The sequence below is a fragment of the Bacteroidetes bacterium GWF2_43_63 genome (genome assembly GCA_001769275.1).
Classification (GTDB): domain Bacteria; phylum Bacteroidota; class Bacteroidia; order Bacteroidales; family DTU049; genus GWF2-43-63.
Genome location: MEOQ01000028.1, coordinates 1 through 57,671, shown reverse-complemented (window position 1 = coordinate 57,671; position 57,671 = coordinate 1). Strand labels below are relative to the sequence as shown.

General features: G+C 41.6%; 48 protein-coding genes and 1 pseudogene (1 of these 49 running past the window's edge). 31 read left to right on the top strand and 18 right to left on the bottom strand.

All coding sequences use genetic code 11. From position 1 onward, the window contains the following. The 3 genes from A2W93_09280 to A2W93_09270 form a co-directional block, all read left to right on the top strand. Positions 1-313, top strand: partial view of a hypothetical protein gene (locus A2W93_09280; protein OFY54488.1) — the 3' portion only. 1,148 nt of this gene lie to the left of the window's left edge; the window shows 313 of its 1,461 coding nt (coding positions 1,149-1,461); the start codon falls outside the window, past its left edge; the stop codon is at positions 311-313. A 48-nt stretch (positions 314-361) separates the two neighbouring features. After that, positions 362-1,846 (top strand): hypothetical protein, encoded by a 1,485-nt coding sequence (locus A2W93_09275; GenBank protein ID OFY54487.1) that lies wholly within the window; start codon positions 362-364, stop codon positions 1,844-1,846. A 334-nt stretch (positions 1,847-2,180) separates the two neighbouring features. Then, positions 2,181-3,284, top strand: a complete 1,104-nt coding sequence (locus A2W93_09270; protein OFY54486.1) for a hypothetical protein — start codon at positions 2,181-2,183, stop codon at positions 3,282-3,284. A 75-nt stretch (positions 3,285-3,359) separates the two neighbouring features. Here the strand turns inward: A2W93_09270 and A2W93_09265 are convergent, their stop codons facing one another. Further along, entirely contained in the window at positions 3,360-4,745 is a 1,386-nt protein-coding gene (locus tag A2W93_09265; protein OFY54539.1) for an MATE family efflux transporter, read from the bottom strand. Between the two features lie 83 nt (positions 4,746-4,828). Here A2W93_09265 and A2W93_09260 point away from each other — a divergent pair, with 83 nt between their 5' ends. The 4 genes from A2W93_09260 (at position 4,829) to A2W93_09245 (ending at position 8,924) form a co-directional block, all read left to right on the top strand. Continuing rightward, complete coding sequence (locus A2W93_09260) at positions 4,829-5,110, top strand: hypothetical protein (protein ID OFY54485.1); 282 nt, start codon at positions 4,829-4,831, stop codon at positions 5,108-5,110. A gap of 145 nt (positions 5,111-5,255) precedes the next feature. Further along, entirely contained in the window at positions 5,256-5,816 is a 561-nt protein-coding gene (locus A2W93_09255; protein OFY54484.1) for a hypothetical protein, read from the top strand. Positions 5,817-5,884: 68 nt separating this feature from the next. Next, positions 5,885-7,195 carry a hypothetical protein gene (locus A2W93_09250; protein ID OFY54483.1) on the top strand — a complete coding sequence of 437 codons (1,311 nt, stop codon included), beginning with the start codon at positions 5,885-5,887 and terminating at the stop codon, positions 7,193-7,195. A 316-nt stretch (positions 7,196-7,511) separates the two neighbouring features. Then, complete coding sequence (locus tag A2W93_09245; protein ID OFY54482.1) at positions 7,512-8,924, top strand: adenosylhomocysteinase; 1,413 nt, start codon at positions 7,512-7,514, stop codon at positions 8,922-8,924. Here the strand turns inward: A2W93_09245 and A2W93_09240 are convergent. The 8 genes from A2W93_09240 to A2W93_09205 all read right to left on the bottom strand — a co-directional run bounded on the left by A2W93_09240 (position 8,921) and on the right by A2W93_09205 (position 22,098). After that, complete coding sequence (locus A2W93_09240; protein OFY54481.1) at positions 8,921-10,102, bottom strand: hypothetical protein; 1,182 nt, start codon at positions 10,100-10,102, stop codon at positions 8,921-8,923. The two genes, A2W93_09245 and A2W93_09240, sit on opposite strands and share 4 nt — an antisense overlap. A gap of 2 nt (positions 10,103-10,104) precedes the next feature. Then, positions 10,105-10,593 carry a hypothetical protein gene (locus A2W93_09235; GenBank protein ID OFY54480.1) on the bottom strand — a complete coding sequence of 163 codons (489 nt, stop codon included), beginning with the start codon at positions 10,591-10,593 and terminating at the stop codon, positions 10,105-10,107. A gap of 42 nt (positions 10,594-10,635) precedes the next feature. Continuing rightward, positions 10,636-11,910, bottom strand: coding sequence for a hypothetical protein (locus A2W93_09230; GenBank protein ID OFY54479.1), 1,275 nt, complete (start codon positions 11,908-11,910; stop codon positions 10,636-10,638). Between the two features lie 196 nt (positions 11,911-12,106). Continuing rightward, positions 12,107-14,389 (bottom strand): hypothetical protein, encoded by a 2,283-nt coding sequence (locus A2W93_09225; GenBank protein OFY54478.1) that lies wholly within the window; start codon positions 14,387-14,389, stop codon positions 12,107-12,109. Positions 14,390-14,391: 2 nt separating this feature from the next. Next, positions 14,392-15,372, bottom strand: a complete 981-nt coding sequence (locus A2W93_09220) for a hypothetical protein (protein OFY54477.1) — start codon at positions 15,370-15,372, stop codon at positions 14,392-14,394. Between the two features lie 37 nt (positions 15,373-15,409). Then, complete coding sequence (locus A2W93_09215; protein OFY54476.1) at positions 15,410-19,384, bottom strand: hypothetical protein; 3,975 nt, start codon at positions 19,382-19,384, stop codon at positions 15,410-15,412. 510 nt (positions 19,385-19,894) lie between these two features. Then, a complete protein-coding gene (locus A2W93_09210; GenBank protein OFY54475.1) occupies positions 19,895-20,974 on the bottom strand; it encodes a hypothetical protein in 1,080 nt (359 codons plus the stop codon). Then, positions 20,974-22,098, bottom strand: coding sequence for a tRNA guanosine(34) transglycosylase Tgt (locus A2W93_09205; GenBank protein ID OFY54474.1), 1,125 nt, complete (start codon positions 22,096-22,098; stop codon positions 20,974-20,976). Before A2W93_09205 ends, A2W93_09210 begins: the two co-directional genes overlap by 1 nt. A gap of 503 nt (positions 22,099-22,601) precedes the next feature. Here A2W93_09205 and A2W93_09200 point away from each other — a divergent pair. Then, complete coding sequence (locus A2W93_09200; GenBank protein ID OFY54473.1) at positions 22,602-23,417, top strand: hypothetical protein; 816 nt, start codon at positions 22,602-22,604, stop codon at positions 23,415-23,417. Positions 23,418-23,458: 41 nt separating this feature from the next. On the opposite strand, the gene A2W93_09195 is transcribed toward A2W93_09200, so the two are convergent. The 4 genes from A2W93_09195 to A2W93_09180 all read right to left on the bottom strand — a co-directional run bounded on the left by A2W93_09195 (position 23,459) and on the right by A2W93_09180 (position 27,930). Further along, positions 23,459-24,043, bottom strand: coding sequence for a hypothetical protein (locus A2W93_09195; protein OFY54472.1), 585 nt, complete (start codon positions 24,041-24,043; stop codon positions 23,459-23,461). 107 nt (positions 24,044-24,150) lie between these two features. Continuing rightward, positions 24,151-24,687, bottom strand: a complete 537-nt coding sequence (locus A2W93_09190; GenBank protein ID OFY54471.1) for an NADPH-dependent FMN reductase — start codon at positions 24,685-24,687, stop codon at positions 24,151-24,153. A gap of 83 nt (positions 24,688-24,770) precedes the next feature. After that, a complete protein-coding gene (locus A2W93_09185; GenBank protein ID OFY54470.1) occupies positions 24,771-26,912 on the bottom strand; it encodes a hypothetical protein in 2,142 nt (713 codons plus the stop codon). Positions 26,913-27,063: 151 nt separating this feature from the next. Further along, on the bottom strand, positions 27,064-27,930 hold the full coding sequence (locus A2W93_09180; protein ID OFY54469.1) for a hypothetical protein: 867 nt from the start codon (positions 27,928-27,930) through the stop codon (positions 27,064-27,066). A gap of 64 nt (positions 27,931-27,994) precedes the next feature. On the opposite strand from A2W93_09180, the gene A2W93_09175 reads away from it, so the two are divergent. Next, positions 27,995-28,876, top strand: coding sequence for a hypothetical protein (locus A2W93_09175; protein ID OFY54468.1), 882 nt, complete (start codon positions 27,995-27,997; stop codon positions 28,874-28,876). A 314-nt stretch (positions 28,877-29,190) separates the two neighbouring features. Here the strand turns inward: A2W93_09175 and A2W93_09170 are convergent, their stop codons facing one another. After that, on the bottom strand, positions 29,191-30,576 hold the full coding sequence (locus A2W93_09170) for a hypothetical protein (protein OFY54467.1): 1,386 nt from the start codon (positions 30,574-30,576) through the stop codon (positions 29,191-29,193). Positions 30,577-30,652: 76 nt separating this feature from the next. Next, positions 30,653-31,090, bottom strand: coding sequence for a ribose 5-phosphate isomerase B (locus A2W93_09165; protein ID OFY54466.1), 438 nt, complete (start codon positions 31,088-31,090; stop codon positions 30,653-30,655). Between the two features lie 325 nt (positions 31,091-31,415). Between A2W93_09165 and A2W93_09160 the strand changes: the two genes are divergently transcribed. The 22 genes and pseudogenes from A2W93_09160 to A2W93_09055 all read left to right on the top strand — a co-directional run bounded on the left by A2W93_09160 (position 31,416) and on the right by A2W93_09055 (position 54,152). Next, the gene (locus tag A2W93_09160) at positions 31,416-31,598 is read left to right on the top strand and encodes a hypothetical protein (GenBank protein ID OFY54465.1); all 183 of its coding nucleotides are present in this window, start codon (positions 31,416-31,418) and stop codon (positions 31,596-31,598) included. 24 nt (positions 31,599-31,622) lie between these two features. Beyond that, positions 31,623-32,543: a quinolinate synthase gene (locus A2W93_09155; GenBank protein ID OFY54464.1), complete on the top strand. Its 921-nt coding sequence runs from the start codon at positions 31,623-31,625 to the stop codon at positions 32,541-32,543. A gap of 1 nt (position 32,544) precedes the next feature. Beyond that, on the top strand, positions 32,545-34,071 hold the full coding sequence (locus A2W93_09150; GenBank protein OFY54463.1) for a hypothetical protein: 1,527 nt from the start codon (positions 32,545-32,547) through the stop codon (positions 34,069-34,071). 54 nt (positions 34,072-34,125) lie between these two features. After that, entirely contained in the window at positions 34,126-36,285 is a 2,160-nt protein-coding gene (locus tag A2W93_09145; GenBank protein OFY54462.1) for a hypothetical protein, read from the top strand. A 1-nt stretch (position 36,286) separates the two neighbouring features. Next, a complete protein-coding gene (locus tag A2W93_09140; GenBank protein OFY54461.1) occupies positions 36,287-37,039 on the top strand; it encodes a hypothetical protein in 753 nt (250 codons plus the stop codon). 107 nt (positions 37,040-37,146) lie between these two features. Next, entirely contained in the window at positions 37,147-38,400 is a 1,254-nt protein-coding gene (locus A2W93_09135; protein ID OFY54460.1) for a hypothetical protein, read from the top strand. Positions 38,401-38,412: 12 nt separating this feature from the next. Further along, positions 38,413-39,621, top strand: coding sequence for an aminotransferase (locus A2W93_09130; protein ID OFY54459.1), 1,209 nt, complete (start codon positions 38,413-38,415; stop codon positions 39,619-39,621). A gap of 1 nt (position 39,622) precedes the next feature. Next, a complete protein-coding gene (locus A2W93_09125) occupies positions 39,623-40,258 on the top strand; it encodes a hypothetical protein (GenBank protein OFY54458.1) in 636 nt (211 codons plus the stop codon). A 7-nt stretch (positions 40,259-40,265) separates the two neighbouring features. After that, positions 40,266-43,607 (top strand): hypothetical protein, encoded by a 3,342-nt coding sequence (locus A2W93_09120; protein OFY54457.1) that lies wholly within the window; start codon positions 40,266-40,268, stop codon positions 43,605-43,607. Continuing rightward, positions 43,604-44,089, top strand: coding sequence for a hypothetical protein (locus A2W93_09115; GenBank protein OFY54456.1), 486 nt, complete (start codon positions 43,604-43,606; stop codon positions 44,087-44,089). The genes A2W93_09120 and A2W93_09115 overlap by 4 nt, the downstream gene beginning before the upstream one ends. Continuing rightward, the gene (locus A2W93_09110; GenBank protein ID OFY54455.1) at positions 44,070-44,513 is read left to right on the top strand and encodes an rRNA maturation RNase YbeY; all 444 of its coding nucleotides are present in this window, start codon (positions 44,070-44,072) and stop codon (positions 44,511-44,513) included. Before A2W93_09115 ends, A2W93_09110 begins: the two co-directional genes overlap by 20 nt. After that, a complete protein-coding gene (locus tag A2W93_09105) occupies positions 44,510-46,378 on the top strand; it encodes a tRNA uridine-5-carboxymethylaminomethyl(34) synthesis enzyme MnmG (protein ID OFY54454.1) in 1,869 nt (622 codons plus the stop codon). Before A2W93_09110 ends, A2W93_09105 begins: the two co-directional genes overlap by 4 nt. A gap of 354 nt (positions 46,379-46,732) precedes the next feature. Then, positions 46,733-47,926 (top strand): phosphoglycerate kinase, encoded by a 1,194-nt coding sequence (locus tag A2W93_09100; GenBank protein OFY54453.1) that lies wholly within the window; start codon positions 46,733-46,735, stop codon positions 47,924-47,926. A 310-nt stretch (positions 47,927-48,236) separates the two neighbouring features. Continuing rightward, complete coding sequence (locus A2W93_09095) at positions 48,237-48,788, top strand: hypothetical protein (GenBank protein ID OFY54452.1); 552 nt, start codon at positions 48,237-48,239, stop codon at positions 48,786-48,788. Between the two features lie 284 nt (positions 48,789-49,072). After that, complete coding sequence (locus A2W93_09090) at positions 49,073-50,590, top strand: hypothetical protein (protein OFY54451.1); 1,518 nt, start codon at positions 49,073-49,075, stop codon at positions 50,588-50,590. Between the two features lie 76 nt (positions 50,591-50,666). Then, on the top strand, positions 50,667-50,903 hold the full coding sequence (locus A2W93_09085) for a hypothetical protein (GenBank protein OFY54450.1): 237 nt from the start codon (positions 50,667-50,669) through the stop codon (positions 50,901-50,903). A 15-nt stretch (positions 50,904-50,918) separates the two neighbouring features. Further along, positions 50,919-51,497 (top strand): dimethyladenosine transferase, encoded by a 579-nt coding sequence (locus tag A2W93_09080; GenBank protein ID OFY54449.1) that lies wholly within the window; start codon positions 50,919-50,921, stop codon positions 51,495-51,497. Between the two features lie 208 nt (positions 51,498-51,705). Next, positions 51,706-51,927 (top strand): hypothetical protein, encoded by a 222-nt coding sequence (locus A2W93_09075; GenBank protein OFY54448.1) that lies wholly within the window; start codon positions 51,706-51,708, stop codon positions 51,925-51,927. Then, positions 51,917-52,515: pseudogene (locus tag A2W93_09070) on the top strand (filamentation induced by camp protein fic). The gene A2W93_09075 and the pseudogene A2W93_09070 overlap by 11 nt, the downstream one beginning before the upstream one ends. 172 nt (positions 52,516-52,687) lie before the next feature. Next, a complete protein-coding gene (locus A2W93_09065) occupies positions 52,688-52,969 on the top strand; it encodes a hypothetical protein (protein ID OFY54447.1) in 282 nt (93 codons plus the stop codon). A 249-nt stretch (positions 52,970-53,218) separates the two neighbouring features. Continuing rightward, positions 53,219-53,506, top strand: coding sequence for a hypothetical protein (locus A2W93_09060; GenBank protein ID OFY54446.1), 288 nt, complete (start codon positions 53,219-53,221; stop codon positions 53,504-53,506). Positions 53,507-53,651: 145 nt separating this feature from the next. Then, on the top strand, positions 53,652-54,152 hold the full coding sequence (locus A2W93_09055) for a hypothetical protein (protein OFY54445.1): 501 nt from the start codon (positions 53,652-53,654) through the stop codon (positions 54,150-54,152). A 101-nt stretch (positions 54,153-54,253) separates the two neighbouring features. Here A2W93_09055 and A2W93_09050 read toward each other — a convergent pair whose 3' ends face one another. The 3 genes from A2W93_09050 to A2W93_09040 all read right to left on the bottom strand — a co-directional run bounded on the left by A2W93_09050 (position 54,254) and on the right by A2W93_09040 (position 57,244). Then, complete coding sequence (locus tag A2W93_09050) at positions 54,254-55,237, bottom strand: aspartate-semialdehyde dehydrogenase (GenBank protein ID OFY54444.1); 984 nt, start codon at positions 55,235-55,237, stop codon at positions 54,254-54,256. A gap of 196 nt (positions 55,238-55,433) precedes the next feature. Then, positions 55,434-56,744, bottom strand: coding sequence for a hypothetical protein (locus A2W93_09045; protein ID OFY54443.1), 1,311 nt, complete (start codon positions 56,742-56,744; stop codon positions 55,434-55,436). A 68-nt stretch (positions 56,745-56,812) separates the two neighbouring features. After that, a complete protein-coding gene (locus A2W93_09040; protein ID OFY54442.1) occupies positions 56,813-57,244 on the bottom strand; it encodes a hypothetical protein in 432 nt (143 codons plus the stop codon). Between the last annotated feature and the right edge of the window lie 427 nt (positions 57,245-57,671).

Genomic DNA, 57,671 nt, shown 5'->3' with positions numbered 1-57,671 from the left:
CTTTGAAATGGATCCGGCATATAAACTACATGTTCCTAAATGTTTAATAGCTGTTACTGAACAGACAAATTCTCAGATAAGCATGGTATATGCCAGTGGAAATGACCTGATTTCAAAAACAGTAGATTATGATGGAGAAATAGTCAATGAAGAAAAAAAGACGTTTTTTGAATCCGGCGATAGTAAAACAAAAAACACTTTCTCCCATTTAGAACACTGGTATGGATCCAGTTTTCTTGCATATGGTAGTCAGGAAATCAAAGATGGCAATAAGAAAAGGAAAGTTTACTTTATAAATAAAATTGAATTTTGATGTTGCATATTAATTGTATTTTTACAACAAATATAAAAATTCAAACAAATGAAACAATTGTTTTTTAGTTTTTTGCTGCTGCTTCTGATTCAGGCCGAAGCACAACTCAGCACCGAAAAACGCATCGAATTTGACCTGCGCAACGGCTATTCGGGCGAGACCATTTATGAATCGACCAAAGGATACTTTGTTCTGGAGTCCCAGGCCGATGATGATGTTGATGGACAAAAAGAAATAAAATACGACCTCTACAGCGGTGATTTAGAGCTGGAAAAGACCGAAACCGTTCTGGTTCCCAGGGGAATGCGATTCAGCGAATTGTATTACAACGATGACTTTGTGTATAACATGTACTTAAATAAAAAGGGTGAGTTTGTAATCACCGGGGTACAGATGAATACGCTCGATATTTCTAAAACAACAGGGGTTATGCCGCCCAAAGCATTTCCCCGAAGCATGAAAGTGCTGGGCGATCAGGCGTGGTTTCTGGCTTCTGTAAAAAAAGCACCTGTAATATATAGAGTGGATTTGGGCTCTGGAAAAGGAACAGCGATTCCAATAAATATTGGAGCCTTCACTTCAAAAAAATTATCAAGCGAAAATTATCAGATTCTTGAAAAATCCAACGAAATTCTTTTGTTTGCCCGCGCCAGTTTAAGCAAGACTGTAAGCGAGCTTCACATGATCCGGATTTCGGAAAACGACAATGTGGAAAAAGCCATAAAAATTTCGGGAGCAGGCGACAATTCAATCGTTTCCATTTCGGGATGTAGGGTTAATGACAGTAAAATAATCATCACCGGCACCTATGCAAAAAAAGGACTGATGTCCGAAGGCCTTTTCTTTGGCGAGATTGAAGACGGTGCCATTAATTACATTCGCTATTACAATTTTCTCGATTTAAAAGATTTCCTCTCATATCTGCCAGAAAAAAAACAGGAAAAAATCGAAAAGAAAAAAGCAAAAAAAGAAGCTCAGGGAAAAGAAATGTCGCTTGATTACTGGATTGCAGATCACGATGTGATTGTTCTTGAAGATGGTTATTTATTCCTTGGCGAAGCCTATTATCCAACCTATCGCACCGAAACCCGCACAACTGTTGGTGCCAACGGAGCCGTTTCAACCTATACCGTTACCGTTTTTGACGGCTATCAGTACACACATGCGACCCTTGGGAAATTCTCAAAACAAGGCGAACTGATGTGGGATGTCTGCTTTGAACTAAACCCAGGATACAAGCCGTTTTCGGTGAACCGCTTTATCGCTATTTCAGAACAAACTGCTTCTCAAATAAGCATGGTTTATACGTCAAGAAATGAAATCGTTTCTAAAACCGTTGACTTCGACGGAAACATTCTCAGTGATGAAAAATGGGACTTCATCGAAACCGGCGACGAATCTGAAAAAACCAAACGAACTTTTTCAAATGTTGATTATTGGTATGGAAATTATTTTCTTGCCTATGGCAGCCAGGTTGTCAAAAACGGAAAAGAAAAACGCAAAGTGTATTTTGTGAATAAGATTGGTTTCTGATGCTATAAACAACACTGTCACGGATAAAATTCCGATAGCGATCGGAACCGCGCCAGTGATAAAAGAAACACAAAAAACACATGGCGCGGATTTGCAACCGAAGCGCTGAAAGCGCTGAGCTCATGAACTCCTTTAAAGGTCGTATAATGAGTGAATAATCCGCGCCATGTGTTTTTTTACACGATGTTAAATTTTAATCGTCTTCCATCTTCCGCGGCGGAGGTAACACTTATTGTTAATAAATAGTTTCTGTTATTAAAATAATTTTTTAACTTTGACATGAATTCACCGTCAAACAGAAAATTTCTTCTATAAACTATAAAATTGTAATTCTATGAAAAAACTTTTATTGCTTTCATCCTTCCTGATAATGACATTGGTGATGTCCGCACAAAAAATTGAAACATCGGTGTATCAGAATTGGACCAACGACACGGTGTGGCAAAACTGGCAGCAAAGAGTCTATGAATACGACAGTAATTTCGTCAAAGAAGTTGAATGGAGACTTCTGTGGGATTCGGTTGCAACACAATGGGATACTACTTCAAAAATACGGTATGTCAATAACGCAACCGGCCTGCCAAACCAGATAATTCAAACCAGCAGGGATTCTGTTACCGGGTTGTTCACGGCTGACTCTTCGCGATATACAATTAACTATTCCCTGTCGGAAAAAGAAGATACGGTGCTGTGGGAAATCAAGACCGGCGGTGTCTGGTATGACAGGTTACGTACACACTTTATATATGACACCAATGATTTCCTCATAACTAAAACAGGGGAGTTGAATTATCAATCGCCATCAGCATGGGAAAACTACTCCCGGTTTGAATACATCAACAATCCTGACGGAACCGTTCAGAGCGAGACCATATTCAGATGGGACTCCGTTTCAGATGCCTGGATAAATTCTCAGACAACTGCTTATACCTATAATGCCTATCAAAAGCCTCTGACCACAACAATCGACCATAACTCCGATGGCAGTATAGATAATACAATCGAATATTTTTACGATGCAAGCAATTACCTGATTAAAACGGAGCAATCTGTATCCAGCGATTATTACGAGGGATACTACACCAACAATACATCGGGACTGCCTGTTGAAATAGTGACCCAGATCCTTGACGATACCGTTATGGTCAATTTCACAAGAATAATCAACACTTACATTTACAACACAAATGATCTTGGTGAAGAATTATCGTTTTCGTTCAATGTATTTCCCAATCCTGCCGGCAATGTTTTGAACATTAAATCGGCAACTCCATGCAGCCAGGTTCTGATCAGCGATTTGACAGGCAAGATTATTTACGATAAGCAAATCAGCGGTTCTGAATACACCATAAACATTGAATCATTGCCGGCTGGTCTGTACGTGATAGTTCTGAAAAACAGCACCGGAAGCGGGGCTCGAATGTTTGTGAAAGAATAATTGCTATTGCAAAACATAGCTTTGAATTAAAAAAATGGCGTGGATATGTCTTCCACGCCATTTCTTTTTTACAATTTAAATTTTAATCGTCTTCCATCTTCCGCGGCGGAACCACCACAACGCCAGAAATGCCATGAAGGATTCTGCTGTCAGAATGGAAATATAAACACCGTTCGACCCGGCGGAAGTATTAAACGAAAGCCACAGTGCAAGCGGTATTTCGACCAACCAGAATGCAGCAAACATAAACCAGGCCGGACGCAGTGTGTCGCCGGCAGCATTGATGGAATTGAGCATGACAGAGCCAAGTCCATACATGATCATTCCAAAACTCACCATGCGCAATCCTTTGGCTCCGGCTGCAATTACGTCGGCTTCGTAGCTGAAAAATCCGATAATCTCCGACGGAAACAACGCCATGAAAACGCCGGCCGTTCCCAGAAAAGTCATGTTGAGCCACGCGGCACTCCATGCTGAACGTTCGGCACGGTGCGGTTTTCCGGCACCAAGATTCTGACCAACCATTGTAGCGGCTGCGTTGCTGAATCCCTCGGCAGGCAAAAGAAAAAACAACACGATGCGAATGGCTATGGTATAACCCGCCACCACCACACTGCCAAATTCGGCCATAATACGCATCAGAATAATCCAGCTGGCTGTGCCAATCAGATGCTGACCAGTGACACCGGCAGCGAGCCGAAAAATTTCACCAATAGTCCGCCAGTGAATCATTATAGCTCGCCGTGTTATGCCGATTAAATGCTTTCCATTGAATAAAATATACAACTGCATAATTACTCCGACTGAACGTCCGATCAACGTTGCAATGGCAGCACCTTCAACACCCATGGCCGGTATCGGTCCCCATCCGAAAATGAGAATGGGATCAAGAACAATGTTGAGTCCGTTGGCCACCAATAACACCTTCATGGCCGTTGCCGGATTTCCCGATGAACGAAAAATGGCATTGGCAGCGAAAAGCAGCATAATGAGCGGCGCTGTCCCCAACGTAATGGCGGTGTACACGCCCATGTTGGATGCAACGTTTTCTTCCGCGCCCATCATTCGCAGCAAGTCACCTGAAAAAATGATTCCTGCAATCGCAATTGGTATTGAAACCAACAGCGTTGTCAGCAACACCTGAAATGATGTGATTGAAGCAGCCATAAAGCGCTTCGCACCTGCGCGGCGCGACACAATAGCCGTTGCAGCCACCGCCATACCTATTCCGATTGCATAAACAATTGTGTTGATTGATTCGGTAAGTCCGACCGCCGCCACAGCTTCGGAACCCAGTTTCGACACAAAGAAAATGTCGGCAATGGCAAACAGTGATTCCATGAGCATTTCGAGCACCATGGGAATTGAAAGCAGTACGAGCGCTTTCGATATTCTGCCGTTGGTATAATCATATTCCTTACCGGCAATAGCATCGCCTATAAGCGAGCCCAGGCGCCGGATACCCTGAAAATTGACACTGAAAAGAGAGAATTTGTTTTGATTTTTATATTGTTTCATGGGGTCTTCGTTTTATGTGATTTTGCATGCCCGGATCCTGTCCTGGCTTTCTTACAAACATTGAACGAACAATGGCTGCGGATACAGCTTTGGTGATGGTCAGGCCCACGGCCTCAAAATACAGTGTTTTCATTTTTTTTTGTTTTGGTTTATATACGGTTTTAACTCTCCGCTGGCTTCATCCGCCGGAGAATTTCTTTGTTGAGAAAATCTGTTGTATTGCGGAATCAGCGCTCTGCCACAAAAGTGACAGTCATAATGACAAAATTGACTGCGAGCGATTTCATAAATTTTCCGCGATGGTTTGAGGGTACAAATTTAAATAATATTTTATTTGTACGCGGAATTTTTATATGAAAAGATGAAAAAAACAGACAAAACCATAGTATCTTTGATAGATTGATTCGTTTTGCAGCTATCTTTGTTTTTTAATTTTGATATCATTAAAAAACTATGAATAACCGAAACAATATTCTAGTATTTGTTTTGCTCATTTTGCTACCGGCATTTTCGTCGGCACAGGATGAACAAAGAATCCGCCTGATTGAGCTTTACAGCGATTTGGGAGGAAATTACGAAATTAACTACAACGGAACATTCACTCCGGTTGCGCAACATGGTTTCGGAATCAACACCACGCTGGGGCGCAAGCACGGTGGATTATTCGGATCCTACACCTACCGGCTTACTGATATTGAGGATTTGGTGCCTGGTGCAAAAAACACGGTCAGTCATGAGTTTTTTATGGGCTCGCGCTATTATCCAATGATTCCAACATTTCTGATCGGGCCAACAGCTTTGAGATTAACCGGAACCGCCGCCATTGGCTGCGACTGGAACTTCGATCTGCGGTTTATGTATCAGGTGGGGTTTGAATTATCGCCGGTGCGAAGTACCATTGGTGTCACCGTTCATTTCTATAATTCGCTCGGCACTTTCAACACAGAAGGATATCCCGGCAAATCATTCTGGGCTCTGCGACTGGGTTTGATGCTTGGACCATCCATGAAATAAAAAAAATATTCGAAAAATTCAATACAATGAAAACTTTAAAAAGCCTTTTAATCTCCCTGTTTTTTTTGATGGGTTTTCTTTGGATTATGCCGCTGGCCGCGCAGCCCGACAATTACAACTGCACCTGCAGTTTATGCCATTGTTGGTGCAACGCTCCACTGTCAGCTCATACAAATCCTGATTGTCCAATTGGAAAAAGCCAGAATCAGAGCTCTGGACAAACAACTTCATACAATACTGAACCTGCAGCTCTACCCGTTTTAAGCGACGCTGCAAACGAACATTATACAGAATATCTGCTTGAACAGGCGCGAATAGTAAACAACCGGGGCGTTGAAGCATATAAAAAAGGCAATTATGCAGCAGCCGCAGCGGCGTTCCGCAAAGCATTGAAGTACGACCGAAACAACAGCATGTACAGCCAGAATCTCGATAATGCCGAAACAATGCTTAAACGAGAAAAGGCAAAACAGGCGAAGCAAAAACCTGTAAATAACAACAGTGCTGCTGCAACGGAATATCTGGCTGAGATGAAGGCCTTCTCTGATTGCATCAACGAAAACAAAAAATCGTATCAGACTGTTCAGAAAAAACTGAATAAACAACTGGGCAGTTATGTGCCTCCGCTTAGATCGCGAAAAGTCGTCAAGGAGGGCGTCATTCTTGGCATGAGCAACACGGCCTCTGAAAATTCAATTGTAAAAAACAAACTGGTAAGTCCATTCTCGGGAAACAATGTTCCGTTTTACGCTACCTCGGATAATGCGGCCTGGACTGACCTTGGGCGTGTTTCGCTTGACAATCTTACAACCGGAAAATACACCTCTCTAAATACAGAAGTTGGAAAAGAGCTGGTGAAAGAATTGGATAATACATATTTTGAAATATTGATGGCGCACAGCAATGGTGCAACAGTGACCGAAGCGCTGCTCCGCGCCGATGTTATTCAGGCGAAAGAACTTCACATTATGGGAGGCGATCGATCGCTCACAAACATGGGCGGCTATGCCGATCTGATTGCCACGGGCAAAGTCGAAAAAGTGGTAGTATGGCTCAACCCCGCCGACTATGTTCCTTACGGGACTTCGCTGGTCGATATGTTTATGAACGGATCGCACGATAAAAATCTGCAGGTCGAAAATTTCAATGCCTATTTTCAGCATATTGCAGATGAGCTAAAAGCAACCAGCAACATTGATTACCGCTGGCTGAGCGGCCCAGAATTTTCGGACAAGGGACAAACCATGCGTCTCACAAAAGACAACGCCTTTGATGCACATGATCTCAAAATATATTGGGACAACATACGCACTTATCGTAGTTTAAGCCCCGAAAAACAACAGAGATATAATTACAATATGTGGGATTGGCTGAAATAAGATCGAGAACAAGGTCAAGATCAAGGTCAAGGTCAAGATCAAGGTCAAGATTAAGGTTAAGGTTAAGGTTAAGGTCAAGGTTAAGTGGGCGGAGCCATAAAAAAAGCTGCGAAGCTCTATCAGATGCGCTGAAAGCGAAAAATACATTAGCCGATGGCAAGGCCTCGGGTCAAACGTGCGCAGCACCAGTAAAGGAGATTAAGGTTGTGGTCACGCATTGAGCATTGCGCTCAATGTCGGATGCTATATATCAGCTCTCAACACATTGGTGCATTAGCACATAAATTCGTATTTTTGCAAAAAATTTCGAACCAGTATGTTACAAACTGAAGCAAAGATGAACTACAAAGTAAAAGATATCGCGCTGGCCGATTGGGGCCGCAAAGAAATTGAAATCGGCGAAAAAGAAATGCCGGGCCTGATGGCATTACGCAAAAAATTCGGAACCGAAAAACCGCTGAAAGGCGCGCGCATAATGGGTTCGCTGCACATGACCATTCAGACGGCCGTGCTTATTGAAACACTGAAAGAACTCGGTGCCGACGTACGCTGGGCCAGCTGCAACATTTTCTCGACACAGGATCACGCGGCCGCGGCCATTGCTGCTGCCGGAACGCCCGTTTTTGCCTGGAAGGGCGAAACCCTCGAAGAATACTGGTGGGCCACTTCTCAGGCCCTCAACTTCGACGGTAAAGGCCCGCAGCTTATCGTTGACGATGGCGGCGATGCAACGCTCATGATTCACTTAGGTGCTGAAATCGAAAAGAATCCTTCGCTGCTCGACACACCGGTTCACACGCCCGATGAAAAAGCATTATATAAAACACTGAAAGAAATTTATGTTGAGAATCCAACGCGCTGGACAAATCTGGTGAAAGAATGGAAGGGCGTTTCGGAAGAGACTACCACCGGTGTTCATCGTTTGTATCAGATGATGGAAAAAGGTGAATTGCTTATTCCGGCTATCAATGTAAACGACAGTGTGACCAAATCGAAATTCGACAATCTGTATGGTTGCCGCGAATCATTGGCCGACGGAATCAAACGCGCCACCGATGTTATGATTGCCGGAAAAGTAGTCGTAGTCTGCGGTTACGGCGATGTTGGCAAAGGCTGTGCCCATTCAATGCGTTCGTACGGAGCCCGTGTGATCACTACTGAAATCGACCCTATTTGTGCTCTGCAGGCCGCTATGGAAGGTTTTGAAATCACTACCGTCGAAAACGCACTGCCGGAAGGAAACATTTATGTGACCACCACCGGAAACCGCGATGTCATTACCATTGAGCACATGGCCAAAATGAAGGACGAATCAATCGTTTGCAACATCGGCCACTTTGATAATGAAATTCAGATGGAACAACTGGAGAATTATCCCGGCATCAAAAAAATCAATATCAAACCACAGGTTGACAAATATATTTTCCCTGACGGACATTGCATTTATCTGCTGGCAGAAGGCCGCCTTGTGAATCTTGGCTGTGCTACCGGACATCCTTCGTTTGTGATGAGTAATTCATTCACCAACCAGACCCTGGCTCAGATTGAACTCTGGAAAAACAAATACGAAGTTGGTGTGTACCGCCTTCCAAAACATCTGGACGAAGAAGTAGCCCGCCTCCACCTCGATCAGCTCGGTGTAAAACTTACACAGCTCACAACCGAACAGGCCGATTATATTGGTGTTCCGAAGGAAGGCCCTTATAAAGCTGATCATTACCGCTATTAATAGAAAACAGCCCTCAAAGAAGCATACCAGAAGCTGTCGTCATTATTTGCACCACTTACCATTTTTCCGTTCAGGTAATAAGTATATGTTCCGGCCATTACATTGAATTTTCTGGTCAACATTGTGGAATGGCTTGTATTTGTAGAAGACGGATATGATGCTGGTACTGAATGTATATGCAATGTATAAATTTCTCCTTCGTCAGTGGGGGTAGTTCCGATATTAAGATATAATAGATCCTCAACGCCACTTACATGTCCAATTCTCGTCCAAACACTTGCAATCACCTCAATGGTTCCTGCACATGGAACTGTTATCGTCACCCAGGCCCCATCATAATTTACAATGGTCGATGTCAGGTATGTAGTTGATCCGGAATTACGTGTAGCAAAGATTCCATTGTAATAACCCCAGAAGGGAGCTGCTGTTCCATTGGATTTCAGCACCTGTCCAGATGTGCCAGCAGGAACTCTTGTCCAGTTGTTTCCGTCATAAAACAGCATATCACCTGCAGCCTGACTCAGAACTGAAACTGAAACAATATTGCTTGAGCTGATATTGATGCCGTTTCCTGCGGAAAGTTGATCCTGTTTGTCATTCCATCTCGCCGTATCTGTTCCCGTAATATCCGAAGCCAAAGAGACATCGAAAATAGGATCCACCTCAGAAAAACTATCCAATTTTCCATTCCAGTACGCCGTGTCAACAGTGGAAATATTGGCAGCCAGAGAGGCACTAAAAACCGGGTCTGTTTCATTTAATTCGCCTGAAAGGCTTTCGGCTGTTTTTGCATGCAACGCATACGGCACGCTGAGCAACTGGCTCGTACCAGATATGCTGTAACTGGATCCGCCGGATGGATCGGTTTCCGTTTTAATAAACAAAGGGCCATTGGTCCAGTCAATAGATTCAAAAGATCCCAGAACAGGGGTTCCACTACCGATTTCGATGGTCACAAGGCCGTTGCCATTGGTGGAGGTATTGTGTGTTTCAACATATATCGTCGCCCCGTAAATAGAGCCCTGCAGAATACTGATGCGCATACCAACCGTTTCGCTTAAGATCAGATTTCCGCTGCTGTTGCGTATTACCGCCTGATAGCTGATTTTATCAGGACTCTGAGCCTGCAATGGCAGCGAGAATAACACAGCCATTAATATTGGAAATAGCTTTTTCATGATTATTTGTTTTTGACGACTTTAAACATTTTTATTAGGCTTTCCCCTTGCATGAGATTTAGAAAATAGATCCCCGAAGAAAAAGAGCTCATGGAAATTTTAGTCTTGGAATCAGTCACCGCACGACTTTCAATGATGCGTCCTTCAGGATCAAAGATTTTATAATTCAGGTTCGTCCGGGTCAAATCTTCAATCTGCAGAATGATGAAGTCGGCTGACGGATTCGGAAAAACCAGGCAAATCAGATCTGTTGAAGCAAGCTCCATTCCCGTGATTTCCGAAATCTCATACGGTTGCTGAACACCTTCTGTAACATTGCTATTTGTCCCGCTGGCCGATGAATAAAATACCTGACCAACACTATAACTTACCGAGCCTCCGCTGCCCGATATAATGCCTCCGGTTGCATCAGTTGTTTGTTGTGCAAACAAATCTGTTGTGGTTGTTTCCAGAAGAAATAATGCTAAAAAAATAAGCCTGATGTTTTTCATATTACTTTTTATTTAATTGAATAAGTTTTTAAAACAAAATTGTCAATTAAGATCAATCCATCCGGGAGTGGAGGTCTGTGGTTCAACATATATTTCGAAAACCGCATCATACGAGGTAATATTCATGCCGGTCCAATAAAAATCACCCCCCGAATAGGGATTGCTGGTCGATATTAACCAATCAAATCCGTATCCCATCGGATCAAGCACATTATCTACAATATTGATTGTATATTGCATGCCGGCAATCACAAAAGTATTGTCCGGATAAATGGAATACATTGTCCCTCCCGCAATATAAGTAACATACACGCTTTCGTTATACAAAACAGTTCCCCCATTTCCGACGCCGTTCCTGATTTTAATATTTGCAATCCCTCCCGAGCCTGCGGCGTTCAACATTACTTTTACACAACTAATCCTACCAGTTGTTACAGCGGTAAAGCTCTGAGATTTGTCATTAGAACCACTTGCATTGTTAAAAAGATTCTGAATGACATCGAGTTGCTGCGAGAGATAATTAAAAATCAATGAATAACCCTGAAATTTTCTTTCTGTCAGGTTATAAATTATCATGCCTTCTGCCGGAATAAGCGAATCCCTTTGCGCAGTAGTCATACGTGAAGGAAGAAAAGCGCTGGACGTTGAATTGATTTCAATCGCGGCATCTGGTGTTGTCGAGGTAGCTCCAACCGTAAGATGGCCTAAATTGACCAGACTATCTCCTCCTGCGTCTTTTCCTGTTGATAAAACACCCTGGATGTCCTGAAGTTCATTTGTCACCGAACCATCGGTTTCCGCATCAATTTTAGCGTTCCAAAAGGCAGTATCCAAACTGCTTATACCACTGGCCACAGACACAGTGAATAGAGGATCAGCTTCATGAATGTCGCCGGAAACACTATCGGACACAAGTGCGTGTAAGGCATAGGGAACACTGAGTAATTGACTCACTCCCGTAATTGTGTACGATGTTCCTCCTGTAGGATCCATTTCTGTTTTAAGAAAATAGGGACCATCCGACCAATCGATAGAATTGAAATCACCTGACAAAGGAAGTCCTCCGCCGATTTCGATTGAAAACAAACCATTGGCATTGGTTAATGGGTTCGGAATAAATATTTCCTCATATACACATGTGCCGCTAGACGAATAATGAAGTAAACTTATTTTTATCCCTACTGGCTGATTAACAACTAACTGACCACTTATGTTTCTTAAAACAGCCTGATAGCTTATTTTCTTTGTTATTTGCGCTTCAATGAAAATTGAAGCTGATGCTAAAAAGACTAAACAAAAGATGATAGCTTTTTTCATAGCTCTGCTTTTAAAGTTTTGCAAACTCCCAAATATAAGGAATTTATATGGCGAATACAATGTTTTATATAACTTTAATACCAGTTTAAGCGATAATTTATACTTTATCATTGAATCCCGCATAAGGTTGTGCGAAATATTAAATAGTTGTGCGAAGTTTGGAACCTTCGCACAGCTTTAAACTACGCACAACTAATTATTTTACCCGCACATACACCACACTCTGCTTGTCGCGTGAGTTGCTGGTGATAATTAATACGCCCAGCGCGGGATTTTTCAGCATGGTTTTATCGATACAAATATCGAGTGTTGTCACATTGCCCGGAACAATCACATTACCGCCCAATTTGGCCTGCATCCAAGGCTGATCGGATCGGATCGATGCTATATCAAGCATTTCATCGCCGGTATTTGTAATCGTGACCTGAACACATTTTTGATTTTCATCGGACAAGGAAAGTTTCAGATCATTGGAAGATAAGGTCAGCAGAGGCCCGGAGAGTTTTCTGGTTTTCTGTCCGGCAAAGTCAGATTCATAGCTGACAATCTGAATCCGGCGTTCACGTGCTGCCGAAATGCTATAAACAGAGTTTCGTGTGTCGTTTGGATTATCGCTTACAAACGGGTCGGAGAGCGCTTCGCCAACTGGTTCTGCAAGGATAATAAGTTGTCCGCCGTTGGAAGCTGTTCCATTTAGATATGGCTTTATTTTACCTCCATCTATTTTTTCAAAATAATTAAGAATACTGCTGATCCTTCGCTTTGCAAGACTGATGTTATATTCCGTTCCTGTAAGCGGGCTGCAGAATCCCTGAATTTTCATGGTAACACGGCTGCCCGCTTCGAGATCTTCAATCATCAACGGTGTAATTTCAAGCAGCTTTCCGAAGCCCGCTGTGACATTGGCCAGAAAAAACACTTCAATTTCGGCAGCAGCATTTACGGCTACATCACCGCTAAGACCTTTGGAATACTCCTTTTTGTAACGATCTATCATTGCCATGTAAGAATAATAGGTCTCGTCATAAGTCGCATAGGTAATTGTGTCACGGCTGCGTGGATCCGGAATATCGTTGTGAAAATACAGATCAAGCGGCAACATGTCCTCCATTATTTTCTTTATTTCATTCACCACTACCACCGAATCCTTTGGCTGTGGTAAGGTGTCTTTCTTTGCGCTTTTTTGTCCATAATAAGCATACAAATCATTGCAGCAAGTCTCGCCTTTGAAAAAGTAAGAGCCTTCGCGATTTGAAGTGAAATAGCCATCTCTATCGACCGAGTTAATGTTGAAATAAAAATCGTTGGCCGGCGAACATATCGGTAGTCCTGCATTTTCAGGAGCTTTCCAGTCGCTGAATGAACCCTTGGCATAAAAAACATCATAACCGCCCAGCCCATAATACCAGTCGCTCGAAAAATAAAGTTTTCCCGATTCTCCGTCGAAGAAAGGGGTGATCTCATTTCCCGGACTGTTCACAATACTGCCCAGATTTGTTGGCGCATTGTATTTGCCCTCTTTACGCACACTGAACCAGATATCGAGCTGACCAACTCCACCCGGCCGGTCGCTGACGAAATACAAAACTTCGTTTTCTGTACTGTCACTATAAAAATATGGCTGCGTTGAAGTGTATTCCTCTGTGTTGAGTGATATCTTCTCCGGAAAGGTCCAGCGCCCGTTTTCGAGCTTTGCATTGTAAATATCGCAGCGATATTTATATTCACCTGACATTTCGCAACGGTTGAACCATACTTCGGATCCGTCATTATTGAAACAGATATTGGCCGTATGTTTTGTACTGCTGTTCAATGGCTCTGTAACCTTTACCGGGAGCGACAATCCACGGGTTGTGAAATCGCTTACATAGAGCGATGACAGGTATGAATTTCCGAGCAATCCATCTTCGTTCTCACTTAACAAAGGTTGAACGGAAGTGAAATACAATTTGTTTTCGCCCTGTTGAAAACCAGCAAATTCACTAAAGGGGGAATTGACCGGCAACGACAGATGCTCAACAGTAACTTCTGACGATGTATCGGACCTGAGTTTTTCGATTTTGTCGAAATTATTCAGCTGCGCTTCGGCTTTTTCCTCAAAAAACGAACTATTGTTTTCCTGCTCCAGATATAGCGAATAATATGCTTTTGCCATCAGGTAATCCGACAGGTTTCGCGACAGATCGCCCATCCAGAACAAGGCCTGAGGAAACTTTTTTCCAAGATCTTTTTCATACACGATTCTGTAGCACTGAAAAGCAGTATTATAATTAAAAAATTCCCGGGCCGATTCACCCATTTTATACCAAAGAGCAATGTTGGCCGTATCGGTTCTTGCAGCTTCATTAAAATAATTCCAGGCAGCCTGAAAATTACCGGCCTTGAATTCGGCATCACCGCGCAGTTCCAGTTCCGTTTGTGCATGAAGGTGCAATAACGGAAACACAAAAATAAATATGATGCAGAATCGTTTAATCATAATCAGAAAATCGGACAGGGAATTTCGCGGTTTGATTGATGACTGGCTCTGTTGAAAACCGCAATAATACTGAATTCAAAGCCTCCGCGAAGCTGGCTTGCAGGAACAAGTTTGGAAGTATTCAGATCGTAGCTGATACCAAATTTATAATTTAGAAAATCAAGTCTTGCAGACATAATAAAACCATCGCCGACCCGATAGAAAAGTCCACCTGAATAGGCCTTGTAGGACCAGGGATTAAAACTTTTTACATAACGATAATCGGCACCGAAAATTAATTCAGTAAACACACCTTGCTTTGAAAAAAACACAGAAGGCACAAGCGCACTGTTCCGGGTCACTGCGGTATTATAGCTTACATCGGCCACCCATCTTGTTCGCAAACGAATACTGTTGTCGTTAAAATGAGATTGTGCCGGACGATTGATATTCAATACTGAAAGTCCTGCCGTTAATTCATGTCGCTGATCGAATCGTTTCATGTAAGCTCCGCCCGCATTCAGCACAGGATACCAGAAATTCATTTCGGAAAAAGTTTCTCCGCCTTCAAGTGAAGGATCATAATTCAACCCGTTGTATTGATTATCAAAGGAGAGCTCATCGGAATCGAAACTCCGCTGATGCATGCGAAACGAGACACCGCCGGATAAAAATTGATTATTAAAGCGATTCAACGCTTTGATATATGAGGCGGCCATGCCAAACCCGCTGGTTCCAAAAGCCGCATCACCAGCCTTTTCGCGCATAAAATCAAGACCAAGACCAACTTTTCCAAGATGACTTCCTTTGCGCTGAAAACTTACATCACCGGCCGCCAGATAAGTCTGATAGGGCAATGTGACAGATCTCCACTGCAACTTGGTGTTGGCCGAAAATCGGAATTGTTCGCTCATCATGCCCGCTTTGGCGGGATTAAGATAGAAAGGAACATTGTTGTACTGACTGAAATGAATATCCTGCGCATCGGCAAAAACCGGCGGCAAAACAAACAAAACAAGCAATATCCATTTCCGCATAAGCCTATCTGAGTAATGTTATATTTCCTTTTTTTATGAACTGGACTTTATTAAAACAATCGATTTCAAGATAATAATCGAACACAGCCGGTTCAAGCAATTGACCGCGGAAAGTGCCATCCCAGCCAGACCTCAGATCATTTGTTTCGAATACTTTTTCTCCCCAACGATCGAAAATCACAAAATACATTTGCTCAATATATCGTGAGCGAATATATAAAACATCATTCACTCCATCTCCGTTGGGTGTAAATGAATTTGGAATGAAAATATACGGATCAAAACAATAAACGTCGAGCACTACAATTCTGACAGTATCCGTGTAGGTGCAGCCAAATCCATCGTCGAGATAAACCGAATAAGTGGTTGTTTGCAACGGCGAAGCTTCTGTTGTTGCACTGTGACTGTCAGCCAGACTGCCGGCCGGCGACCATGAATAGTCAACAGCCGAAATGCCTGATGCGTGTATTAAAGTCGATTGTCCGGCATAGATTGTATCGTCATCGGTCCATGCTTCCACGTTGTCGTAAATGTAGTCAACTTCGATATTTAATGATTTGGGTAGCTCACAATTGTGAGCATCGGAAATTGTAACCAGATAGTTGCCCTGACATAAACCGGTGAGATCTTCTGTGTTTTGTCCGTTACTCCAATTATACGAATAGGGCGGAGTGCCACCGGTGGTTGTCCCATAAATGAAACCATTACAAGCAATATCACAATTCACCGGGCCGGTTTCTGACACATATCCCAATAGCTGTGGCTGATTAAGCAAAATATTACTTTGCTGCAGACACCCGTTAAAATCATGAACGGTTACAGAATAAAATCCATTACTAAGGTTGGTTATAATTTGCGTGGTTTCTCCTGTACTCCACGCAAATGAAAAAGGCGACACACCGCCCGAAGGATTCAGCGCTATGGAACCATTGGAATCTCCATAACACAAAGGCTGCGTCAAAACAACATTCAAGTCCATTTCCTGATAATCAACAAACACTTCATCTGTTTCGATGCAATAGCCATTACTCACCTGAACATAGTATGTATGCGGTGCCGAATGAATAGAAGTGCAGCTGTTTCCGGCTGGATATGCATTGAGCGTATCCGTAAAAAAAGCATTTGAAGACCATACAACTGTAAAATCCGTTCCACCTGAATACGACGCTGTAAGCGTAATTCCGGGAGAACAAGTCGACGTATCATTACCAGCATCTACAACAAGATCAAATACATTGACAGTCTGGTAGAGCGTGTCGAAACATACACCGTTGGAAATTACCAGATAGTAATCAGTTGTTACAGGCGGACTGGCAGTGGGATTGGCAATGGTTGAATTACTAAGAAAATTTGAAGGATACCACTGGCAAGTGATGGTTGGATCTGAAAAAGGAAGTACGCCTATCTGAGTCAAACCACCTGCACAGATGCCTGTTTCGGTCAAAGTATCAGTACTGCTGGAAAGAACAATGATTTGTTTGGTAATCGTATCCGCACTGTTGCATGCAGTTGCATCAGACACAATCAGCGTTATATCGTAAACACCCGAAGTAGGATAAGTATAAGAGGGGTCGCAGTTTGTGCTTGTAACACCATTTCCAAAGTCCCAGAAACAAGTTTCAAGGCCCGGATTGGGAAAATAGGATGTATTGTTGAAATTTATGGTGTAAGGCAAACAAATAACCGGAGGCATATTGAAATCAGCCACTATAGCCGGAAGACTGAAATCTATTTTAATTACGCCATTGTTGCAGTTTGTCGAATTGTTTGTGTTTGACCATGCACCGGCCGTTGTAGGAAAATCGTCAAGTCCGCCGCAACCGGCACAAACCGATTGATAAATTCTCCCCATTCTGTCGAACCTGCTGGTACCTCCATCCACATGTTCTGAGCTGGAGCCGCCATAAAAGGAGCCGAAGACAATGCCTGATGCATCATCGCGCATGCACAAAAAATAGTAATCATTATTATCTGTCGATGTCTGAAATGCGCCGGCAGTAATGGGCAATCCTGCAGTGCCTCCAAAACCACTCAGATATGGGCTTCCCCACCCCGACAAATAAATATTGTGACAATAATCTACCAGAAAAGCCGTAGGACTGATATTTACAACACCATCGCCATTACCGAAACGGGTTGACCAAATAACAGTGTTGAGCGGAGGATTAATTTTTGAAATAAACTGGCCGCCACCGGTTGTGTACCAGGCAGCATTCTGAATCAGCACCGAGCCTGTAGACGCACTTTGTCCGAGCAAATAAACATTATTCTGTTTATCCGTTTCAACAAAATACACCTGATCATAAGCCGACGTGCCCCAATATGTTGAACGAATGATTGATGTACCATCACTCTGAATGAGCGATACAAACCCATCGGATGAACCGCCCTGATAGGTGGTCATCGCAGCATTTGATGAAACCGGAAAATTTGTACTTGAAGTTCCGCCCGCAACCGAAAGTTTACCAAATTCGTTTAGCGAAATACTGTATATGGCATCGGCAGACGATCCGCCCAGGTAGGTGGACCAGATTATTGTAGTGAGCGACCTGTCGCATTTCAGAATAAAACCATCCTGAGAACCGCCTCCATACATCGTTTGAAGCACGCCGAATGTTATTGGAAAATTCAAAGAAGCAGAGCTGCCGACAACAAAAACATTACTATTGGCATCCAGCAGAATTTCGCCACGTACATCATCGGCATAATTATGTTTTAAAACCGCATCCATGTTGAGTCCGTCGTTGCCACTTCCTCCAATATAGGTCGATGCAATCAATGAGGTGCCGGCTGCATTAAAACAGGTCACACCCAAATCACATCCGGACGAATAATTGATTACATAAGTTAGTGTATAAGGCGTTCCGCCATTGAAAATGCTGTCGACGCAACCGGAAGTTGTCGGATAATCAAACGAACCGGTTGTTGCAAAAATATATAATTCATCAGCTGAATTAACAACAATACTGTTTGGAACATCAGGACCGGAGCCACCAAGATAAGTGCTGTAAATAAGCGATGTTCCGTTGGTGTTGTATTTGGTCACCGCAATATCCACGTTTCCGCCGTAGGTGGTCTGATAAGCACCAATGGTCGTTGGATAACCCTGTCCAAAAACAATTCCACCAGCATACACATAGCCCAACTGATCATAGGTTGCCGTGTATCCCCAGTTATCGGCTGTTGAGCCGGAATACGTACCAAAAACCACAATTGGATCTATAATCAATTCATAGTTTTTGTTGTAATTATTTCCAACTAAAAAACCAACAGATTTGTTTTTCAGATTATAATCACATTGAACAAAAACGGTATCGCCGTCAATAATCTGCCACGCTACAGGCCGCAATTCCGTTACACTACCGAGCGATGTGCCAAAAACAAGATTTCCGTTTTCTACACGAATATTATCAACCCCGCTATAACGGATATCAATATCATTTACATTGGCCAAAGGACTAACGGAAAACTCATATTTAAGCATTCCGTTTTCATCGCCAACAAACAAATCAATTCCATCATAAAGCTCATCGTATTTCACACGTTCAAATCCATGTACATTCGATTTCCAGCGCGACTGATCATCGCCCAGATAGTAATTGTAATAAGGAGTCACCTGTTCTTCGGCTTGCAATACGGGGTTCAGAGCCCCGGCAAATTCCATTTCGTAGCAATGGGAATTAATAACATTGTTTGGTTGCTTTCGCAATTTTTTTTCTTCCTCCGAAAGCATTTTGAAATGAAGCAATTCTGCAATCATGGCTTTGTCGCGAAGGTCGACCAAAATGCGGTTCTCAAACAGAAACATCTGCCCCGTGGGAAGATCCGCTTTATAAGCAAAAGATTGTTCCCATTGTCCAGCGTTTTCAATAAAAATAATATGACCTCCCAATGTATCGGAGCCCTTATGCAGCACCTCTGCAGAAGACAGAAATGATACCGCCAGCAAACAGATAAAAGTCAATATGAACGAACGCATATATTGAATTTCAAACAAAGATAAGATTTAATTCAATAAAATTCAACCATATAGAAACTACCTGAACTTGCTTTTACAACAAAAACAACAACTTCTTCAAGTGAACCGACCTTCAATGGTCCGGAATGCAATGAAGGACATGGAAGAGTCGCTTGTGCAGTAAGCGTTGTTTTGAGACAGCTCCGGATTTATCTGACAAAACAGTCCACGTGTCATTTGCTATATATGTGTTAATTTAAGCGCTTTGCGTGAAGATTAAATATTTTTACCGATTCTTATATTATATTGATTTTTTTAATGCTTAATGTTTGGAAAAGACAACGCTTTTTCCATGTATTTTGCTGCGTGCTGATTTCAAAGGGGCTTCGCGACCTTTTTATTCCCGGGACTGCGTCCCGGGCCAATATCTGCAGCGCCGTTGGCGCTTTTTGTACGGCGTAGCTATTTATAGGCCTTCGGCTTCTAAACCTGGGCGCGCGTCTCCTGACGCGTGACCCTTAACCTTGTATTTTATTTCGGGGCCCATCGTACCAGCAACATGGCAATGATCGCAAAAACAACATTCGGAATCCACACAGCTACCATGGGTGGTAGATTTCCATTGGTCGCAAAAGTACTGCTGACTTGCATAAATAAAATAAAACCAAAGCTCAGCGCCAGTCCAATACCAATATGCAAACCGGTACCACCGCGCATTTTGCGACTTGATACTGCAACACCAATGATGGTAAGAATAACGGTTGCAAAAGGAAATGCAATCCGTCGGTGACGCTCGACTTCGAGCTGTTTTATATTATCGGCGCCGCGCATTTTCTGTCGTGCAATATGCTCATTCAATTCAAAAAAATCCATGACATCAATATTCTCCATGTCCTTGTTGAAATCTTTCGGAAGAATGGCCAGCGTTGTATCAAGCTTTGGCAGATAGCGCAGATTTTCAACCGAATCCTTCATACGGCGGTCATATACTTCGGTCATTTGCCATTTGCCAGTCAGCGTATCGTAAATTGCCATGTTGGCTGAAAGCTTACGTGTCATTCCATTTTCAAAATCTATGGTTTCGAGCGTAAACATCATGGCTCTGTTCGATTTGAAATTGAATGACTCCATGTAAACATACTCTCCGGGCGACATTTGCATATGAATATTTCTTGCGCCCATGGGTTTGTTTTTGCGAATGAAGTTGTATTCAAACTCCAAACGCACCGCATTGGCAGGAGGGATCAGAAAATTCTGGAGAACAAATGAAAATGCAGCGAGAAAAACACCGGTAAAAACGAACGGCATCAATAGCCGTCTGAAACTGATTCCGCCTGTGAGAATGGCAACAATCTCTGTGTTCCCGGCCATTTTTGATGTCACGAATACTACCGAAATAAAAACAAATAACGGACTGAAAAGATTGATGAAATACGGAATAAAGTTGAAATAATATTTGAATACAATATCGCGAAAAGTCGCATGCCGGTCAATAAATTCATCAATTTTTTCCGATACGTCAAATGCAATGATAATGAGCAACAGCAAAGCAATTGCCAGCACAAACGAAGATAAAAATCTCTTTATAATATACTTATCCAGTATCTTCATCAAAGGCGGGTCATGGTTTGTTTTTCGGCTTCGGCGGCCCAGGTTTCGTAATTTCCCTCAATCACTGCCTGGCGGGCTTCGGCCACCAAACGCAGATAGAAAGCCAGATTGTGAATGCTGGCGAGTATTGGTCCAAGCATCTCACCTGCGACAAAAAGATGGCGCATATATGATTTGGATGTGGTCTTGTCAATCCCGAGCGGACTGGATTCATCAATCGGTGAAAAGTCGTCTTCCCATTTTTTATTGCGCATGTTCATGATTCCGTTGCGTGTGAAAAGCATTGCGTTGCGGCCATTGCGGGTTGGCATCACACAATCAAACATGTCGATTCCATGCGCAATTCCGCGGATGATGTTCGCCGGTGTGCCCACACCCATCAGATAACGCGGCTTATCGTGTGGTAGTATGTCGCAAACCTGCTCCGTAATTTTATACATCATTTCTGTTGGCTCACCAACACTCAGGCCGCCAATCGCATAGCCCGGGCTGTCGAACTGACTGATGAATTTTGCCGACTGTTCGCGCAGGTCTTCATACACGCTGCCCTGTACAATCGGAAAAAGGCCCTGTTCGTGACCGTAGAGCGGCTTTGTTTTATGAAAATGAGTGTAGCATCGTTCGAGCCACTTATGTGTCAACAGCATGCTTTTATGCGCATAATCCCGCTCGGCTGGATAAGGTGTACATTCATCAAACGCCATCATGATGTCGGCACCGATGATCCGCTGCATGTCCATTACATTTTCAGGAGTGAACTTGTGCTTACTTCCATCGATATGCGATTGAAAAACGACTCCCTCTTCGGTGATCTTGCGAATCTTCGAAAGCGAATACACCTGATATCCTCCGCTGTCGGTCAATATCGGACGTTTCCAGCCATTGAAGCCGTGCAGACCGCCGGCCTGTTTCAGAATTTCGGCTCCGGGCCTGAGATATAAATGATAGGTGTTGCCCAGAATAATCTGTGCATTAATGTCGTTTTGAAGAACATCGAAGGTAACGCCTTTTACCGCTCCCAGTGTGCCAACCGGCATGAATATCGGAGTCAGAATATCACCATGGTCTGTTGACAATACGCCCGCCCGCGCTTTTCCGCTTTTATGTTTAATGGAGAATTTCATTGGAATTTTGAAAGGTCAAAAATACGATATTAACGGGAAATACATGCTGGTTGAGTTTTTGCAGCCAGGGCTAACGCATTGAAATGCCTGTATATACTTCTGATTAATGCATCCGACGCCGACTTCAAGCGTACAATGTCATGCCTCTATAACCTTTGTTACACAGAGTTTGAAGGAGTACACACGGAGTCACACAGAGTAGATTTTACGCGGCAAAAGCTGGTATCAATTACAGCAAAGTGAATCTGAAAGCGCGCTTTCAGAATTCGATGTGCTGTAATTGATTTACACAACTCGTTGTGTACACTGTTAACCGGCTTTTGCTATTTTGTCACTCTGTGAATACTCTGTGATACCTCTGTGTACCTACGATTCCTGCAGATTTTTGTGGAGTTTAATGCGTCGACCCTGTTTTTGCAAACAAAAGCGAGGTTATATATATAATAAACCATGCAATTTGGAATTAACAGTTCTGAAAAAGATTTTCGAAAAAATAATTATCTTTGTTACTAAGCATCAGAAAATTAAATCATAAAAAATCATTCATCATGGCAACAAATAAAAAAATAGTGAAAATTGATGATGACAAATCTGAAGCGGGCAATGAAACCCCAATGTTTGTTCCTACTGCCGAAAACAAAGGCCGGGCAACGCGTCTGAGAGTTATTGCTGCCATTTTGTGGATTCTTGCTATTGGTGCACAAATCGGAGCCATCACATTTTTGTTCAAACAGCCGGTCAACATGACCTGGATCATCATCCTTATTGTTGTTGACCTGGCGTTGGCCATTGTGGGTTCGATTCTCTGGAAAAAGTCCAACCGATTGGATCCGGCCTCGAAGAAAAATAAATTCAGGTTTTTTATGCAAAGCCAGCTGGGGCTCGTTGTGGCTGTAATTGCTTTTCTTCCGCTCATAATTTTTATTCTCACCAGTAAAAATATCGATGGAAAACAAAAGACCATACTTGGCGCCATTGCAGGTATTGCGCTGGTTATAGCCGGATTGATCGGATACGATTTCAATCCACCCTCTGTTGAAGAGTATACTGAGCAAACATCAAGGGTTGAAGAGTTAACCGGACAAAATATTGTTTACTGGACAAAATCCGGAACAAAATATCACATCTATAATGACTGTCATTCAATCAACAAAGACGTTACGACAGAAATTTTTGAAGGACCTGTTTACAAGGCCAGAGAATTGAAAAACATCACCGAGCTGTGCAAATTCTGCGAGACCAGAGCGTTGAAAGAAAAAGGAACACCTGAAACTGAAAGCGCGGAAAATGAAGAAGAATTGCAGGATCAGGAAGAATAGAACGCTTCTTCTGCCACTTTGAAATTTCTCCGGTAGTCAGTTTAAAACCGGTAGCCAATGCGTAGTCCCGGCTCAAGACCCCATGGGGCCTGATTTACTTGCTCAGTTCCAATAGTAATTGTTCGGTTAGTCAGTGGATACAAAACACTGATGCCTGGATTTATTGTCAAATGTTTCCAAATTACCCAGGTATATCCGATGGGTACTCCGACAAACAAAGTTCCAAAGCGGCCCTGATGATGACTAGCAGAAGTTTCAACCTTGTGCATCGAATACAACAGAAGAACACCAGTACTCCATCTCTTCAGCTCTCTGTGTGAAAATACTTCACCCCGATAACCAAACGCATTCAGATTGTCTTTCGAAAAAGACTCGTCAGTTAAGTGTATATCTTTAATGCTGATATGCGCAAACATTAATGAATGTTTAATTCTTCCGTGCGCCACATAGCCATCAATGTTCAGATCGTACCACTGCCCAATCCGGGGCGCCATAAAGTCGTATTCGGCTCCCCAGATAAGCGAGTCTTTCTGATTTGTTTGTGACTGCGAAAACAAAGTTGTTGCACTTACCACAAGAAAAATCATAAAAATTATCCGAAATCCAAAAAAATTGATTGAATTCATAACAGAAAATATATGAAGTAAAGACGTTTATGCTGCAAATTTTGTTACAGCTTGTTATATTGTCTGCATCAAATTTGATCGCTGTATTTGAAAAAGCCAATCGATATTTAGACTTTTAATCCAGCATCAAACGCCACTTTCAAGTACTTGCTATCCTTCGCCTCGCCTTTTTTCCAAAGACCTGTTGCGCATATTGTTACTTTTTCTTTAGCCCCTGTGAGACAAAAAGTAAAAGCCCGCAAACTCTCGATCGCGCGTTCAATATTCTTTTTTTCTTCGTCGGCTGCAGTAAGAATAAAATAAAAGTCTTTTTCCTTGATTTCTGTATAACGTGCATAAGTGCGGTCTATGAGCGTTTTTAGCTGCGCGCACATGGTGTAGAAATACACTGGTGTTGCCAGCACAATCACGTCGGCATCAATCATTTTCTGCAGAATTTTTTCCATGTCATCGTCTATCACACAAGGTTTGCCCTTCTGGCACACATCGCAGGCCTTGCAATATTTTATTTTTTTGTCGTGCAACAAAACCTTTTTTGCTTTGTGTCCAACTTCCAGCGCGCCTTTCAGAAATTCATCACATAGCATATCCGAATTGCCATTTTTGCGCGGACTTGAAGAAATTATAAATACTTTTTTATTCATACATAAACTTTTTTTTAGTACTCAGTGGCCAGTAATAAGTTATAAGTGAAAATTCTACTCACAACTGACTTCTTTTTTAAAAATTAGTCATTCACCAAAATCTTCATTGAAAGCGGCTTTCCGTCGAGCACAAACCGGACAAAATACATTCCTTCGGGCAAACCCGAAACGCTGAACATATTGTTTTCATTGAGTTTTTCAGTTTTTATCAGTCTTCCATCAAGAGAATAAATATCTATTTCCTTTTTCACATTGCCATCAACAGCCAATATACAAACCTGATCAGAAGCGGGATTCGGATAGAGTAAAACTTTTTCGTCCGAAACATTTTCGGTCAATCCTTCAACACCCAGAACGCGGTAAATAGCATGCAACGCATTTACTTTTCCCCAGCCCCAGCGCGTGTCACCTGTTTCGGAAAGATCGCCTGTAAGGTTGTCCTCGCGTGCTGTTTCCTGCAAAATGGTTTTTATTTCAGCAGCAGTCAGGGTTGAGTCTGCATCGAGCATCAATGCTACAACTCCGGTCACCATGGGCGACGACATGGATGTTCCGCTCAAACGAATAAATTTATAGGTTCTTGGACCAAAAGTTACAGAAGCAACAACCGTTGTAAAAGAAGTGGTTGTAAAAGAAGAAACGGAAGAGCATACACCGTAACCCGGAGCACAGATTTCGGGTTTTATTGTTCCGTCAATCAATGGACCGTAGCTGGAAAAATAGGCCATGTTTCCACCCAATATTGCGCCTGTAGTTGGATGAAAAAATTCTGAATTGTGCGCTGCTACAGCAATGCAAGACTGTGCGCATGCAGGTTCTCCAATACCATAATACGGATCACCTGCCGTGTAACCCACATAGGGAGCCAGAAAATCGGAACCCCAATTCCCTACTCCGTTGTTCAGTTCTATCAGATTCCACGCGTGCACAACTCCTGAATCAGCATGAATCTGAAGAATGACTCTATTAGCTGAATTGCGGCTTGCGACTCGAATCTGCATAAACGGACGCTGGTTCAACGCATTGGCAGAATCTGCCATTACATTGTACAACACTGTGTCGGTGCCGGCAAACAAGGTGTCATCGATATATGAATCCAGCGTATCCGTCAGATAAAATGGTGTTTCAGCAAGCAGTACGCCTGATGAATTCAGCACCTGAATGCGGGCTTCAAAGCTGTTTGCGGGCGTTCCATGCAAAGTCAGGCACTGACCATACATTTGCGAATATGAGGAGTAACTATCAAATTTTACCTGAGTTTTCAGTGTATCTGACACCGAAGCATCATACATCAGGTGAAAATCGGCATCGCCGTTATTGCCTGCACTGGAGACAAACACCACTCCCAGCGCCGAAAGAGAATCAATGGCCTGACTGATCAGCGAAGTTCCATCCATATTACCAATATAATACAAACCCCAGCTTTGATTGATCACAAGCCGTTTTCCGACACTGACTGAATACTGATGCATCCAGTTGTAAGCATCGAGCACTGCAGCAGCATCGACCAGAAAAGTGGTAAATAAGTAATTGGCTTCGAATGCAACACCGCGATACACCGTTCCTGCGCCACTTCCGCCTGCAATGCCGGCTACATGACTTCCGTGATAAGCATATCCATATACATTTGAAGTGTCGCATTGAGCAGCGAGGATTTCCGATTCACCTTCGAATTCAGTTCCATATAAAAATCCTGTTGGTGCCGGACCCGATGTTTTCCACTGATCCCAGGTGGCAGCAATGCGCGTATGTTGCAATGATGTATCGTAAAAATTCGGATTGGTATAATCAAATCCCCAGTCGGTAATACCGATGAGCACATCTTTTCCGGTAAAAGGCTGAGGCAGATTGAAGCCCATGTGAACACTATCTACCCGGGCATCGGGCAATGCTTTGTCGAGCATTGGCACTACCGGACGCGCCCATTCGGCGTATTCGACTCCGGGAATAATAAGCTTTGAATTCAACAAGTCTTTTCTGACATAAAGCGAAACAATATTTCCTGCAAGAGAACCCTGCAGTATCCCCTCTGGTAGTAGCCCGGGGCTATAATTGCTGCTAACTTTTGCGAGCATTGGAAAATATTCCTGACCGTTGATTTTACGCCATGATACATCGGTGCCTTTTTTATCATCAATCATTTTACTGCGCGTAACAGCATCGGTTTTTATCTGTGCTGAGAGCAGCAATGGCAAAACAAGGAAAACAATTACAATTCGTTTCATGCGGTGATGTTTGTTCAAAAGTACATAATTTTAATAAACGCCAACCGCTGTAATGACCCCTCAATGCGTTTGAACCATTCAATCGGGTAATTCTGGCGGCATAAAAAAAGCCCGTCAAATGCGGGCTGATTGAATATTTTAAACCATTCGTCTATCGGGCAACAACTACCGGAATATGACTTATAGCGTTTTCTGCCCGCAGTGTGACAAAATATTTTCCCGGCTCGAGCGCCGAGACATCAATGGTTTCGTTTCCTCTAAAATATTTCTGCAGCACTACCCTACCCTGCAGGTCTGACATTGTCAAATCACCATCGCTTGCGGATTCAATATTGAGAACGCCGTCGGCAGGATTCGGAAAGGCTTTGAGTGAAAGACTATTTTCGGTAAATCCACCTACAGTTTCAACAGCAACCATATCAAGCGCAGCTTCGGCACCGTCATACCCGCTATAAACAAATGCCAGCGCAAATTTTTCCTGATCAATATAAGCTGAAAGATCAACCGATGCGTGAACCCATTCAAAGCTGTTCCAGGTGGCAGTATCGGTGCTCATTTCGCTCCAGAGGGTATCCGGAAAAGTCTGGGCACTATCCGTGCTGGCCAGCAAAAGCAGATCATAATTATCGTTTGGAGAAATTCCCCAATATTTCGAAAACTGGAAATAGAAAGCGACCGAAACATTGGAAAAAGTACTCAGGTCCATAACTCTGGTAATCAGATATTCATTCTGAACTCCGGAAAGAGACTCATCATAAAGACACTTAACATAGCCAATACCCCAGGCCGGATCAAAAGAAGAGGTGTCCCATGTTTGGGGAGTGGGGCCCTGCAGGAGCTGCCAGCCGGTTGGAGGCATGAGCAGATCTTCGAAGCTTTCCCAGATTGGAAATCCTTTTGGATTGGCAGGAGCCGTTATCTGAATGTGTTTGGAAGAGTTTGATTTTTCTGTGTTCTGAGCCATCAGAAACGAAGACAACAGTAATGCGGCGAGTAGGGTGAGAGACTTCATATACATATTTTTTGCAATGCAAAGGTAAGTTAATTATATTTGTGCTTTCATATATTTCACAATCCTGTATATGAAGGCACTTGCTGTTGCAATAGCGCAAAAACTATATTATTATTATCCGGAACTGACAATTCACTCATCCCGTCAGGTTGGCGGGGGTAATATCAGTGCTGCTATGGAAATAAACACATCGGCAGGGAAGTTTTTTGTCAAATTCAATCCTGCAAACCGATATCCGGGTATGTTTGAATCAGAAAAAAAAGGATTGGAGCTGCTGGCCTCTGCCCACACACAGCTTGTAATTCCTGAGCCCATTTTATGTGATACAGACAGTGGTGGAACAAGTTTTCTGCTTATGCAATTTCTTGAAACTGACATACCGGAACAGAATTTCTGGCGAAATTTCGGTTTTAGACTGGCGTTATTGCATCGCAATACCTCTAAACAATTCGGGCTCAAATTCAACAATTACATTGGATCGCTGCGTCAAAGCAACAGTTTTCATTCAAGCTGGATTAAATTTTTTATTGAGGAAAGACTTAAGGTTCAGTTTGACATGGCGATAAAAAACGGCTTTCTCAATCCCAATCTGCAAGACAGTCTTGATGCATTTTGCAAAAAGCTGCCAGAACTTATTCCCGCTGAAAAGCCTGCTCTGATTCACGGTGATCTATGGGCTGGCAATTATATGTCGGGACCCGGAGGTAGAGCTGCCATTTTTGATCCTTCATGCTATTTCGGACATCGCGAATCAGATATTGCTATGACCACGCTTTTCGGCGGCTTTCCCAATGACTTCTATGCCAATTACAATGAGGCCTATCCAATGGAGTCGGGCTGGCGACAGCGAACCGATATTTTTAACCTTTATCCCCTGCTCGTCCATGTAAATCTGTTTGGACATTCTTATGTGTCCAAGGTGATTGATATTTTACGACGATACACAAAATAAGCAGAGATTAACTAGGGCCTGCTGAAAAACACACAACACTTTCAGCAACAGCAATATATTCATGTAAAACAGGATTTCAAATGCAAGCAATTTTATTAGTATCATCAAAAATCCTTGCATTTCAGCAGCATCACAGCAAGCGCTAAAATACTGATGCGAATATTTGAACTAATTCTTCTGATAAAACGCTGCACTGCAAGTGTCTGTTAGTCTGATACACGCCATCTTCTTCGTTGCCTGCGACTCGAAGTATTATTATACATCTTCGTCTTGTCGTCTCGAAGCTGACGCACCTCAGACTTTTTCAGCTGGCCCTAACTACTTCCCTTTTTCTTTTCCGTCATCAAGGTGTTAAAGCTCTTTTCGGCAAACTGCAAAGGAGCTTTGTGGCGCATCCACGATTTCCGGAGTATTATTCTAAATACAAGTCCTTTGATTTTTGCACTCCACAAGTCCATGCTTTTTCTCGACTTTAGGCGCTTTACAATCATGCGCATCAATCGTCCTTCGGCAGCAGGAATCAGTTTTCGCTCTACAGCCAGGTGGCGGTTATAAACCAAAAGATTGTGTACCGGAATTTTTACAGGACAACGTTGAGTGCATTTTCCGCATAATGTAGAGGCAAATGACAAGTGAAAATTATTCGCTTCATCGCCAATATGCGGATGAATTACCGATCCAATCGGACCGCTGTAAACCGAAGGCCACGCATGTCCCGACAGTTTGCAAAACACCGGACATACCGTCAGACAGGCTCCGCAGCGAATACACTGAAGCGATTCACGCAGAAAAAGATCTTCAAGCAAAACATGCCGTTTATTATTAACAAGTATGACCGCCATTTCACCGGGGCCATCGAGTTCCGCGCTGCGGGCGGGTCCTGAAATTATATGATTGTAAACTGAAATTTTCTGACCGGTAGCATGCGAAGCAAGCATAGGCCAGAAAAGGTACAAATCCCTGACTGAAGGAATTACCTTTTCGATGCCTGCAATAACAATGTGTTTGCGGGGCCATGAAGTTGCAAGTGACGCATTTCCTTCATTTTCGGTAATGGCCACAGAACCTGTGTCAGCAATGATAAAATTGGCGCCTGTAACACCAACAGATGACTCAGTGAACTTTGTTCGAAGCAGCTTTCTTACAAAATCTGTGATTTCTTCAGCACTGGCATTTTTATCAGAACCGAAACGTGTGTTGAAAAATTCAGCAATCTGCACTTTCGACAAATGAATAGCCGGAGCCGTAATATGAGAAGGCTTCTGACCCATCTGTTGTACAATAAATTCGCCCAGATCTGTTTCAACAACCTCGTCGCCTCTTTCCTTGGCCACATTATCAAATCCTATTTCCTCCCCCGTCATGGATTTCGATTTCACTATAACACCACGATTTTCAGGAAGAATTTCAGCTAAAATGCGGGCAACATCATCAACTGTATCGGCCCAGTAAACAGTCCCTCCATTTCGGATAAACTTACTTTCAAATTCAAGGAGATATTTGTCCAGATTATTCAGCGCCCTTTTTTTCAGGTAGGAAAGTCGTTCGCGACAGCCTTCAAAATCATTGAATTGCGCAATACCATCGCCAAATTTTTGCTCATAGTTTTCAGTATTCTTTTTCATGGCTTGCTGCAGCACAGTATCTGAAAGCTTTTCCGAGATACTGTTCCTAAAAATACTAAAACCGCTGCTGCTCATGTAATAAATAAATTACTGAAAATTTAGAGTACAAAAATGCCGTCTTTGCGAAATTAAGAAATTATGCGAATGACAATCAATATTCAGCTATTTTTTTGACTCTGTTTTCGTGGCGGCCACCTTCAAATTCCGTTACCATAAAGGCCTCAACAATATCAAATGCTTCTTTTTCGCTAATGAAACGGGCCGGCAACGACAACATGTTTGCATCGTTGTGCTGACGCGCCAGCTGAGCTATTTCAACATTCCAGGCCAATGCGCAACGCACCATCTGATGTTTGTTGGCAGCCATTGTCATACCATTGCCAGTTCCACAGATAAGAATGCCTTTTTTTACATCACCGCGTGTGACCGCAATACAGGCCTTATGGGCAAAATCGGGATAATCGACACTTTCAGCTGAATGCGTGCCCATATCGTTGAAATATATACTTTTGGAAAAATGCTTGATGATGCTTTTCTTAAGTTTATATCCTGCATGGTCGGACGCAATGACAATTTGTTGTACTTTCATGAATTCTAAGTTTACTGCAAAAATATCAACAAAATTCGTAAGGCATGTTAAAAGCTTCAAAATTATTATAAAACAACACCTTAGCCCTATTTCCTTTTACTATCCTATGCGGCTAAAGATGCCTGTTTTACTATTGAAGCCTTAATAAAGAAACACTTAACCAGGTTATCAACAAAATTCAATTAGTCTGTTAAAAAGTCTCAATAAATAAATTTTGTTTTGTTATTCATTCGTATATACCGCTGCACTTATCAACTTACCAAAAAATATTTTCAGGGAATTATAACAGCTCCTCACCGTTTTATTAACAAAGGTTGCAGTGTTGATGATTTGTAAACTTTCAACAACAACAGTAATTAACACATTGTTGATAACATTGACTTTTACCACAAAAACAGTTATTTTTGCAGTTAATAAGACGCGCTGTTTTGTTGACAAAACTTTGAAAACGGTTTTTCCTAATTTCAAAAATTACTTTTTTCAACCAATTCACAGTGCTTATTATTAAGATTGTAATTTGATTTTTTTCTAAATGAAAAACAAGAAGAATAATATAAACGAACTGCGAAAGAAAAAAAATGCAGTGATACTGGCTCATTACTATCAGATTCCCGAAATTCAGGATATTGCTGATTTTGTGGGCGACAGTCTCGCATTGGCGCAACAAGCCGAAAAAACCAATGCCGACATTATTGTTTTTGCCGGTGTTCATTTTATGGCTGAGACCGCTAAGATACTGAATCCGTCAAAAAAAGTTCTGATTCCGGATATGAATGCGGGCTGTTCCCTGGCCGACTCCTGCCCGGCTGGACCTTTTGAGGAATTTATTAAAAATTATCCGGATCATATGGTGCTGAGCTATGTTAATTGCTCTGCTGCCGTTAAAACACTTTCTGATATAATTGTAACTTCTACCAATGCATTGAAAATTGTGAATCAGTTGCCAGCTGATCAAAAAATTATTTTTGCACCCGACAAAAATCTGGGAGCTTATATCAATTCAATGACAGGCCGCGATATGATATTGTGGGATGGAAGCTGTCATGTGCATAATCAGTTGCGCGCAGAAAATGTGATTCAACTAAAAATTAATAATCCCGATGTTCCGTTAATTGCTCATCCCGAATGTCAAAGCGTTATTCTTGAAATGGCTGATTTTATTGGATCTACACAAGCATTGCTGAATTTCACAAAAAGTGATGGTCACAATAAATATTTAGTAGCTACTGAAGGTGGAATTATTCATCAGATGAAAAAATTCAGCCCCGATAAAGAGTTTATTGTTGTACCTGCCGATAAAACCTGCAATTGCAATGATTGTGAATTTATGAAACTCAATACCATTGAAAAAATTGAGGAAGTGCTGCAAAATGAAACCAATGAAATTACGTTATCTGATGATGTGATCCGAAAGGCTTTGATACCTTTGAAGCGAATGCTAGAAATGAGCTGATATGAATAAAATTGTTTTGTTTTCTATATTGTTTTTTTCTGTTTTTGTATTGTCAGCGCAGGTTGACACAGTGCTTGTGCCTGTGAAATACACTTATTCGAATGGAAAAATTTCATCAGAAGGTTTTTTGAAAAATGGAAAACCCGATGGATACTGGAAAGCTTATTATGAAACCGGAGTGTTGAAAGCAGAAGGAAACAGAAAGAATTTTTTGCTTGACAGCCTTTGGAAATTTTATTCGGAAGAAGGAAAAATAACGCAGGAAATTTATTACGATGCAGGTTTGAAAAATGGTATCAGACGCACGTTTTATAAGGATGATATTATTGAAGATTTTTTTATAAATGATGTCAGGGAACAGTTTTCAAAAGTTTATTTCAGCGAAGGAAAATTAAAAAAAGTTATTCCTTTTAAAGCTGGACTTGAAGATGGAATTGCATTTGAGTTTAATAGAGACAGCGTTGTTATACTGATTACAGAATACCGGAAGGGAATATTACTTAGCCGTGAACACATCAACAGAAAAGATCCAAATGGATTGAAACAGGGTTTGTGGAAAGATTTTTATTCAAATGGAAAAGTGCAGCAGGAAGTTACCTATTTGAACGATAAAAAGAATGGGTATTTAAAAAAATATGATTCAACCGGTACGTTGCTCAGCATTGAAAAATTTATTAACGACGAGCCCGCTCTGTTTGCCGAAGAGCTTAAGGAATATGAAATCCGCCGCGATTATTTTTCCGATGGCAGAGTAAAAATTGAAGGAAGTTATTTTAAAAACAAACCTGATGGAATACGGCGTGAATTCGACAGTATTGGCAATATTGTGAAAGGATATGTTTTCAGTGAGGGAATTATATTGGGAGAAGGAATTATTGATGCTGCCGGAAAAAAGCAAGGACCCTGGAAAGAGTATCACGAAACCGGTGAAATTATGGCCGTAGGAACGTACAGAAACAGCGAACGCACTGGAAACTGGACATTCTACCATAAAAACGGAAAAGTCGAGCAGAAAGGCTCATTTACGAGTAAAGGAATTCCTGATGGTGAATGGAGTTATTATTACGAAAGCGGAAATATTTTACGGCAGGAATATTACAGCAATGGCGATCCAGAGGAAGAATTCATTGAATACAGCGACAGTGGGGAAGTTATAGTAAAAGGAATGTTTTCCGAAGGTTTTGAAACAGGCGAATGGTATTATGCCATAGGGGATGTTATTGAAAAAGGCAAATATCAGGACGGTGTGCAGGTTGACTGGTGGGAACAAAGGTCGAAATCAGACGGACAGCTTATTTTTAAAGGTAAATACACCGATGGAGTTCCTGAAGGCCGTCATACCTGGTATTTTCAGGACGGAACAAAAAAAATGGAAGGTTTGTATATCAGTGGTTTGCGCGAAGGAGACTGGAGAATATTTGCTCCCGACGGTTCTTTAATTATAAACATTACGTATCGAAATGGAATAGAGATAAAATATGATAATGTGATTATAAAACCCGAAATTGATCCGATTACTGAAGAATAATTTGTTTGTTTCTTACTCCTTCAGTAGCTAATTTAGCAAGAAACCGGGAGGATAATGGGGAAATTACCATCTAGTGTTGACATAAATAAAATAAGCGAATATTTTGCGGAATATTCATTCCCTTATATTGTCCTGAACGAGGACAATGTAATTTGTGACGCAAATGAAGCCTTTCTGAATGAATTGAACTATTCAGAAATAGAATTGTTGGGAAAAAAGAAAATAACCGATATAAGTATTTCCGCCTCAAAAAACAGTTTTGGAGTAATCAAGTCTTCTGAATTTTTAAATAAAAAAAACTCAGGTATTTCTGATTTTATTGCATTGAAGAATAAATCGGGCAAGCTTAAGTATTTCTTGTTTCAGGTGAGACACGCCGGCAAGGGTAAAAAAATAATATTTCTTTTCAACCATTCTAAACACCTGAATAAAGCTGGAAATATTAACAGTGAAATCTCATTAAATTCTTCTGCAGATGCATTTCCGGAAGCAACAGTTTTTTTCAACAGCCGGTTTATTATCATCGATATTAATGTTTCGGGCGATGTAGATTTGATCAGGTTGTTTAATCTGGGCGTAGGCAAAAAAATTGAAGATTCAATTGCTCCGGCCAGCTTGAAGAAGCTTTCGGTAGACACTCTGAAAAATTGTAGAAAAACAGGCAAAAAGGCTGTGTTTGAATACGCGCTTGAAATCAATGAAAAGCAGCGTTATTACCGTTTCAGAGTGATTCCTTATGAATCCTTTATTGTTGCACTTGTTAGTGATATCACTGCTGAGAAACAGGCGTTGCAAAAGCTTATCGATAATCAGCAGGAATTGCAGGAAGTGATTGATGAAATGCCGGTTGCAGTATTGCTGGCAAACACTCAGGGCAAAATTGTCTTCAGGAATAGCCCTTTTATTCAACTTATTAAGCGGGCCGGCTTGAATGTGACCGATGATATATGCGAATATATAGGGAGTGAATTGTTTAGTGATTTGAAATTCAATGAAACCGAAAAACACACATGTTGTGTGCAGATTGGAAAATTGTTTGTCGATGTTTCCAGCCGCAAACACAACAAGGCAAATAAGGCCCATCACATTGTATCTTTTGTTGATGTAACTGATAGGGAAAAAGCTAAAAATGCGCTGGAAGCAAGCTACAAAAAGCATAAGGTTATTGTTGAAACATCGCCAAATGGCATTATGATCCGCGATTTCAACAAGCTATATTATGCCAACCCCGAAGCTTTGCGGATTCTCGGGTTCAAAAAAAGCAGCGAAGTTCAACTTAAAAATGTTTTGAGGAAGGAAGATCTTGCATCGATTAATGAACGGTTGCTCCAGGTGCAGAGCGGAGGCGAAGTTGAATATATGGAATACATGATTACGCCGGCCGATACAAAGAAACCCATTTCGATTATCACCAAGCCAATCCTGATCGATTATCAGGGAAAACAGGCTTTTCAGATCGTTTTCCGAAACAATTCGACAGAAAAGCTTTTGATGGAAGAAAGGCTGAAAAAACAGCTGCTGGAGGCTCACAATAAGAAATTAAAGGCCGAAATAGCCAGAAGAATAGATATCGAGAATAAGCTTAAGAAAACAATCGACGAAAACAAAATATTAATAAACGAAGTACATCATCGTGTTAAAAACAACTATCAGATCATTTCAAGTATGTTGAACCGGTGTACTACAAATATATCAGACCCCGCATCAATAAAGGCAATCAGCGCAGTCAAAAACAGGCTTGTATCGATGGCAATTGTAAATGATTTTTACATGGATGCTGAAAATTACAACTCTATAATGTTGGTCGACTACCTGAAGAAAATATATCAGAATTTTATACGCGAAAATGGCTCTGCATATACGCTTGAGAAGATTGTCTTTAAAACAAAACTGAGGGATGTAGTAGTTGATCTTAATGATGCAGTGCCTATTGGACTGATTTTCAACGAAATATTAACAATCTTATTTCAATTGGTCGACAAATTAAGCGATAATTTTTGTAACTTTGTATCATTAAAATGGCAGAATAAAACCAATTTAATGTTTACTGTCCGTTTTCATGATGAACTGGCTGGTCTGCTCGAACAGAAATTTGAACATTCTGCCGAGAAGGTTTCACTGACCGATTTACTTGAACAGATGGATGGATACATGGAATGTCATTTTGAGAAAGCTGAACTTCAACTGATTGTTAAACTGTCAAAAATAAACTAATATGAGCAAAATTAAAATTGTCATTGTCGAGGATGAAACCATTGTTGCCAAAGACATTCAGAACATTCTGAACAATATCGGTTATCAGGTTGCCGCCGTAGTTTCCTCTGGTGAAAAAGCACTGGCCGAAGTCGAAAAAAACATGCCGGGTCTTGTTCTCATGGACATCATGCTTAAGGGCGACATGAGCGGAATTCAGGCTGCTGAAATCATACGTGAACGCTATGATATTCCTGTGGTTTTCCTGACTGCTTATGCTGACGAAACAACCATTGAAAAAGCAAAATCAGCAATTCCTTATGGCTACATTATTAAGCCTTTCAAGGAAAAAGAATTGCACACGACCATCGAAATGGCGCTGAATAAGCACCAGAGCGACATGGAACTGAAAAAAGAGCGCAATCTTTTGCATTCAATCGCTCTGAATAAAGATGATAAAGAAAGTATTTTTGTTCGTGCCGACTATCGTCTGAACAAAGTTAATTTCAAGGAAATCTATTTTGTTGAAGCATTGAAAGATTATGTAGTCATCAATACCGCCGACAACATCTACACCACGCATACAACCATGAAGGAAATGATGCGCATACTTCCTGAAAAGGATTTTGTACGTGTTCACCGTTCATACATTGTACGTCTGGATAAGATTTTCTCGATTAAGTATCCCGATCTCGTAATCGAAGGCAAAATGAAAGTTATTCCAATCGGTGGTTTGTATCGCAAAGAACTTTTCAGCCGCCTGAACCTGATATAATGATTTTTTATTTTGGAAAATGCCGCTTCGGATCTCCGGAGCGGCTTTTCTGTTATTAATCAGGTTGATTCACCAAAAATCCTTAAGTTTGTAATGACTATTTAATTATGGAAAAAAGAAAAGACAAAAACAGCAGAGAAAAATCTCCCAAACAGCATAGCAGCGACCGTAAAACTTCGCGGCCTGTAAAAAGATTTTCAAAAGATGATAAACCGGCGTTTAGTCGTGACCGAAATCGGACTGAAAAAGCAGAATCTGGAGCAGAAAGTGATCGTAAAACTTCGCGGCCTGTAAAAAGATTTTCGAAAGATGATAAACCGGCTTTTAGCCGTGACCGAAATCGGACTGAAAAAGCAGAATCTGGAACAGGAAATGAAAAACCAGTGCTTAGAAAAAAAACCGGACGGTTTTCGGACGATAAACCTCAAAAAGGACGTTATTCCGATAATCCTCGCAAACCAAGGCCAGATGCAGGTTCCGATAGACCAGCGCGTCGGTTTAAGCCGTCCGAGAATTCAACAGACGAAAATCGTCGGGGAAATTCCCGGGATATTTCACGTAAAACGACGAATCGCGACGGAGAATTCAGACCGACAAAATCGTTTGAAAAATCTTACAGCAGCAAAAAAGATGTTCCGTCAAAAAAGGGTGGGGAAGATACCCGTCTGAATAAATTTATTTCGAACAGCGGCATATGTTCGCGTCGCGAAGCTGATGTATTAATTTCGACCGGAGTGGTGAAAGTGAACGGAGAGGTAATTATTACCATGGGTTATAAAGTTAAACCGGGAGACAAGGTAACCGTGGATGGACGAGAACTCAAGTCAGAGAAGAAAGTTTATATTTTGCTCAACAAACCAAAAGACACCATCACAACAACCGACGATCCTTCGGGACGTGCTACGGTGATGGATATTGTAAAAGATGCCTGTCGTGAGCGCGTGTATCCTGTAGGCAGACTCGATCGAAACACAACAGGTCTGATTCTTCTTACCAATGATGGTGACATGGCAAAAAAACTGATGCATCCTTCGCACAAAATAATTAAGGTGTATGAGGCCACCCTCGATAAAAACATTACCAGAGAAGATATGGATGCAATTTCAAAGGGTGTTACCATCGAAGACGATTTTATTCCGATTGATGGCATTGCCTGGCCTGAGCCAGACAAAAAAAATCTGGTTGGGATTGAGTTGCATAATGGGAAATACCATGTGGTGAAGCGCATTTTTGAACAATTAGGTTACGATGTGATTAAGCTTGATCGTACCATGTATGGTCCGCTTACAAAGAAAAACCTGCCAAGAGGAACCTTTCGGTTTTTGAATGATAGCGAAATTTCGATACTACACAGACTTTAAAAACACATTATAATGGACATGAATTTTGATCATTTGTGGTCGGCCAATGTTGGCAAAATGAAAAAATCTATCATCAGGGAATTACTGAAACTTACCCAGAAACCTGATATTATTTCATTTGCCGGAGGTCTGCCGGACCCTAAGCTTTTTCCATTCAAAGATATTCAGGAATGCATGAACTCAGTTCTGGAAAAAGATGGCGGAAGAGCGTTGCAGTATGGAACCACAGAAGGAGATAATCGGTTACGTGCTCAACTGGTGAAGCGCTACAATGAAAAGGAAGGGCTCAGTATTACCGAGAACAATTTGCTGATTACAACTTCTTCGCAACAGGGACTCGATTTCTGCGGACGTGTTTTTGTCAATCCGGGCGACGTTGTTTTTTGTGAACTTCCGTCCTATCTGGGTGGTTTGAATGCGTTTTCGGCCAGTGGCGCGGAGCTTTGCGGCGTTGAAATGGATGCAGATGGCATGAGTCATCTTAAGCTGGACGAAGCCATTGAGAAGACTATTAAAGCTGGAAAAACACCTAAATTCATTTATGTCGTTCCCGACTTTCAGAACCCTGCCGGCATGACGATGGGTGAAGAACGAAGAAAGGAAATTTTACAGGTAGCCTACAAATACAAGCTTCCGATAATTGAGGATTCACCTTACCGCGATTTGCGTTTCGAAGGCAAAAGTCAGCCAATGTTTCAGCAGCTCGATACACAGAATATGGTGATCACTCTCGGCACTTTTTCAAAAGTGTTTTCGCCTGGTTTCAGACTGGGGTGGGTGATTGCTCATCCTTACTGGATTGAAAAATTTGTAACGATCAAACAGGTTGCCGATTTGTGCAGTTCTGCTATTTTGCAAATGACGGTGGCCGAATACTTTGAGAGAGGTTATTACGAAAAGAACCTTAAAATTATAATTGAAAAGTATCATGAAAAGCGAGATTGCATGCTCGATTCTCTTGAAAAATTCATGCCGGCCGGCGTAACATGGATAAAGCCCGAAGGCGGATTGTTTCTTATGATTACTATGCCAAAACATATTGATAGTGAAAAACTGTTCGTGAAGGCAATTGAAAAGAATGTGGCCTTTGTAATTGGTCATGCTTTCTATTGTAATGATTCAGGCCATAATACGATGCGACTCAATTTTTCGTTTAGTACTATGGAGGATAATGTTGAAGGTATCCGTCGCCTGAGCGAAAGTATCAAAGAAATGCTGTAGAATGGAAAAGATCCGACTCAAACCCTGGCAGAAGATTTTGCTCTTATCAGTTGCAGGACTTTTGGTTTTGCTGGTTGTTCTGAATGTGATTCTGAACAGAACCGATAGCACAAAGCGATTGCCGGTTTCGGTAAAGATGAACATCGATTTGCAACCTACCGATTCCACCGGGCGTGTTTTTACCGACGAGCAGGTGAAAGGAGATTCTGTTCGTTTCGAAACAATTCGTGGCGAAGATGTGGGCTGGATTTTTCAGGTTTTCAGCGTTGGGCAGACGATGGATTATACCTTACTTATCGATTTCAGGGAAACGGAGCATTTGTGGAAAAAGGGCGATAGTTTAATCTATTCCGAAATGATTCCGGGAATGAATGAAAATTGTCCGATTGGGTTATTGCAGTTTAAACTTCAATCAAAACTGAAGATGGGAGAAAATTATTTTCTAACCGATAATGTTGATTTTTCGAAATACTATCTGAGTCTGAAGTGTAATCGATATGATTCTTTGGCTTCGTTCACCGGTGTATTTTATGCCGAGGAATATTTATTGAATCCCGATTTTTACCCGGATAAGCTTGTTTTAACAGGGGCATTCAGGGCCGACAGTATCAAAATCGGCTCAAGAGTCGTAAATTAGCAATGTGATGGAACAGATTCAATGGCTCGAAAATGAACTGAAGCTTTTTGCCCGAAAGTATTATATGAACATTTTCTGGCAGCGACTGGCATTATTTGTGGCTGCTATTTTTCTGATTCTGGTCGTTTTTTCCCTGGCTGAATATTCATTCTGGTTTGAAACCGGAACCCGCTTTTTTCTCTTCTGGGGTTTGATTATTCTTGTTTTTGCATCTTTTTCAGCTTTGTTGCTGCAGCCACTTTTTCTTTTATTTGGTATCAAAAAGCAATTATCGCGACAGGAGTTTGCGCTGGTTATTGGCAAGCATTTTCCTGATGTGAACGACCGGATTCTGAATATTCTTGAGTTGAGTGAGGGGAAATACTCAACAGCCAGTGTTGATTTAATTGTTGCAAGTATAAGGCAAAAGCTTGGCGAAGTGAAATTCTTTCATTTTTTTGAAGCGATTGATCGCCGCCGCACCTTTAGAAGGATACCTTTAATAATAGTTCCTTTTCTGTTTTTGCTGATTATGGGATTCACCATGCCCGATGTTTTATTGAATCCACTCGAAAGACTTTCGCATTATAATACCGAATATGTGAAGCCGGCTCCATTTGATTTTGTTATTCAGAACGAAAACATGGAGGTTGCTCAGAATAGCGACTTTACGGTTTTGATGCAACTCGAAGGGTCTGAAATTCCGGAAGAGGTTTTTCTTGAAGATGGCGATCGTCGGTTCAGGATGAATCCGGTCGACAGGAATGTTTTTCAATATACATTTAAGTCTGTTAAAAAAGATCAGAATTTCCATTTTTATGCCGATGGATATAAGTCGGCTGATTATACAGTTTCGGTTTTCAAAATGCCGGCAATTGTTAGTTACTCTCTTCACATTTCTTATCCATCTTATACCGGAAAGCAGAACGAAGTGATAAACAATATCAATTCGTTGAGTGTTCCACGTGGAACAATTATAAGATTTCATGTGCTGACGCGGGACGCAGACGATTTGAAGGTGTTTGATGAGAACAATCGGATAAAAGTTCTGCGCGATGAACGCAATTTTGTTTTTGAACGGTTGTTTGATAATAATGTAATTCTCAAAGCAGTCTCGTTCCGCAATAATGTAAAGGCGGCCGATAGCCTGGAATTTAGTTTTGCGGTAGTTCCCGATGAATTCCCAACCATTTCGGTTAAGGAAGAAGTCGATTCTACCATGTTTATGTTGAGGTATTTTTCGGGAAAGATTTCAGACGATTATGGACTTTCGAAGTTGAAGTTCGATTATAAATTTTATGCGGCTGAAGGAGGAATACTAGATTCTTCATTCAATATTCCCATCAGCAGTGAATACAATCTACAGGAGTTTTACAATGCTTTCGACTTTTCCGTTTTTGATCTTCGCCCCGGCGATCGGATAGAATACTTTTTCACGGTGTTTGACAATGACTCGTATGCCGGACCAAAATCCTCGAAAAGTCAGGTTTTCACATTCCGAATGCCCGGCAAAGAGGAAATGGAAAAACTGATCAGCGAAAAGTCGGAGCAGGTGAGTGGGGGTCTTGAAAACATGTTTGAGGAAGCCGCCAAACTTCAGAAAGAACTTGATGAGTTTATAAAAAAGAATTCGCAGAAAAAGAAACTCGACTGGGAAGACCAGGAAAAACTGAGGGAGCTGTTGGACCGCGAAAAACAGATGGAAGAAAACCTGAACAAGGCAGGCGAGCAGAATGCTGAACGTTTGCGAATGAGCGAACAGCTGAATGAATTCAACGAGCAGGTGTACGAAAAACAGCGGATGATAGATGAGCTTCTGAACCAGATTATGGATGATGAGTTCCGGGAAATGCTGGAAAAGCTGACCGAGATGCTGGAGAAAAACAATTCCAACATAAGTCCGCACCTGGAGGAATTGAACGAGAAAAATGATGAGATTCTGAAGAACATGGAGCAAACCATTGAGTTGCTTAAGCGCTCAAAAGTGGAGGAAGATATTCTTTCGCTCACCAATGATTTGAAAGAGTCGGGCAAGGAGCAAGAGGACCTTTCGAAAAGCGAAGAATCTGCTCAAGACAAAATGAAGAACCAGGAAGAGCTGAATAAAATGTTTGACGAACTTCAGCAAAAAGCTGATTCGATGATAAAGCAAAACAGCGAACTCGAGGAACCCTTTCCGATGGACTCGCTCAGCAAAAAGCTGGACGCCATTGACAGTACTATGAAGGCTGCTTCGGACCAGCTCAAAAGTGGAAAACAAAATAAAGCGTCGAAGTCGCAGCAAGAAGCTGCCGAACAAATGCAGGATCTGGCTGAGGAAATGGAACAGATGATGGAGGAGGCCAGTGAGGAGCAAAACGAGGAAGACATGGGGCTGGTGCGTGAAATACTTGAAAACCTTATCACAATTAGCTTTCAGCAGGAAGACCTTATGCGAAACGTCGCTGTAACAAGGATTGCTGATCCTAAATATTTTGAAAATCTCAGGAAGCAAAAACGTATTGAGGAAGGTCTTTCAATCATAAACGACTCATTATCAGCACTTGGTAGGCGAAATCCTATGATTAATTCCTTTATTACCGATGAATTGACCAAAATAAGTCAGGCGCGCAAAAACGCTTTGGAAAATCTGAACAGTCGCTATGTCGCTCCGGCAACGCGTGAGCAGCAAAATGTGATGATGGGTGTGAATAACCTCGCCTTGCTGCTGAGCGATGCATTGAAGCAGATGCAGCAGCAGGCCAATCAGCAGAAACAGGGGCAGGGAAGCAGTTCGCAATGCAAAAAGCCCGGTAATAAACCGGGAAATAAACCCGGAAAAGGTCAGGGAGAGAAACCCAGCGCAAAAACCTTGCGTCAGCTGCAGGAGCAATTGAACCAACAGATGGAGTCGCTCAAAAAACAAATGGAAAGCGGACAAAAACCAGGTCCCGGTCAACCCGGAATGAGCGAACAGCTGGCCAAAATGGCCGCTCAGCAGGAAGCCATCCGTAAGGCCATGCAGCAATATCAGCAGCAGCTCAACAGCGAAGGAGGCAACGGATCGGCCCTGAATAAGGTCATTAATGATATGGAAAAGACCGAAGAAGATCTTGTCAATAAAAGGTTGAATACCGAAACCATGGATAGGCAGAAGCAGATCGAAACGCGATTGTTGGAGTCGGAAAAAGCGGACATGGAACGCGAAAAGGATCCGAAGCGTCAGAGCGAGGAGGCAAAAATTTTCAACAATGGTAACCCTATGACGTTTTTCAAGTATAATAGTCTGAAAAGAAACAGTTCGGAAATTCTGAAAACGGTCCCACCAAATCTGAATCCCTACTACAAACAAAAAGTAAACGAATACCTGTACAAAACAAAAGCGGAATGAAAGGCAATTCAGACTCACTCAAACTCAAAAGTAGTTCATCGGAGCTGAACAAGGTTGAAAAACTTGTTGAGGCACTGGCGGATAAATATTATCTCAACGATTCATATTTTGCCAATATAATGGTTGCGCTGACCGAAGCATTCAACAATGCGCTGACTCACGGAAATCATAACGACCCATCAAAACAGATAAGCATCGATTTTTCATATACCGACAAAGAATTGATTTTCGAAGTCAGTGATCAGGGAGAAGGATTTGATCATCTTCTGTTCATCAATACCAAACACAGCGAGAACCAGCGCGGAATTGAACTTATTCAGAGCGTAAGCGATAAAGTTGAATTCAGCGATAATGGTCGGTGCATTTCAATACATTTCAATGTGGCTTCGGTCAATCAAAGCATTAGCCAGAGCCGGATGTCGGCGTTTGGACAACAAACAAGCGCAACGATAAAACAGGAGGATGAAAATAAAGGGCATTGACTGGAATGATCCTGATAACAGGGTCAAAGATATAGATATCGACGCACTGAGCCGTGTTTGCACGCTGATTTGCGCCGATTTTCGTTTTAAACAGGGTCCCATTGTGTTCCACGTGGTTTCGGATGAGGCGCTGTTTGAAATGAATGTGAAGCACCTCAATCATCATACGCTTACCGATGTGATCACGTTCCCATATAATCTGGGCAAATTTGTCAGCGGCGAAATATTCATCAGTGCCGACCGGGCCGATGATAATGCAAAATCGAATAAATCAACAGGCAGCGAAGAGGTTTTGCGATATGCGGTTCACGGAATGCTTCATCTGTGCGGACTCGAAGATGACACGAAGGATAAAAAGGAAGAAATTCACAAACAAGAAGATCTGTATCTTCGGAAATACAAGGAGTTCCACGTGAAACAATGAACATTTTTCAGGATTATGATATAATTGTTGTTGGCGGAGGCCATGCCGGTTGCGAAGCAGCTACAGCCGCAGCCAGACTGGGTTCGAAAGTGCTTCTGATTACCCAGGATCTGACCGGTTTTGCGCGCATGTCGTGCAATCCTTCTATTGGTGGAATTGCTAAAGGACAGATAGTCAGAGAAATAGATGCTCTTGGTGGTTTTACCGGCATTGTGGCCGATAAATCCATGATCCAGTTTCGCATGCTCAATCGCTCCAAAGGACCAGCCATGTGGAGTCCCCGTTCGCAAAACGACCGTGTGCAATTCAGCGTCGAGTGGCGCGATATTATTGAAAATACGCCCGGGCTCTACCTCTGGCGCGACGATGTGATTGCAATCCAGATAAAAAACGATCAGGTCTGTGGTGTAGATACGAGTCTGGGGTTGACCATCAATGCAAAAGCTGTTATCATTACTGCCGGAACATTTTTGAATGGTAAAATATATATAGGTAAAGTTTCAGTTAGTGGCGGACGCATTGGCGAAAAACCTTCGCTTGGGCTGAGTGAAAATTTGAAAGAGCTGGGAATTGAAACCGAGAAGCTCAAAACCGGAACGCCCATGCGCATTGATGGCCGAACCATTGATTTTTCCGTCCTAAAAGAACAACCCGGGGATGAAAACCCTGAGAAATTTTCATTTTCGGACACCCCGACTCTTACAAAGCAGCGAAGCTGTTATCTGGCCTACACTTCGGAGCAGGTTCACGATATTCTGCGAACGGGTTTTGAGTTTTCACCGTTGTTTACCGGAGTCATAAATGGTGTTGGACCGCGCTATTGTCCTTCGATTGAAGACAAAATTGTCCGGTTTGCAGGCAAAGAATTTCATCAGCTTTTTGTCGAGCCCGATGGCTGGAACACAAACGAATACTATCTGAATGGATTTAGTTCCTCGCTGCCGCTCGATGTGCAGTATTCAGCACTTCGAAAAATTGCAGGGTTTGAAAACGCTGTAATCATGCAGCCCGGCTATGCAATCGAATATGATTACTTTCCACCGACGCAGCTAACGGCAGATCTGATGTCGAAAAAAATTGAGAATCTCTATTTTGCCGGTCAGGTGAATGGCACCACCGGTTACGAAGAAGCCGCCGCGCAGGGAATCATGGCCGGAATCAATGCGCACCTGCGTTTGCGAAGCGAAGAAGCGTTTATTCTTAAGCGCCACGAAGCTTATATAGGCGTTCTGATCGACGATCTGATATCGAAAGGGGTGGATGAACCATACCGAATGTTTACCTCGCGTGCCGAACACCGGTTGCTGCTCAGGCAGGACAATGCCGACATCCGCCTGACGCCGCTGAGTTTCAAGCTGGGTTTGGCCGGCAAAGACCGCTTGGAGAAAGTAGTGGAAAAACTTCGATATATCGAAAACGCCACACGCTGGTTTGAAAAAAACAGCGCCGAACCCGCTGTCATTAATTCTTTTCTTGAGGCAAACAACAGTAGCATCATTCCACAACGTCAAAAATTTTCACAGCTGATTCTGCGACCTGAAATTTCGATTGAAAATCTGCGAGCGGTCGGTTTGTTACCCGTGGAACATTTTTCTCCTGCCGACAAAACATTTGACGACACCCTCGAAATTGAAGTGAAGTATAAAAGTTATATTGAACGAGAAAAAGATTTTGCGGCTCAGTTCGATAAATTTGAAAACGTAAAATTACCTCCGGATTTCGATTATCATAAAATTACAAACATATCATGGGAGGGCCGGGATAAGTTAAATCGGATTCGTCCGGCGACAGTTGCTCAGGCCTCTCGCATCAGCGGAGTCTCGCCGGCCGACATTGCTGTTTTGATTGGGTGGTTGCGAAAATAGACTAATTACCTATAAAACAAAAACATGTATGATATTCATATATGTTAAAATTGCGAATGAGGCGATTTTAGACATTTTTTTGTTCCGGAAAACAAATGGATTAAACTGGAGCAACATCGTTGATTAAAATCAAATTATTGAAATGACCACGGAAAACCGCTCCAATACTGCGCTTTGAAATATTTAAACATGCATATATATAGAATTAACATAAAACAAAACCAAAACAAACCGGATTTTGAAAAATGTTTTGAATTTCATTATTAAGAACTATTCCATTTTATTAAAAAACAATATTCTTAAAAAATCCTGAATAATTATTTGGTAACTTTGAAACCCATAAAAGGTTATGTTATGGGAATTAAAAGTATTGAGAACGTCGATTTCAGGGGTAAGAGGGTTTTAATTCGCGTAGATTACAATGTGCCGCTTAATCAGAATCAGGAAATTACTGACGACACGCGGATCAGAGAGTCATTGCCAACTATTCAGAGAATAATTAATCAGGGTGGATCTGTTATTCTGATGTCGCATCTTGGACGTCCGAAGGGGCATGACATCAACTATTCCATGATGCCGGTAGCCATTCACCTTTCGCAGCTTCTGAATAAAAACGTGATTTTCGATCGTGAATTATTCAGCCCGCGTACCAAAGAAGTAATTCACAATCTCGATTTCGGAACAATTGTGTTGCTCGAAAATTTGCGCTACTACAAGCAGGAAACGGCAGGCGATGAAGAATTTGCAAAACAACTTTCTGAGCTGGCCGATATTTATGTCAACGATGCTTTCGGATCGGCCCACAGAGCGCATTGTAGCACAACAACGGTTGCAAAATATTTTCCCGGAAACAAATATTGCGGTTATCTTCTTGAAAATGAATTGAAGAATTTGGAGAAAATTCTTCGTGCAGAAAAACATCCTTTCACCGCCATTATCGGTGGTGCGAAAGTGTCGTCGAAGATTGATGTAATCAAGAGTCTGAGTAATATTGTCGATAATATGATCATTGGTGGAGGCATGGCTTTCACTTTTGTAAAAGCGCTTGGCGGCAAGGTTGGAAGCTCATTGATTGAAGAAGACAAACTCGATGTTGCCAACGAAATTGTTGCGGAAATGATGCGCAAAGGCGTCAACCTTTGTCTGCCAACCGATGCAATTATTGCTGATGCATTCAGCAACGACGCACAGACCGGCTGGAGTGAGGCCGACAATATTCCCGATGGCTGGATGGGACTCGATATCGGACAGAAAAGCATCAAGCGTTTTGCCGATATCATCAACCACAGCGAAACCATTTTGTGGAACGGTCCGCTCGGTGTTTTTGAGATGGAGAAATTTAAACAGGGAACCAAATCAATGGCTATTTCTACTGCATCAGCAACCATTCGTGGCGCGTATTCGCTGGTGGGTGGCGGCGATTCGGTAGCGGCCATCAACAAATACAATCTCGCCGACCAGGTGAGCTACGTGAGTACCGGTGGTGGCGCTATGCTCGAGTATCTCGAAGGAAAAGAATTGCCGGCGGTAAAAGCGCTGGAGGAGTAAAAGTTGTGCGAAGTTTTTAAACTTCGCACAACTGTCCATAATCAAACCCATTTCCTGTAGGGGAAAAACATTAATAGCAATCCCAAACCAAAATCTTTCAGCGTAGGGGATTAACGAGTCTTCGATGCAGAGCCGGAGTTGAAGGTTTTGTGTACAGCGTACAAAGCATTATTTATTTGCTATCAATATTGAGGCCTGGAGTTTACTCCGTGCAGCAAAAGGTTCGTGTTGGACTATGATTTGTAAAGTTATGTTCTTGAGTTCAGCGTTTGTAATATTTGTAATTTTGAACAATTATTTTCATCCATAAATGAGAGAGTTTGATCCGCCTATTTCTGAACGAGAGACTGAAGAGCTTATATTAATTGCTCATGGCACAATTGATAGTTGGCAGAAGGAAGCAATTGATCAGGCAAAATCGGAATTGATCAGGCGTAATGTTTCATATGAGTCTCAGCTGGAATTTCTTAAACAATGTGAAGAAGAAGAAAAACGTTTTCAAGAAACTTATAAAAGGGAAATGCAGCTTAATGAAACAGAAGGGTACTCCATATGGATTAAAATTGCAATTTTTTTTCAGGCACCTCTTCTACTGTCTGGCAGATTATCAATAGGTCTTACGTTATCGGAACTTAAAAAAGAGAATTATAGTAGAAAATTGAAACAAAGACTGTTTTTACTAATATCAGGAACGTTATTCTGGGTTTTATTTATTGTTGCTGCTGTAGAGATCGGGAAAAGGGATAGTGAGAGAAAAATTGATAAAACTGATATTTCAGAAGAGGAAAAAAGATGGATTAAACCAGACAGCCTCAGGAAGTCAAATGCAATTCAACTCGATACTGGTATTCAAGCAAAATGACATTTTATTTACCGCAAAGCAGGCAAAAACAGATGGAAATTTGTGGAAGGAATAAATATATGGCAAAGTTAATCCTGATTGGTTGTCCGGATGCTTAATTGAATAGGAGCATTAAAAAACTGAATTATTAAAAAAGTATTGTTGCTATTGGCAAATGGCTTTGAATTTTTCGAAGCTAATTTTCAGCTTGCCTGAAACCTTATTGCGCCAGAATAGACTTGAATCGCAAAGGCTTGTCTTTTCTAAATATTTGTACATTTGTTTGCAGTATGAAAATTAGATTAATGAAACACGGTAAAACATGGCTGATTGCTTTGCTTGCAATAAGCAGTTTTATATGCTTGTTTTTCTTTTTAGGCATGAACACGGTTTTTTTTAATGGACCTGCCGGAATTCATATTATGCGGCAGACAGACAGCATGTCGTTTGCATCGCAATATTACAACAACGGTTTTCATTTTTTCGAGCCACAGCTTTTTAATCTGAAAAATATTGATGGGAAAGCGGCCTGCGAATTTCCTCTTCTTTACTACATTACAGCTTTGTTGTATCTGGTTTTTGGTAAGAATTTTATAATTCTGAAGCTACTGAATCTGATTATTTTATATTTCGGGGTTTTCAATGTTTTCAGACTGGCATATGGGATTCTAAAAGACTATTTTTATGCTGCCCTGATTGCCATTTTTCTCTTTACGTCTACAGTTTTTAATTTCTATTCGTTTAATTATTTACCTGATATCACGGCGCTGGGACTTGTTTTTTCTGGCTGGTATTATTTGTACCGATATCTGTGCAATGGTTTGCGCGCGTATTTGATAACGGCTTTTGTTTTATTTCTGCTTGGCAGTTTGATAAAGGTGACCTATATGATTAATCCTTTGTCAATAATGGCTTTAGCAGCACTCTCCATGCTAAAAAGGAATGCTAAAATGTTTTCAGGCGAGCAGAGCAAAAAAATTATTTGGTATGGCATTACCTCTGTTTTTATAGTAGTATTTTGGAATATGTATGCTCTATGGTATAATGATGCAAATGATTCATATTCTTTCAATACGACGATTCTTCCTATCTGGGAGGAGTCTAAAGAAACAATTGTTGTTATTTGGGATCATATGCGACATTATTGGCATTGCAATTATTTCTATCAGTCGTCATTTCATTTGCTGTTTTGCGTTGCTGCTTTTCAGATAATAATGATCCGCAAAGCAAGTTCACGCTTAGCTTTTCTCCTGGGTATTCTTTTTCTTGGAAGTGCTTCTTATTGGATGCTTTTTTATCATCAGTTTCAGGATCACGATTATTATTTTTTGGCCTTCTTCCCGTTTTTTGTTTTATTGCTTGTGTCCGGCATTAGAACTCTGCAAAACCTAACTTCACGCAGGGTTATTCACATTGCGCTTAAAATCATAATGTCTGTTATTGTAATTGCAGGAATTAATTATTCCAGGATGAAGCTGTCGCAGCGATATCATCCAATTGCTGATAAATTCTCAAAAACCAGTATAATTATTCAGAATAACAATCAAAAAATTCAGGCTCTTAATATTCCGGCGGACGCAAAGTTTGTTGTGGCACCTGATCCCTGTCAGAACAGCGGATTGTTTTTTCTCGACAGGATGGGCTGGACGCTGGATTCTTTAGGCGCTGTAACATCAGATACCATTAATTTCTATTCAAAAAGTGGTGCAGCGTATTTATTGCTGGCTACAAACGATTCATTGTATTTGTCAGTTGGAGCCGAATGCGGTGATCCTATACTTATTGAAAACGAAGTTTCAGTTTTCAGTTTAAAAGAAAAGTAAGTGTTTTACTCAATCATTTGTAATTTCATCCATTTACCGTGAAATAATACAAATATTTATAAGTCAAACATCCGTAATGTCAGAATTTGTCATCACCCGAAAACAGCGCCTGTACAAGCTTCTGGAATTATTTCGCTCCGATATAAACGTCAAAGCGCAATTCTGGATTCAGACGAAAGGTCGTTTCATATTGATTAAGTACTTTGCGCTGCGCGATAAGAACGGCGCCTACAAAGGCGTGCTCGCAGTCAGCCAGGTCGCCACCGAAATCCTCTGCCTGAGTGGTGAGAAACGATTGCCGGCATGGAAATAATTTTAATTTTGCATGATGAAAAAAGTATTATTGCTATTGGCAAATGGCTTTGAAATTTACGAAGCAAGTGCATTTATCGATGTAATTGGCTGGAATCTGGTGGAAGGCGATGGCAGCACACAGCTGTATTCATGCGGCTTGCGGAAAGAGCTTCGGAGCACTTTTGATCAGCGTTTTACCGTTGATTTTCTGATTGATGAAGTCGATGCCGATGATTATGATGCACTCGCTATTCCTGGCGGCTTCGAAGAATTTGGCTTTTACGCCGATGCGTTTGATGAAAAATATCTCAGTCTGATACAGCAATTCAGAGACAAAAAGAAGATCATTGCTTCTATCTGTGTAGGCGCACTGCCACTGGGAAAGAGCGGAATACTCCGCAACCGTTGCGCCACCACCTATAACAAAAATCCGAAGCGACAGGAAATGTTGCGAGGCTATGATGCAAATGTAATAAACGAACCAGTTGTTGTGGACGACAACATCATTACATCGTGGAACCCGTCCACAGCAATTCATGTCGCCATGCGGCTTTTGGAAAAATTGACATCGAAGGAAAACGCGGAGCGGGTGAGCGCGTTGATGGGATTTTGAGAACGTTTGCAACCCACTCAGCAATCTGCACCGCATAAAACCGAAAATTTCCAACCGCAAAATAAAATATTTTCATTGGTGTTTTTGTAAATAATATTTTTGTGTTGACAAGAGGAAGATTATGACTGTTTCTCTGAAAAATTGATTCAAAAGCTTGAAAAAGGGCTGAAAAACCCGTATATTTGCCTTGTTTCTGAATTGAACAACAATGTATAAAACAATAGAAATAGACCGAAAAAACCTGACATTAATGGGTGTGAAATTTTCTGATCTAAAAACATTGGAAAGTACGGCAAATGCTATTGGCACAAATATGTTTGAGGGTTTTGAACCAACCAGGGAATTGATACAATTGTATGTAGATTGGAAAAATGGCTGTATTTCAGAAACAGAATTTCTGGCGAAGTTATATGCCATTTATGGAAAATAATTATCAGTACATTGACCCGGATTACGCATACACCAATAAAAATGGGGTGCTACGTAATTTAGCCAATATTGAAGATGAAAGAATATTGCTGTCGTATGAGAGCTTAAAGGTTTCTAGAAGAGTTGAGGAATTATTTGAAAACCCAATCACAATTGTAGACGCTGATTCATTGCTGATCATTCATCATTATTTGTTTCAGGATGTATATGTATGGGCTGGAAAAGTCAGAACGGTAAATATCAGTAAAAACGGAAAACCATTTTTTGACAAAGAACGCTTTAATATTGCTTTTCAGTACATAGACACCCTTATTTCAAATTACAGAGCCATTCGAGAAACGAAGAAACAGGAGCTATCTCAATCATTAGCCGAAATATTGGATCATGTAAATTATTTACATCCTTTCAGAGAAGGCAATGGGCGAACACAAAGAGAATTTATAAGATTGCTGGCATTAGAAAAAACATGATTTTAAATCTCAATCCACCTGACAATAAAAGCGTTTATGACCGGTATATGCACGGTACGATAAAAAGTGATGTAAAAATATTGATGGAATTGATTTTAGAACAGATTATGAATCAATAAAACCAGCCAGCAAGCAAAGGCTTTTACAAATTCACAGCACCTTTCCACCCACCCACTCAGCAATCTGCACGGCATTGGTGGCGGCGCCTTTGCGGAGGTTGAATGTCAGTTTTTCTTTATTGAACACCTGGTGATTAAATCTTTTTATTTTTGAAATTATGTCTTATATTTGTTGGAAAACAAAAATATAATGGCTAAAGAAACAGCAATAAAACTATTTAATGACAAGCAGATAAGAACTGTCTGGAATGATGATCAGGAAAAATGGTTTTTTTCTGTTGTTGATTTAGTGGGCGTATTATCAGAAAGCATAGATCCACAGGCATATTGGAGAAAACTAAAGCAAAGACTGAAAGAAGAGGGAAATGAAACCGTGACGAATTGTCACGCTTTGAAAATGGTAGCTGCAGATGGTAAATATTATAAAACCGATGTTGCCGACACAAATTTTTAATTCCGCGATTTTTTACATTGACTATGATTTAATAATATGCATAGAAACAACAAGGCAACATTATTAAAAAAGGCATTCCGACATCCGGAGGATGTCGAACAAAAATAGCGTCCGGCGGAGCCGGATGTCATTACGCATGCTCGGATTGGACCCTGCCAGGGTCCAATATACCTTGATCTCTTACCCGGACTTCGTCCGGGCTATTATTATTTGACCCGCGCTGCGGGTCGTTGAAAATATCAGCAGTTTGTGATTTTTGAAAAAACATTTCGTATCTTTGAAAAAAAGGCAAAGGTGACAACAGCAGATTTGAAACTGAAAATTTTCCGGCAACTTGATTCTTTACAGAAGAACAGGCTGGACGAGGTTTATGGAATGCTGATGAATTATTTCAGAGGTCAGAAAGACATTGATGACTGGGACAACCTTTCCGAAGAACAAAAGCAGGGCATTATTGATGCTGCCGAACAAATGGAGCAGGGAAAGAATATTTCTCATCAAAAAGTGATGGCAAATGCACGAATTCAATATAGGTGAAACGCGGTTTATTCAATAACCTTTCCCGCCATTCACTCAGCAATCTGCACCGCATAAAGCCACAAAAATTCCAACTGCTTAATAAAATATTTTTATTGGTGCTGATGCAATTGCTATATTTGTGTGACGTTAAGAACATTTTTAGATGAATAAAATAGTACTGTCTCTAATTATTGGCCTTATAATTTTGTCCTGTTCCAACAACCGTAAACAAGGGTGCAAAATTATGGAGACCGTCAAGACCAGTTTAAGCAAAAAGGAATTATATCTGAAGATAATGAGAGAAAAGAATTTTCAGCTTGAAATTACAGGACCTTGTGACAATGCTCTTGAAGATACCATTCACGAGAGGTATATTACTTATATTGACTCAAAAACAATAACAGACACAAATATTATTATTGAATTTAGATTTATAGATAATTGTTGCTATAAGTTTCTTGGCGATTATTCGTTCGAAAATGATACGTTAAAATTCATATACGAAGTAGTTAACGATGTAGTGTGTGGTTGTGTGTGTTGGTATAGGTACAAGTTGACTATCAACGAACCGAATAAAATATTTAAGTATATAAAAATTGAAAAAAAATATCGTTTGCAACCCAGGTTTTACGTTAGTGGGCGAACAGTGAATAGAAACATTTGAACAATTAATAAACGTTAGAGCAAGCTCACTATTTAGGGTTTCAAAAGCCCACCAATGCAAGCCCCGAAACCATTGGCCTCCCAAACCCCTTTTTCTGATCTTTAAACATTCCCCGCCACCCACTCAGCAATCTGCACCGCATTGGTGGCGGCGCCTTTGCGGAGGTTGTCGGCGACAATCCACAGGTTGAGTCCATTGGCAATGCTGTCGTCGCGGCGGATGCGGCCTACGAAGGTTTCGTTCTTTCCTTTGGCGTAGAGCGGCATCGGATACAGGTTTTCTGCAGGATTATCCTGCACTACCACGCCGGGAGTTTCGTTCAGCAGCTTGTAAATATCAGCGATTTCGTAGGGTCTTTCAAATTCAATGTTCACCGATTCGCTGTGGCCGCCGGTTACAGGCACACGCACCACGGTGGCCGACACCTGAATCTGCGGGGCACGCAGTATTTTGCGTGTTTCGTTCACCAGCTTTTCTTCTTCGGTGGTATAGCCGTTGGGCAGAAACGATCCGCCGTGCGGCAGACAGTTCATATCGATCGGATGCGGATAAACCATTTTGCCTTGCTTTCCGGCGCGTTCGTTCATGAGTTGTTCAACCGCAAAGACGCCGGTTCCACTCACACTCTGATAAGTCGAAACCACAATGCGCTTTATGCCGAAAGCCGCATGCAGACGACTCAGCGCGAGCACGAGCTGTATGGTGGAGCAATTCGGATTGGCAATGATTTTTGTTTCACGTGTAATGATGTCGGCGTTGATTTCGGGCACCACCAGCGGGATTTCGTCGTACATGCGCCACTGCGAACTGTTGTCAATCACAAAGCAACCGTTTTCGGCAAAGCGTGGAGCCCATTCTTTCGACACACCCGAACCTGCCGAAAATATGGCGATATCGGGTTTCATTTCACAGGCTTCGGCAGGAGTGACCACAGAATATTTTTTTCCGCGGATTTCAATTTCTTTTCCTTTTGAACGTTCCGAAGCCGCGCAGATAAATTCATCCACATGCAGCGGGCTTTCGTTCAGCACCTGAATCAGCTCGCTTCCCACCAGACCGGTAATACCGACAATACAGAGTTTCATTTTTAAATCATTTTTTTCAATAACGCAAAATCCTTTGCAAAAGTACGAAGAAGTAGTCAGTATTCAGTAGCCAGTTATATGTTGCCGTAGGCATCAAAGAAGCTGCGTAGCACCATTAGATACTCCGGAGGAGTTAAATATTAATAGCCCGCATGCCCGTCAGGGCTCCGGGGACGAGCAAGCGATAATTCAGCGGTCAGCGTAATTTTGACATGACGGTGCCAATCCATGCATCCCAGTCCCAGTCGCCGATCCCGTAATAGCAACCATCCCAGCTGTAGGTCATCAGAAAGTTCATCACAATGAAGGAAAGAACCATCAGATAAAAAACAATTTTGACAACAAGGCCCGAAGAATTTACTTTTAAAAACAAAAAGACCAATGGAATACTGAATACTGCAAGATATTCGACATAACTGCGTGCTCCGAAACTACAACCAAAATTCCAAATCCACCAGGAGGAAAACACATAGGATATTACAAAAAACAATAAGACCAATAACCGTCCATCAGCTGATTTTTTGATTGTTGAATATGCGAGGGAGATGAGAATAATTACAAAAAATGGAGTGTATAAAAACAATCCATTATTCGGCGAAAACCATGTTTTCAGGAGTTGCGGATTAGTCCAGATGAAAGTCTCGTTTTCGTATGCATAGTGAAAAGGAGATCCATAAGTGTAATGTAAATATGCAGCCTGAGGTATATTAATAAAAACAAACCCTATTGTCAACCACAAAATTGTCTTTAACCGGAAAACAGCCCTCACGCGGGCTTTAAGCATCGTTGTATCTTTAATTTCAAGAAAGAAAACGAATACCAGAAAAATCAAATTGGTAGGTCTTATTAAAACGATAAGTCCAGACACGATGCCAGATAGCAACAAATCTGCAAGGCAAGACTTTTTGAAATATTCGGTTTTTTGAACAAGAAATAAAAACAAGCTGAATAGAAAAAACGAATAAACATGCGACATTCCTGTTTCATCCACTGAGTAGTAATAAAGATTGGTTGCAGTAAACAAAACAAATAAAACCAACCACACTAGGGGCTTGTGAAAACGGTTTTCGAGATATCGGCCAAGAAAAAAGAAACCAAGCAACAGATAAAAAACGGCGGCGATGTTTATGGCAGCATGGTTTGCCTTTGTAAATCCTGGAATTCGGCCCGGATCCGACGAGTCATCAAAAATTCCGGCAGCCAGATAAAACGGCATTTGTAGTATAGCTATACCGCATGAATATTTGGTAATGACTTTATTGTTTGTTGTATCGATGCGGAATCCGTCACCGGTTTTAGCGGCGATGGAATCGGGAAATAATGACGCATTGAAGTTATAGTTGAAAACGGCCGGCAAATAAATATAGTATCCGGCTTTATCGGCCCAAATCTCGCTGTGGTAATTAAACACACCTGATTTACTGTGGCGATTGAAAGACAAGAACATTACAATCACCGAAAAAAGCAGAAAAAGCAAATATTTCAGGAGTTTGCTGTGTTTTGTCATGCGAATGAGAATTGCGGATAACCGTAGTTTTCGACAAATATATTAAAAAAGAACAATCAGCAGTTGTGTTATATAATTACTTCCCAGGATTCTATAGGCCCTTCAATCACCGTAAACACCGGATGTGGAGCCAAAAGTTTTTCGTTGCTTAGTTGTTTAAATTTTCCGGGATCGCGGAGTTTGAGTTTGTTCAGCAGATGTTTTGTTTCATATTGCATTTGTCCGCTGGTAACACTGAGCGTGCAGGGTTTGCAGTTCTTGTTGAATTTCGTTTTATCAAAGTGATAACCGCGATTCAGGGCTTCGGCATACACAACCGATAAATAGTAATCAATGCAATTTACCGGATCCGGTGCGGCTTTGAAGCGGTTGAGCTGTGGATGATTTGTATAACCCCTGGTGAGTCCCAAAAGAACGTGTTTCGCCAGCAGCGTTTCGCGCCAGAGCGCGACAAGCCCCTTTACGTCGAGATATTCGGGATGAACAGACCAAATGCGCATGGATTTTCAATCTTGAAAACAAAAATACAAAATATTTATTTCAAATATTGCTGTAATTAGCGCCATTGCACATAATGTCAGTGTCTATTCGCGTGGTAAGTCGTTGTTGAAGTTGCGTGTTAATCTGGCTATTGTATCTCTTAAAAAAATGACATTCCCTCGCTGTCACGCTGAGCCCCGCCCGCTGTCATCCTGAGCCCCGCCGCTGTCATGCTGAGCGGAGTCGAAGTATGAACAGCGGGGTAAACTCCGTCGAAGAGTCGACAGCAGGATAAACTCCGTCGAAGCGTATGCAGCGAAAATCAACAAAAAGAAGTCTGTGGTATTGGATGAGTATCCATGTAATAAAAAAGGTCTTTGAGGAAGTTGCAACAAGTAGTCAAATTATATTTGCTACAAATTTTTAAATGTTCAACTTAAACAAAGA

Bases quoted from the DNA above. Each gene is read 5' to 3' on its own strand.
- A2W93_09275 (OFY54487.1), top strand. From the start codon at position 362: ATGAAACAATTGTTTTTTAGTTTTTTGCTGCTGCTTCTGATTCAGGCC.
- A2W93_09270 (OFY54486.1), top strand. From the start codon at position 2,181: ATGAAAAAACTTTTATTGCTTTCATCCTTCCTGATAATGACATTGGTG.
- A2W93_09260 (OFY54485.1), top strand. From the start codon at position 4,829: ATGCCCGGATCCTGTCCTGGCTTTCTTACAAACATTGAACGAACAATG.
- A2W93_09255 (OFY54484.1), top strand. From the start codon at position 5,256: ATGAATAACCGAAACAATATTCTAGTATTTGTTTTGCTCATTTTGCTA.
- A2W93_09250 (OFY54483.1), top strand. From the start codon at position 5,885: ATGGGTTTTCTTTGGATTATGCCGCTGGCCGCGCAGCCCGACAATTAC.
- A2W93_09245 (OFY54482.1), top strand. From the start codon at position 7,512: ATGTTACAAACTGAAGCAAAGATGAACTACAAAGTAAAAGATATCGCG.
- A2W93_09240 (OFY54481.1), bottom strand. From the start codon at position 10,102: ATGAAAAAGCTATTTCCAATATTAATGGCTGTGTTATTCTCGCTGCCA.
- A2W93_09235 (OFY54480.1), bottom strand. From the start codon at position 10,593: ATGAAAAACATCAGGCTTATTTTTTTAGCATTATTTCTTCTGGAAACA.
- A2W93_09230 (OFY54479.1), bottom strand. From the start codon at position 11,910: ATGAAAAAAGCTATCATCTTTTGTTTAGTCTTTTTAGCATCAGCTTCA.
- A2W93_09225 (OFY54478.1), bottom strand. From the start codon at position 14,389: ATGATTAAACGATTCTGCATCATATTTATTTTTGTGTTTCCGTTATTG.
- A2W93_09215 (OFY54476.1), bottom strand. From the start codon at position 19,384: ATGCGTTCGTTCATATTGACTTTTATCTGTTTGCTGGCGGTATCATTT.
- A2W93_09210 (OFY54475.1), bottom strand. From the start codon at position 20,974: ATGAAGATACTGGATAAGTATATTATAAAGAGATTTTTATCTTCGTTT.
- A2W93_09205 (OFY54474.1), bottom strand. From the start codon at position 22,098: ATGAAATTCTCCATTAAACATAAAAGCGGAAAAGCGCGGGCGGGCGTA.
- A2W93_09195 (OFY54472.1), bottom strand. From the start codon at position 24,043: ATGAATTCAATCAATTTTTTTGGATTTCGGATAATTTTTATGATTTTT.
- A2W93_09190 (OFY54471.1), bottom strand. From the start codon at position 24,687: ATGAATAAAAAAGTATTTATAATTTCTTCAAGTCCGCGCAAAAATGGC.
- A2W93_09185 (OFY54470.1), bottom strand. From the start codon at position 26,912: ATGAAACGAATTGTAATTGTTTTCCTTGTTTTGCCATTGCTGCTCTCA.
- A2W93_09180 (OFY54469.1), bottom strand. From the start codon at position 27,930: ATGTATATGAAGTCTCTCACCCTACTCGCCGCATTACTGTTGTCTTCG.
- A2W93_09175 (OFY54468.1), top strand. From the start codon at position 27,995: ATGAAGGCACTTGCTGTTGCAATAGCGCAAAAACTATATTATTATTAT.
- A2W93_09170 (OFY54467.1), bottom strand. From the start codon at position 30,576: ATGAGCAGCAGCGGTTTTAGTATTTTTAGGAACAGTATCTCGGAAAAG.
- A2W93_09165 (OFY54466.1), bottom strand. From the start codon at position 31,090: ATGAAAGTACAACAAATTGTCATTGCGTCCGACCATGCAGGATATAAA.
- A2W93_09160 (OFY54465.1), top strand. From the start codon at position 31,416: ATGATTTGTAAACTTTCAACAACAACAGTAATTAACACATTGTTGATA.
- A2W93_09155 (OFY54464.1), top strand. From the start codon at position 31,623: ATGAAAAACAAGAAGAATAATATAAACGAACTGCGAAAGAAAAAAAAT.
- A2W93_09150 (OFY54463.1), top strand. From the start codon at position 32,545: ATGAATAAAATTGTTTTGTTTTCTATATTGTTTTTTTCTGTTTTTGTA.
- A2W93_09145 (OFY54462.1), top strand. From the start codon at position 34,126: ATGGGGAAATTACCATCTAGTGTTGACATAAATAAAATAAGCGAATAT.
- A2W93_09140 (OFY54461.1), top strand. From the start codon at position 36,287: ATGAGCAAAATTAAAATTGTCATTGTCGAGGATGAAACCATTGTTGCC.
- A2W93_09135 (OFY54460.1), top strand. From the start codon at position 37,147: ATGGAAAAAAGAAAAGACAAAAACAGCAGAGAAAAATCTCCCAAACAG.
- A2W93_09130 (OFY54459.1), top strand. From the start codon at position 38,413: ATGGACATGAATTTTGATCATTTGTGGTCGGCCAATGTTGGCAAAATG.
- A2W93_09125 (OFY54458.1), top strand. From the start codon at position 39,623: ATGGAAAAGATCCGACTCAAACCCTGGCAGAAGATTTTGCTCTTATCA.
- A2W93_09120 (OFY54457.1), top strand. From the start codon at position 40,266: ATGGAACAGATTCAATGGCTCGAAAATGAACTGAAGCTTTTTGCCCGA.
- A2W93_09115 (OFY54456.1), top strand. From the start codon at position 43,604: ATGAAAGGCAATTCAGACTCACTCAAACTCAAAAGTAGTTCATCGGAG.
- A2W93_09110 (OFY54455.1), top strand. From the start codon at position 44,070: ATGAAAATAAAGGGCATTGACTGGAATGATCCTGATAACAGGGTCAAA.
- A2W93_09105 (OFY54454.1), top strand. From the start codon at position 44,510: ATGAACATTTTTCAGGATTATGATATAATTGTTGTTGGCGGAGGCCAT.
- A2W93_09100 (OFY54453.1), top strand. From the start codon at position 46,733: ATGGGAATTAAAAGTATTGAGAACGTCGATTTCAGGGGTAAGAGGGTT.
- A2W93_09095 (OFY54452.1), top strand. From the start codon at position 48,237: ATGAGAGAGTTTGATCCGCCTATTTCTGAACGAGAGACTGAAGAGCTT.
- A2W93_09090 (OFY54451.1), top strand. From the start codon at position 49,073: ATGAAACACGGTAAAACATGGCTGATTGCTTTGCTTGCAATAAGCAGT.
- A2W93_09085 (OFY54450.1), top strand. From the start codon at position 50,667: ATGTCAGAATTTGTCATCACCCGAAAACAGCGCCTGTACAAGCTTCTG.
- A2W93_09080 (OFY54449.1), top strand. From the start codon at position 50,919: ATGAAAAAAGTATTATTGCTATTGGCAAATGGCTTTGAAATTTACGAA.
- A2W93_09075 (OFY54448.1), top strand. From the start codon at position 51,706: ATGTATAAAACAATAGAAATAGACCGAAAAAACCTGACATTAATGGGT.
- A2W93_09055 (OFY54445.1), top strand. From the start codon at position 53,652: ATGAATAAAATAGTACTGTCTCTAATTATTGGCCTTATAATTTTGTCC.
- A2W93_09050 (OFY54444.1), bottom strand. From the start codon at position 55,237: ATGAAACTCTGTATTGTCGGTATTACCGGTCTGGTGGGAAGCGAGCTG.
- A2W93_09045 (OFY54443.1), bottom strand. From the start codon at position 56,744: ATGACAAAACACAGCAAACTCCTGAAATATTTGCTTTTTCTGCTTTTT.
- A2W93_09040 (OFY54442.1), bottom strand. From the start codon at position 57,244: ATGCGCATTTGGTCTGTTCATCCCGAATATCTCGACGTAAAGGGGCTT.